The sequence below is a fragment of the Enterobacter cloacae complex sp. P15RS genome (assembly GCF_014895905.1).
Taxonomy (GTDB): Bacteria; Pseudomonadota; Gammaproteobacteria; order Enterobacterales; family Enterobacteriaceae; genus Enterobacter; species Enterobacter quasihormaechei.
In genome coordinates, this window is the sequence record NZ_JADBQL010000037.1 from 66902 (window position 1) to 122028 (window position 55127).

62 protein-coding genes (1 of these 62 cut by a window edge) are annotated in these 55127 nt (G+C 58.1%); 30 read left to right on the plus strand and 32 right to left on the minus strand.

What is annotated here, in order from left to right; all coding sequences use genetic code 11:
- The 3 genes from IM267_RS21385 to IM267_RS19355 all read right to left on the minus strand — a co-directional run.
- Positions 1–438: LacI family DNA-binding transcriptional regulator (locus tag IM267_RS21385; protein ID WP_226848201.1), on the minus strand; the 438-nt coding region annotated here is incomplete at its 3' end.
- Positions 439–529: 91 nt separating this feature from the next.
- Positions 530–1225, minus strand: coding sequence for a pirin family protein (locus IM267_RS19350; RefSeq protein ID WP_000639796.1), 696 nt, complete (start codon positions 1223–1225; stop codon positions 530–532).
- 123 nt (positions 1226–1348) lie between these two features.
- The gene (locus IM267_RS19355) at positions 1349–2386 is read right to left on the minus strand and encodes an oxidoreductase (protein ID WP_193034090.1); all 1038 of its coding nucleotides are present in this window, start codon (positions 2384–2386) and stop codon (positions 1349–1351) included.
- 256 nt (positions 2387–2642) lie between these two features.
- On the opposite strand from IM267_RS19355, the gene yhhY reads away from it, so the two are divergent.
- Positions 2643–3131 (plus strand): N-acetyltransferase, encoded by a 489-nt coding sequence (gene yhhY / locus IM267_RS19360; RefSeq protein WP_193034091.1) that lies wholly within the window; start codon positions 2643–2645, stop codon positions 3129–3131.
- A gap of 40 nt (positions 3132–3171) precedes the next feature.
- On the opposite strand, the gene ggt is transcribed toward yhhY, so the two are convergent.
- Positions 3172–4917, minus strand: coding sequence for a gamma-glutamyltransferase (gene ggt / locus IM267_RS19365; protein ID WP_193034092.1), 1746 nt, complete (start codon positions 4915–4917; stop codon positions 3172–3174).
- A 122-nt stretch (positions 4918–5039) separates the two neighbouring features.
- Here ggt and IM267_RS19370 point away from each other — a divergent pair, with 122 nt between their 5' ends.
- Entirely contained in the window at positions 5040–5411 is a 372-nt protein-coding gene (locus tag IM267_RS19370) for a DUF2756 family protein (RefSeq protein WP_063449537.1), read from the plus strand.
- On the opposite strand, the gene ugpQ is transcribed toward IM267_RS19370, so the two are convergent.
- The 10 genes from ugpQ to livK form a co-directional block, all read right to left on the minus strand.
- Positions 5401–6141: a glycerophosphodiester phosphodiesterase gene (gene ugpQ / locus IM267_RS19375; protein WP_112792209.1), complete on the minus strand. Its 741-nt coding sequence runs from the start codon at positions 6139–6141 to the stop codon at positions 5401–5403. The genes IM267_RS19370 and ugpQ overlap by 11 nt on opposite strands.
- On the minus strand, positions 6138–7208 hold the full coding sequence (locus tag IM267_RS19380) for a sn-glycerol-3-phosphate import ATP-binding protein UgpC (protein WP_063449539.1): 1071 nt from the start codon (positions 7206–7208) through the stop codon (positions 6138–6140). The genes ugpQ and IM267_RS19380 overlap by 4 nt, the downstream gene beginning before the upstream one ends.
- Position 7209: 1 nt before the next feature.
- Entirely contained in the window at positions 7210–8055 is an 846-nt protein-coding gene (gene ugpE, locus IM267_RS19385) for a sn-glycerol-3-phosphate ABC transporter permease UgpE (RefSeq protein ID WP_045347706.1), read from the minus strand.
- A complete protein-coding gene (gene ugpA / locus IM267_RS19390; RefSeq protein WP_193034093.1) occupies positions 8052–8939 on the minus strand; it encodes a sn-glycerol-3-phosphate ABC transporter permease UgpA in 888 nt (295 codons plus the stop codon). The genes ugpE and ugpA overlap by 4 nt, the downstream gene beginning before the upstream one ends.
- A gap of 106 nt (positions 8940–9045) precedes the next feature.
- Entirely contained in the window at positions 9046–10362 is a 1317-nt protein-coding gene (ugpB, locus tag IM267_RS19395) for a sn-glycerol-3-phosphate ABC transporter substrate-binding protein UgpB (RefSeq protein WP_063449542.1), read from the minus strand.
- Between the two features lie 245 nt (positions 10363–10607).
- The gene (livF, locus tag IM267_RS19400) at positions 10608–11321 is read right to left on the minus strand and encodes a high-affinity branched-chain amino acid ABC transporter ATP-binding protein LivF (RefSeq protein WP_074160928.1); all 714 of its coding nucleotides are present in this window, start codon (positions 11319–11321) and stop codon (positions 10608–10610) included.
- A gap of 1 nt (position 11322) precedes the next feature.
- Complete coding sequence (livG, locus tag IM267_RS19405; RefSeq protein WP_006812274.1) at positions 11323–12090, minus strand: high-affinity branched-chain amino acid ABC transporter ATP-binding protein LivG; 768 nt, start codon at positions 12088–12090, stop codon at positions 11323–11325.
- On the minus strand, positions 12087–13364 hold the full coding sequence (locus IM267_RS19410; RefSeq protein ID WP_193034094.1) for a high-affinity branched-chain amino acid ABC transporter permease LivM: 1278 nt from the start codon (positions 13362–13364) through the stop codon (positions 12087–12089). Before IM267_RS19410 ends, livG begins: the two co-directional genes overlap by 4 nt.
- Complete coding sequence (livH, locus tag IM267_RS19415) at positions 13361–14287, minus strand: high-affinity branched-chain amino acid ABC transporter permease LivH (protein ID WP_063449544.1); 927 nt, start codon at positions 14285–14287, stop codon at positions 13361–13363. Before livH ends, IM267_RS19410 begins: the two co-directional genes overlap by 4 nt.
- 46 nt (positions 14288–14333) lie before the next feature.
- The gene (gene livK, locus IM267_RS19420; protein WP_063865376.1) at positions 14334–15443 is read right to left on the minus strand and encodes a high-affinity branched-chain amino acid ABC transporter substrate-binding protein LivK; all 1110 of its coding nucleotides are present in this window, start codon (positions 15441–15443) and stop codon (positions 14334–14336) included.
- Between the two features lie 424 nt (positions 15444–15867).
- Between livK and panM the strand changes: the two genes are divergently transcribed.
- Positions 15868–16251, plus strand: a complete 384-nt coding sequence (panM, locus tag IM267_RS19425) for an aspartate 1-decarboxylase autocleavage activator PanM (RefSeq protein WP_063449547.1) — start codon at positions 15868–15870, stop codon at positions 16249–16251.
- Between the two features lie 63 nt (positions 16252–16314).
- Here panM and livJ read toward each other — a convergent pair whose 3' ends face one another.
- From livJ to ftsY, 6 genes are all read right to left on the minus strand, one after another.
- Entirely contained in the window at positions 16315–17415 is a 1101-nt protein-coding gene (gene livJ / locus IM267_RS19430; RefSeq protein ID WP_015571474.1) for a branched chain amino acid ABC transporter substrate-binding protein LivJ, read from the minus strand.
- Between the two features lie 197 nt (positions 17416–17612).
- Positions 17613–18878: a 4-aminobutyrate--2-oxoglutarate transaminase gene (locus IM267_RS19435; protein WP_193034095.1), complete on the minus strand. Its 1266-nt coding sequence runs from the start codon at positions 18876–18878 to the stop codon at positions 17613–17615.
- Between the two features lie 135 nt (positions 18879–19013).
- Positions 19014–19871 (minus strand): RNA polymerase sigma factor RpoH, encoded by an 858-nt coding sequence (gene rpoH, locus IM267_RS19440; protein ID WP_000159624.1) that lies wholly within the window; start codon positions 19869–19871, stop codon positions 19014–19016.
- A gap of 250 nt (positions 19872–20121) precedes the next feature.
- Entirely contained in the window at positions 20122–21177 is a 1056-nt protein-coding gene (gene ftsX / locus IM267_RS19445; protein ID WP_063449549.1) for a permease-like cell division protein FtsX, read from the minus strand.
- The gene (gene ftsE / locus IM267_RS19450) at positions 21170–21835 is read right to left on the minus strand and encodes a cell division ATP-binding protein FtsE (protein WP_063449550.1); all 666 of its coding nucleotides are present in this window, start codon (positions 21833–21835) and stop codon (positions 21170–21172) included. Before ftsE ends, ftsX begins: the two co-directional genes overlap by 8 nt.
- Positions 21836–21837: 2 nt before the next feature.
- Positions 21838–23298 (minus strand): signal recognition particle-docking protein FtsY, encoded by a 1461-nt coding sequence (gene ftsY, locus IM267_RS19455; RefSeq protein WP_131637042.1) that lies wholly within the window; start codon positions 23296–23298, stop codon positions 21838–21840.
- Between the two features lie 126 nt (positions 23299–23424).
- Here ftsY and rsmD point away from each other — a divergent pair, with 126 nt between their 5' ends.
- Positions 23425–24027: a 16S rRNA (guanine(966)-N(2))-methyltransferase gene (gene rsmD, locus IM267_RS19460; RefSeq protein WP_063449552.1), complete on the plus strand. Its 603-nt coding sequence runs from the start codon at positions 23425–23427 to the stop codon at positions 24025–24027.
- Positions 24011–24292, plus strand: a complete 282-nt coding sequence (locus IM267_RS19465; protein ID WP_063449553.1) for a DUF1145 family protein — start codon at positions 24011–24013, stop codon at positions 24290–24292. The genes rsmD and IM267_RS19465 overlap by 17 nt, the downstream gene beginning before the upstream one ends.
- A gap of 52 nt (positions 24293–24344) precedes the next feature.
- Here IM267_RS19465 and IM267_RS19470 read toward each other — a convergent pair whose 3' ends face one another.
- The 5 genes from IM267_RS19470 to IM267_RS19490 form a co-directional block, all read right to left on the minus strand.
- The gene (locus IM267_RS19470) at positions 24345–24851 is read right to left on the minus strand and encodes a DUF1240 domain-containing protein (RefSeq protein WP_193034096.1); all 507 of its coding nucleotides are present in this window, start codon (positions 24849–24851) and stop codon (positions 24345–24347) included.
- Between the two features lie 241 nt (positions 24852–25092).
- Positions 25093–25599, minus strand: coding sequence for a DUF1240 domain-containing protein (locus IM267_RS19475; RefSeq protein ID WP_193034097.1), 507 nt, complete (start codon positions 25597–25599; stop codon positions 25093–25095).
- A gap of 1 nt (position 25600) precedes the next feature.
- Positions 25601–26479: a hypothetical protein gene (locus IM267_RS19480; RefSeq protein ID WP_193034098.1), complete on the minus strand. Its 879-nt coding sequence runs from the start codon at positions 26477–26479 to the stop codon at positions 25601–25603.
- A gap of 9 nt (positions 26480–26488) precedes the next feature.
- Positions 26489–26968 carry an Hcp family type VI secretion system effector gene (locus IM267_RS19485; protein ID WP_107534134.1) on the minus strand — a complete coding sequence of 160 codons (480 nt, stop codon included), beginning with the start codon at positions 26966–26968 and terminating at the stop codon, positions 26489–26491.
- 236 nt (positions 26969–27204) lie between these two features.
- Entirely contained in the window at positions 27205–27564 is a 360-nt protein-coding gene (locus IM267_RS19490; protein ID WP_063865367.1) for a DUF2500 domain-containing protein, read from the minus strand.
- Positions 27565–27693: 129 nt separating this feature from the next.
- Between IM267_RS19490 and IM267_RS19495 the strand changes: the two genes are divergently transcribed.
- Together IM267_RS19495 and zntA are read left to right on the plus strand one after the other, a co-directional pair.
- The gene (locus IM267_RS19495; protein ID WP_063865366.1) at positions 27694–28320 is read left to right on the plus strand and encodes a lysoplasmalogenase; all 627 of its coding nucleotides are present in this window, start codon (positions 27694–27696) and stop codon (positions 28318–28320) included.
- Between the two features lie 76 nt (positions 28321–28396).
- Positions 28397–30568 (plus strand): Zn(II)/Cd(II)/Pb(II) translocating P-type ATPase ZntA, encoded by a 2172-nt coding sequence (gene zntA, locus IM267_RS19500; protein ID WP_193034099.1) that lies wholly within the window; start codon positions 28397–28399, stop codon positions 30566–30568.
- A 93-nt stretch (positions 30569–30661) separates the two neighbouring features.
- On the opposite strand, the gene IM267_RS19505 is transcribed toward zntA, so the two are convergent.
- The 4 genes from IM267_RS19505 to tusA all read right to left on the minus strand — a co-directional run bounded on the left by IM267_RS19505 (position 30662) and on the right by tusA (position 33928).
- Positions 30662–31948, minus strand: a complete 1287-nt coding sequence (locus IM267_RS19505; RefSeq protein WP_193034100.1) for a TRAP transporter large permease — start codon at positions 31946–31948, stop codon at positions 30662–30664.
- Between the two features lie 10 nt (positions 31949–31958).
- Positions 31959–32468, minus strand: coding sequence for a TRAP transporter small permease (locus IM267_RS19510; RefSeq protein ID WP_045260961.1), 510 nt, complete (start codon positions 32466–32468; stop codon positions 31959–31961).
- 12 nt (positions 32469–32480) lie between these two features.
- On the minus strand, positions 32481–33452 hold the full coding sequence (locus IM267_RS19515) for a TRAP transporter substrate-binding protein (RefSeq protein WP_193034101.1): 972 nt from the start codon (positions 33450–33452) through the stop codon (positions 32481–32483).
- A gap of 233 nt (positions 33453–33685) precedes the next feature.
- Positions 33686–33928 carry a sulfurtransferase TusA gene (gene tusA / locus IM267_RS19520; protein WP_023307136.1) on the minus strand — a complete coding sequence of 81 codons (243 nt, stop codon included), beginning with the start codon at positions 33926–33928 and terminating at the stop codon, positions 33686–33688.
- A 169-nt stretch (positions 33929–34097) separates the two neighbouring features.
- Between tusA and IM267_RS19525 the strand changes: the two genes are divergently transcribed.
- The 20 genes from IM267_RS19525 (at position 34098) to acpT (ending at position 50752) form a co-directional block, all read left to right on the plus strand.
- Positions 34098–34763, plus strand: a complete 666-nt coding sequence (locus IM267_RS19525; protein WP_063449994.1) for a 7-cyano-7-deazaguanine/7-aminomethyl-7-deazaguanine transporter — start codon at positions 34098–34100, stop codon at positions 34761–34763.
- A 72-nt stretch (positions 34764–34835) separates the two neighbouring features.
- Positions 34836–35393 (plus strand): DcrB family lipoprotein, encoded by a 558-nt coding sequence (locus IM267_RS19530; protein ID WP_193034102.1) that lies wholly within the window; start codon positions 34836–34838, stop codon positions 35391–35393.
- A gap of 135 nt (positions 35394–35528) precedes the next feature.
- Positions 35529–36578, plus strand: a complete 1050-nt coding sequence (locus IM267_RS19535; RefSeq protein WP_063865361.1) for an AI-2E family transporter — start codon at positions 35529–35531, stop codon at positions 36576–36578.
- Positions 36579–36703: 125 nt separating this feature from the next.
- On the plus strand, positions 36704–37426 hold the full coding sequence (locus tag IM267_RS19540; protein WP_193034103.1) for a beta-ketoacyl synthase chain length factor: 723 nt from the start codon (positions 36704–36706) through the stop codon (positions 37424–37426).
- Positions 37423–38238 (plus strand): 1-acyl-sn-glycerol-3-phosphate acyltransferase, encoded by an 816-nt coding sequence (locus tag IM267_RS19545; RefSeq protein WP_193034104.1) that lies wholly within the window; start codon positions 37423–37425, stop codon positions 38236–38238. Before IM267_RS19540 ends, IM267_RS19545 begins: the two co-directional genes overlap by 4 nt.
- The gene (locus IM267_RS19550; RefSeq protein WP_003861263.1) at positions 38219–38476 is read left to right on the plus strand and encodes a phosphopantetheine-binding protein; all 258 of its coding nucleotides are present in this window, start codon (positions 38219–38221) and stop codon (positions 38474–38476) included. The genes IM267_RS19545 and IM267_RS19550 overlap by 20 nt, the downstream gene beginning before the upstream one ends.
- Positions 38477–38487: 11 nt before the next feature.
- On the plus strand, positions 38488–38739 hold the full coding sequence (locus IM267_RS19555) for an acyl carrier protein (protein ID WP_193034105.1): 252 nt from the start codon (positions 38488–38490) through the stop codon (positions 38737–38739).
- Between the two features lie 10 nt (positions 38740–38749).
- A complete protein-coding gene (locus tag IM267_RS19560) occupies positions 38750–39310 on the plus strand; it encodes a hypothetical protein (protein ID WP_226848215.1) in 561 nt (186 codons plus the stop codon).
- A complete protein-coding gene (locus tag IM267_RS19565) occupies positions 39303–40652 on the plus strand; it encodes an acyl-CoA synthetase (RefSeq protein WP_193034107.1) in 1350 nt (449 codons plus the stop codon). Before IM267_RS19560 ends, IM267_RS19565 begins: the two co-directional genes overlap by 8 nt.
- Positions 40639–40989: a hydroxymyristoyl-ACP dehydratase gene (locus tag IM267_RS19570; protein WP_193034108.1), complete on the plus strand. Its 351-nt coding sequence runs from the start codon at positions 40639–40641 to the stop codon at positions 40987–40989. Before IM267_RS19565 ends, IM267_RS19570 begins: the two co-directional genes overlap by 14 nt.
- Complete coding sequence (locus IM267_RS19575; protein WP_193034109.1) at positions 40980–42671, plus strand: glycosyltransferase; 1692 nt, start codon at positions 40980–40982, stop codon at positions 42669–42671. The genes IM267_RS19570 and IM267_RS19575 overlap by 10 nt, the downstream gene beginning before the upstream one ends.
- Before the next feature lie 3 nt (positions 42672–42674).
- Entirely contained in the window at positions 42675–43097 is a 423-nt protein-coding gene (locus IM267_RS19580; RefSeq protein WP_193034110.1) for a thioesterase family protein, read from the plus strand.
- On the plus strand, positions 43094–43699 hold the full coding sequence (locus IM267_RS19585; RefSeq protein WP_193034111.1) for an outer membrane lipoprotein carrier protein LolA: 606 nt from the start codon (positions 43094–43096) through the stop codon (positions 43697–43699). The genes IM267_RS19580 and IM267_RS19585 overlap by 4 nt, the downstream gene beginning before the upstream one ends.
- On the plus strand, positions 43668–45989 hold the full coding sequence (locus IM267_RS19590) for an MMPL family transporter (protein ID WP_193034112.1): 2322 nt from the start codon (positions 43668–43670) through the stop codon (positions 45987–45989). The genes IM267_RS19585 and IM267_RS19590 overlap by 32 nt, the downstream gene beginning before the upstream one ends.
- Positions 45986–46564, plus strand: a complete 579-nt coding sequence (locus IM267_RS19595; RefSeq protein ID WP_193034113.1) for a DUF3261 domain-containing protein — start codon at positions 45986–45988, stop codon at positions 46562–46564. The genes IM267_RS19590 and IM267_RS19595 overlap by 4 nt, the downstream gene beginning before the upstream one ends.
- A gap of 1 nt (position 46565) precedes the next feature.
- Positions 46566–47732 carry a beta-ketoacyl-[acyl-carrier-protein] synthase family protein gene (locus IM267_RS19600; RefSeq protein WP_193034114.1) on the plus strand — a complete coding sequence of 389 codons (1167 nt, stop codon included), beginning with the start codon at positions 46566–46568 and terminating at the stop codon, positions 47730–47732.
- The gene (locus IM267_RS19605; protein WP_193034115.1) at positions 47732–48205 is read left to right on the plus strand and encodes a 3-hydroxy-fatty acyl-ACP dehydratase; all 474 of its coding nucleotides are present in this window, start codon (positions 47732–47734) and stop codon (positions 48203–48205) included. Before IM267_RS19600 ends, IM267_RS19605 begins: the two co-directional genes overlap by 1 nt.
- Entirely contained in the window at positions 48199–48930 is a 732-nt protein-coding gene (locus tag IM267_RS19610) for a 3-ketoacyl-ACP reductase FabG2 (RefSeq protein WP_193034123.1), read from the plus strand. The genes IM267_RS19605 and IM267_RS19610 overlap by 7 nt, the downstream gene beginning before the upstream one ends.
- Complete coding sequence (locus IM267_RS19615; RefSeq protein ID WP_193034116.1) at positions 48927–50156, plus strand: beta-ketoacyl-ACP synthase; 1230 nt, start codon at positions 48927–48929, stop codon at positions 50154–50156. The genes IM267_RS19610 and IM267_RS19615 overlap by 4 nt, the downstream gene beginning before the upstream one ends.
- Positions 50157–50158: 2 nt before the next feature.
- On the plus strand, positions 50159–50752 hold the full coding sequence (acpT, locus tag IM267_RS19620; RefSeq protein WP_063865360.1) for a 4'-phosphopantetheinyl transferase AcpT: 594 nt from the start codon (positions 50159–50161) through the stop codon (positions 50750–50752).
- Between the two features lie 60 nt (positions 50753–50812).
- On the opposite strand, the gene IM267_RS19625 is transcribed toward acpT, so the two are convergent.
- The gene (locus IM267_RS19625) at positions 50813–51319 is read right to left on the minus strand and encodes a phenolic acid decarboxylase (protein ID WP_193034117.1); all 507 of its coding nucleotides are present in this window, start codon (positions 51317–51319) and stop codon (positions 50813–50815) included.
- 99 nt (positions 51320–51418) lie between these two features.
- Here IM267_RS19625 and IM267_RS19630 point away from each other — a divergent pair, with 99 nt between their 5' ends.
- The 3 genes from IM267_RS19630 to IM267_RS19640 all read left to right on the plus strand — a co-directional run bounded on the left by IM267_RS19630 (position 51419) and on the right by IM267_RS19640 (position 53893).
- Positions 51419–52300 (plus strand): LysR family transcriptional regulator, encoded by an 882-nt coding sequence (locus IM267_RS19630; protein ID WP_107534139.1) that lies wholly within the window; start codon positions 51419–51421, stop codon positions 52298–52300.
- Positions 52301–52332: 32 nt separating this feature from the next.
- On the plus strand, positions 52333–53127 hold the full coding sequence (locus IM267_RS19635; protein ID WP_063450000.1) for an SDR family NAD(P)-dependent oxidoreductase: 795 nt from the start codon (positions 52333–52335) through the stop codon (positions 53125–53127).
- 106 nt (positions 53128–53233) lie between these two features.
- Positions 53234–53893: an HAD family hydrolase gene (locus IM267_RS19640; protein ID WP_074177577.1), complete on the plus strand. Its 660-nt coding sequence runs from the start codon at positions 53234–53236 to the stop codon at positions 53891–53893.
- A gap of 83 nt (positions 53894–53976) precedes the next feature.
- On the opposite strand, the gene IM267_RS19645 is transcribed toward IM267_RS19640, so the two are convergent.
- Both IM267_RS19645 and IM267_RS19650 read right to left on the minus strand, forming a co-directional pair.
- Positions 53977–55002, minus strand: a complete 1026-nt coding sequence (locus tag IM267_RS19645; RefSeq protein ID WP_193034118.1) for a TerC/Alx family metal homeostasis membrane protein — start codon at positions 55000–55002, stop codon at positions 53977–53979.
- Positions 55003–55088: 86 nt separating this feature from the next.
- Positions 55089–55127, minus strand: partial view of an NAD(P)/FAD-dependent oxidoreductase gene (locus IM267_RS19650; protein WP_193034119.1) — the 3' end only. It continues 1161 nt past the right edge of the window; only the last 39 of its 1200 coding nucleotides appear in the window; its start codon lies off the right edge, out of view; it ends in the stop codon at positions 55089–55091.

Sequence of the window (55127 nt, forward strand, 5' to 3'; positions counted from 1 at the left end):
CACCACCGGAATGCCCGCCACCTGAATCATTTTCAGCGTGCGCGGCGTGTGGGTACGTTCCGTTAAAATCAGCCCGTCGATGTTCCAGGAAAGCATCGATTCAAGACGTTCCTCTTCCAGTTCCGGCTTGTACCCGTAGTGGGCGAGCATGGTCTGGTAGCCAAACGCATCGGTAACGCTTTCGATACCGCGCAGCACTTCGGCGAAAACCTGGTTGGTTAAGGAAGGAAGCAGGACGCCCACCGCACGGCTGGTCGCATTGGAGAGAATATCGGGTGCGCGGTTGGGGATATAACCCAGTTCATCAAGGGCGGCGGCAATCTTGCCACGCAACGCCACGGAAACCTGTTCCGGGTTACGTAAAAAACGGCTGACCGTCATTTTGGTCACACCGACGCGATCGGCGACATCCTGAAGTACGGGGCGTTTCTTTTTCATCGTCCTGAGAAATCTTGAAGTGAGAGATTTGCTCAGTTTATCACGGACAAAGCTCAACCTTCCCCGTTTAAAGGGAAGGTTGAGAAATTATTTAGACCGGCGGCAGGTCAAACAGCAGGATTTCGCTTTCGCTGTCGGCATGCACGGAGAGCGCCTGCTCGTCCCAGATAGCCAGGCCATCGGCGGTTGTGGCTTTCGTGCCGTTAATAGACACTTCCCCTTTCACCACCTGGATCCAGACGCGACGGTTGGCGGCAATCTGATGGACAGACTGTTCGTCTTTCGCCAGCGCCCAGCGGTACAGTTCCATATCCTGGTGCACCTTCAGGGAACCTTCACGCGCATCCGGGGACAGCACCAGCTGTTTGCCCTGTTTCGCGTCGAAGCGGCGCTGCTCGTAGCGTGGCGTGATGCCGGTCTCTTCTGGAATGATCCAGATTTGATACAGGTGCAGTTTTTCCGTTTTGCTCGGGTTGTACTCAGAGTGACGCACCCCGGTACCCGCGCTCATAATCTGGAACTCACCCGCCGGCACCTGCTCTTTGTTGCCCATGCTGTCCTGGTGCTCAACCGCCCCTTCCAGCACATAGGTCAGGATTTCCATGTCCTTGTGCGGGTGGGTACCGAAGCCCTGGCCTGCGTCAATCACGTCGTCGTTAATGACGCGGAGCGCGGAGAAGCCCATGAAGTTCGGGTCGTAATAGTCGGCAAACGAGAATGAATGCCATGAGTCCAGCCAGCCATGATTTGCGTGACCGCGTTCGTTTGCTTTGCGTAAGTAGATCATTGTTTTCACCCTCAGTTCGTTTCGATGGAGTAAGTGTGGACGCAAACCGTCCGGGATCATAGAGGGTGAAAATTGACTCCTCTGTTCAAAAATTATGAACAAGCGCAGAGGAGCCGTTTTTGCTTATCTGGCGAGGGTTACCGTGGCAGGAGAAGCCTGTTCGAATGCCCGTTCAAGGATTTCCAGGTTAGTGAGAACGTCAGATTCCTTGACGTAATTCGGCGTGCCGTTGGTGAGGGTTTCATACAGCGCATCGTAGACGCGGCCATAGTCGCCGGTTTCCGGTTTCAGCTCTTCCCTGACCGTCACGCCCTCATCGTTCACGTACTCCAGCACGCCCACGGCATCGTCCGCCGCAAAGCCCGGTTCGCCCGGCATGATGTTGGCCTTCAGGCTGGTCTCCTGCTGGTCGATACCGTACCGGATGAACGAGCCCTTCGTGCCGTGAACGATAAATTTCGGGTAGTCGATTTTCACCAGATGGCTGGTTTTAACGATGGCCTTAAGGTCGCCGTAAAACAGCTGCGCCTCGAAGGTATCGTCCGGGTTGGCTTTATTGCGCAGGCTGCGAATGTCGTACGCCACGTGGTCCGGGCGGCCAAACAGGGAGATGATCTGGTCCATGGTGTGTACGCCCAGACCGTAGAACGAGCCGTCCTGCGGCAGGCCGGGTTTGGTTTCTGCCACCGGACGGTAGTAATCGAAGTGGCTTTCGATCTCTACAATATCGCCAAGCTTGCCGCTCTCGATCGCCTTTTTCGCCGTCAGGAAGCAGCTGTCAAAGCGACGGTTCTGGTACGGGGTGACGGTCAGACCTTTGCTTTTCGCCAGCGCGAACAGCGCCTTGGCTTCGGCAAGCGTTGGGGTGAACGGTTTTTCCACCAGTACGTTCTTGCCCGCTTCGAGCGCGCGTTTCGCGTAGTCGAAGTGGCTGTCGGCGTGAGTGCAGACGATCACCAGCTTTACCTGCGGATCGTTAAGCACTTCATCGAGATCGCTGGTGAAGTGAATGTGGGAATACTGCGGAGACTGCTCTTCCGGCTTCGCGCTGCGACGGTAGATATGGGCTACATGCCAGGTGTCTTTACGGTTGAGAACATACGGAAGGTGGTAACGCGTGGTGCTTTTGCCAAATCCAATAAATGCGCAATGTAGTGTCATGGCTCAGTCCTTTTTAAGGTTACTGGGTTTAACCATAACAAAAAAAAAGCCAGCGAGAAGCTGGCTAAAGTAATACTGGAAGCAATGTGAGCAATGTCGTGCTTTCAGGTTCCCGTAGGAGGTCTTCCTGAATGCAGAGCAATAATAATCATTCTCATTCGCACTTGTCCAACACTTTTTGCAAAAAATAGCGATTGACTCAGATTTTAAAGTCAATGATGTTGGAAGGGACTTTTAACCGACTGAGGAACAAGGAATGAGTGAGATAGTGATACGCCACGCGGAACCGAAAGATTACGACGCCATTCGTCAGATCCACGCCCAGCCGGAGGTGTACCACAACACGCTACAGGTTCCTCATCCCTCAGAGCAGATGTGGCAGGAGCGGCTAACCGATCAGCCAGGCATTAAACAGCTGGTCGCCTGCATCGACGGGACCGTCGCCGGGCACCTGTGCATTGCCGTAGCCCAGCGCCCACGTCGCAGCCACGTTGCCGATTTCGGAATTTGTGTGGGTGCGCAGTGGCAAAACCGGGGCGTCGCCAGCGCCCTGATGCGTACCATGATCGATATGTGCGACAACTGGCTGCGCGTCGACCGCATTGAGTTAACGGTGTTTGTGGATAACGAACCGGCAATCGCGGTGTACAAAAAGCACGGATTCGAAATTGAAGGCACCGGCAAGCGCTACGGCCTGCGCAACGGTGAGTACGTGGATGCGTATTATATGGCGCGAATGAAGTAGTTTGTTGCCGGGTAAGGCGAAGCCGCCACCCGGCTAAACATCAATACCCCGCCGTTAAATCATCTACCGAACGCGGGTCCGACGCGCCAAACAGCGCCCCGTCCGGCCCGACCATAATGCTCTGGGTGCTGCCCATCGCCTCTTTCACCGCCACCTTTTGTCCGCGCTGCTCAAGCAGTTTTATCGTGTCCGGGCTAAAGCCCTTCTCGACGCGCAGCTCATCCGGCAGCCACTGATGATGGAAACGCGGCGCATTGGTCGCCTCGGCGACGTTCATGCCAAAATCGATGCTGTTCACCACCATCTGTAGCACGGTGGTAATGATGCGGCTCCCGCCAGGGCTGCCGGTCACCAGCCAGGTTTTACCGTCCTTCACCACGATGGTTGGCGACATGGACGACAGCGGACGCTTCTTCGGCCCCACGGCGTTAGCATCCCCGCCGACCAGCCCGTACACGTTCGGCACGCCCGGCTTGGCCGAGAAATCATCCATCTCGTTATTCAGCAAAATGCCGCTGTTGCCCGCTACGATCCCGGTGCCGAAAGTGGTGTTCAGCGTATAGGTCACCGCCACCGCGTTACCGTCTTTATCCACCACCGAGAAATGCGTGGTCTGGTTACTTTCATACGGTGCCAGCTTGCCGGGGCGGATCTCGCTCGACGGCTTCGCCTTGTTGATGTCGATCTCGTCGGCAATCGATTTGGCATACGCTTTGTTGGTCAGCGCCTGCCACGGCACCTTCACGAAATCCGGATCGCCAAGGTATTCCGAGCGGTCGGCGTAGGCACGCTTTTCCGCTTCCGCCATCACCTGCATGGCGTCCGCGCTGCCGAAGCCGAACTTGTGCATATCAAAGTTTTCAAGAATGTTGAGGATCTGCACGATGTGAATGCCACCGGAGGACGGCGGCGGCATGGAGAAGACTTCGTATCCGCGATAGGTGCCGCTAATCGGCTCGCGCTCCACCGCCTTGTATTCTGCCAGGTCCGCTTTGGTGATGAGCCCGCCGTTCTTCTGCATCTCGTCGGCAATCTGATCGGCAATCGCCCCTTTGTAGAAGGCGTCAGGACCGTTTTCCGCAATCAGCTCCAGGCTTTTGGCGAGGTTTTTCTGCACAAGCTTATCGCCCTTCTTCAGCGGCTCACCGTCTTTCCAGAAAATCGCCTTGCTGTTTTCGTGATTCGGAATCACTTCACTGCCGTAGGTTTTCAGGTCATCCGCCAGCGCGTCGTTCACCACAAAGCCGTCACGCGCCAGCCTGATAGCAGGCTGCACCACCTTGTTCAGCGGCAGCGTGCCGTATTTTTCCAGCGCCAGCGAGAAGCCCGCAACGGTGCCAGGCGTGCCGGACGCAAGGTGCGACGTCAGGGATTTTTTGCTGTCCGGGTTGCCCTGATCGTCGAGAAACATATCGCGGGAGGCCTGATTCGGCGCCATCTCACGGAAGTCGATGGCCGTGGTTTTACCGTCTTTGGTGCGCAGCATCATAAACCCGCCGCCGCCCAGGTTCCCCGCCTGCGGGTGCGTTACCGCCAGCGCGTACCCGACCGCGACCGCCGCGTCCACCGCGTTACCGCCCTGCTTAAGAATATCGACGCCCACCTGGGTTGCCAGCGCGTCAACCGAGGCCACCATGCCGTGCGTGGCCCGCACGGGGTGAAAAACATCCTCCTCCACGCCGTAAGAGACCGGAGGAGCGGCGGGCGGGTTGGCCGCCACGGTAAATGTGCCGCCTGCCATCAGCGCAGCGAGGGCGACCCAGCGCAAAAAGGTTGGTTTCATCATTATTGTTCTCCAGGTGAAGGGGTCCATATTCCCCGCTTAAGCCTGGTTCACAACTCTTAAAAAATCATCGTTATGCTGGTTTAGGGGTAAACTTAAGAGAAGCCTCAAAGGAGGAGATAACCATGAAACGATTCCTGATCCTGACCGCGCTGCTCCCGTTCGCCGCGCTCGCACAGCCCATTAACACCCTGAACAACCCGAACCAGCCGGGCTACGTCATTCCGAGCCAGCAGCGTATGCAGACGGAGATGATGAGCCAGCAACAACAGCAGAAAGGGATGCTCAACCAGCAGTTAAAGACGCAGACCCAGGTGCAGCAGCAGCACCTGCAAAACCAGATGAACGCTAACACCCAGCGCGTGCAGCAGGGCCAGATGCGCGAGCAGCCGCTGCAAAACCCAAACGGCGGGATGTTAGGTGGCGGGATGTCGCAAAGCAGCGGTCAGCAGCATATGCTGCCGACCCAGCAGAACGGCAGCATGCTTAATAAATAAAGTCTGGCCCGATCTGGTCAATCGCATCGGTACAGATGCTGTCTACGCCCCAGCGCAGCAGTTCGGCTGCACGCTGGGGTTTGTTGACGGTGTAGACCAGGATATGCAGACCTGCGTCTTTCAGCATTTTGACCCGCGCCGCATCCAGCAGCTTATGGTTCAGATGGATAGAGACACAGCCTAAGCGGCCCGTCAGTTCGCGCCAGTCTTCTCGCCACTCGTCCAGCAGCAGCCCGCGCGGCAGTTCAGGCACAGCCGCCTGTGCGGCTTCCAGCGCGTCGATGTCAAACGAGGAGAGCAGCGGCGGCGTCATGCCTTCCCACAGCTCACGCGCGGCCAGCGCAATCACTTTGCCCGTCAGCGGCCCGGTGCCGGTGGTCGGTTTGATTTCGATGTTAGCCATCATGCCGTGTTGACGACACCGGTCCGCCACTTCCGCCAGTAGCGGCAGCGGCTCGCCTTTGAAATCACCGCTGAACCAGCTTCCGGCGTCCACCTTCAGCAGATCGCGCCACGGCAGTTCGCCCGCCACGCCCCAGCCGTTGCTGGTGCGTTCGAGGTTGTCGTCATGCAGCAGGAAAATTTCGCCGTCTTTCGACAGCTTGGCGTCAAACTCGATCATCGTGTGGCCGTAGCGTGCGCCAGCGTCAATCGCCGCCAGGGTGTTCTCCGGCGCCAGTTTACCGCCGCCACGGTGGGCGACGATGTGGGGGTAAGGCCAGTTGCTCATACTCGTTGTCCTGTTTCACCGTCAAATAAGTGCAGGTGATTTTCCGGCACATGCAGCCACAGCGTGCTGCCTGCCTTCGGGCGCTCCTGATGCGGCAGGCGCACCACCAGCTTTTGCTCGCCCCAGCGTCCGTGCGCCAGGTTATCGGCGCCCAGCATCTCCAGCGTGTCCATCACCAGCGGCACGCCGCCGTCCGCCTGAGACGTTAAGCCAATATGCTCCGGGCGGATGCCGAGCGTCATCTTACGCCCGGCGTACCCACGATAGTACCAGTTGATCGGTAACGCCATCCCGCTTTCCAGTTCAAAGTGGGTTCCCGCAGCATTGATCCGCCCGTCCAGCAGGTTCATCGCCGGGCTGCCGATAAAGCTCGCCACAAAACGGCTGGCCGGTTTTTCGTAAACCTCCACCGGCGTACCAATCTGCTCGGCAATGCCTTTGTTCATCACCATCACGCGCTGGGCGAGGGTCATGGCTTCGACCTGATCGTGGGTGACATAGAGGGACGTGGTTTTCAGACGGCGATGCAGCTGCTGTAGCTCAAGACGCATCTGCACGCGCAGCTTGGCGTCGAGATTCGAGAGCGGTTCGTCGAACAGGAATACCGCAGGGTCGCGCACGATGGCGCGCCCCATCGCCACGCGCTGGCGCTGGCCGCCGGAGAGCTCGCGCGGGCGGCGCTTCAGCAGGCCGTCAAGTTCCAGAATGCGCGCGGCTTCTTTTACGCGCTCGGCGATATGGCCTTTGCCCATCCCGCGAATTTTCAGCCCCCAGGCCATGTTCTCCTCCACGCTCATGTGCGGATAGAGGGCATAGTTCTGGAACACCATCGCGATGCCGCGATCTTTTGGCTCCATCTCGGTGACGCGCTGGCGGTCAATCCAGATATCTCCGGACGTGACGCGCTCCAGCCCCGCCACCATGCGCAGCAGCGTGGACTTCCCGCAGCCGGATGGGCCGACCATCACGATAAATTCACCGTCCGCCACGTCGAGCGTCAGCGGCTGAATGACCTGGGTTTTACCGTCCCAGCTTTTGGTAACTGCCTGAAGTTTTAAACCTGCCATCTTATTTCTCGCTATCGACCAGGCCGCGGACAAACGCGCGCTGCATGGCTAAAACAATGACTACGGGTGGGATTAGGGTGAGCAGCATCGCCGCCATCACCTGGTTCCAGAGGGTGGTGCCTTCACCGGTGGCGATCATGCCTTTGATGCCCGCCACGGCGGTGCCGAGGTTAACGTCCTGAACGATCAGCAGCGGCCACAGGTACTGGTTCCAGCCGTAGATAAAGGTGATCACAAACAGCGCCGCGAGGTTGGTTTTCGACAGCGGCAGCACGATGTCGCGGAAGAAGCGCATCGGGGAGGCACCATCGATGCGTGCGGCCTCAATCAGCTCGTCCGGCAGGGTCATAAAGAACTGGCGGAACAGGAAGGTGGCGGTCGCCGAGGCCATCAGCGGCAGGGTTAAGCCCGCATAGCTGTCCAGCATCTTCAGGTTGGCGATCACCTCCACCGTCGGGAAGATACGCACCTCCACCGGCAGCATCAGGGTGATAAAAATCATCCAGAAGAACAGGTTACGCAGCGGAAAGCGGAACCAGACGATAGCGAAGGCCGAGAGCATCGACACCGTGATTTTGCCCACCGTAATGCCGAACGCCATGATGAAGCTGTTGAGCATCATCAGCCAGAACGGCGCGCTGTTGGCGCCCACGCCCTGGGTCCAGATGGTCTTCATGTTTTCGAAAAGGTGCCCGCCCGGGATCAGCGTCATCGGCGTGTCGAACACCGCTTTGGTGTCCAGCGTGGCGGCGACAAAGGCCACGTACAGCGGGAACAGGATAACGAGGATACCCAGGATCAGCAGGGTATGGCTGAAAATCGTCAGCCCGCGACGGTTCTCAATCATTGGTAGCGCACCTTACTTTCGACATAGCGGAACTGCACTACCGTGAGGATGATGACGAGGAACATCAGCACGACGGACTGCGCGGCAGAGGCCGAGAGATCGAGTCCGGCAAACCCTTCGCGGTAGATCTTGTAGATAAGCGTGGTGGTCGCCTGCACCGGACCGCCCGCAGTGGCGGCATCGATCACCGGGAAGGTATCGAAGAAGGCGTACACCAGGTTAACCACCAGCAGGAAGAAGCTGACCGGGGCGATCAGCGGCAGCGACAGCCTGAAGAAGCGGCGCACCGGCCCTGCGCCGTCGATGGCGGCGGCCTCCACCAGCGAACGCGGAATGGATTGCAGCGCGGCAAAGAAAAACAGGAAGTTGTAGCTGATCTGCTTCCACACCGAGGCGAACACCACGAGGAACATCGCCTGACCGCTGTTCTGGGCGTGGTTCCAGTCATAGCCGAATTCCGCCAGAAAATGGGTAATCAGCCCGCGTCCGGGGTTAAACAGGAAGATCCACAGCACGGCAGCCACGGCGGGGGCCACGGCGTAAGGCAGCAGCATCAGGGTCTGATACAGTCGGCTGCCGCGCACCACGTAATCCACCAGCGCGGCGAAAAACAGCGACGCGACAAGGCCGCTCACGGTCACCAGCGCGCTGAACCTGATCGTCGTCCAGAAGGAGTCCAGGTAATAGCTGTCGTGGAACAGCGCCGTAAAGTTGTCCAGCCCAACGAACTGGCTGGACAGCCCGAACGGATCGACGCTTTGTACCGAGTACCACAGCGCTTCGCCCGCAGGCCAGATGAAGAAGATAACGGTGATGATCAGCTGAGGCGCGACCAGCAGGTACGGCAGCCAGCGGGATCGGAACACCGGACGGGATGAGGACATGGAGATTTGATTCCTGAACAATGCCGGGTGGCGGCTGCGCCTTACCCTGCCTGGATGGGGCACGTCGTAGGCCCGGTAAGCGAAGCGCCACCGGGCGTTTCAGCGATTACGATTTCGTCGACTGCTCAAAGCGGCGCAGCAGCTGATTGCCGCGCTCTACCGCAGAGTCCAGCGCCTGCTGCGGGGTTTTCTTCCCGGTCCACACGCTTTCCAGCTCTTCATCCACGATGGTGCGGATCTGCGGCATGTTGCCCAGACGCAGGCCTTTGGTGAACGGCAGCGGCGGCTTATTCAGCATCTGACGCGTCGCGATATCCGCGCCCGGGTTTTTGCTGTAGAAGCCCTGCTCGCGGGTCAGGTCGTAGGCGGCCTTGGTGATCGGCAGATAGCCGGTTTTCTGGTGCCATTCAGCCGCGTTTTCCGGCTTCGCCAGGAAGTCGAGGAACTCGGCCACGCCTTTATAGGTGCCGCTGTCTTTACCCTGCATCACCCACAGGCTGGCCCCGCCGATGATGGCGTTCTGCGGCGCGCCTTTTACGTCGGCGTCGTACGGCATCATGCCCACGCCGTAGTTGAATTTGGCGTAGTGACGGATATCCGCCAGCGAGCCGGAAGACGCGGTGGTAATGGCGCAGTCGCCGTTGTAGAACTTCTCGGTGGATTCGTCTTTACGCCCGAAGTAGCTGAAGTCGCCCTTCTTGTTCAGATCCGCCAGCAGCGCGATGTGCTTCACCTGCTCCGGCTTGTTGAACTCCAGAACCGCGTCGGTGCCGTCGAAGCCGTTGTTTTTGGTGGCAACCGGCAGGCCGTGCCAGGCGCTGAAGTTCTCAATCTGGATCCAGCCCTGCCAGCCGCTGGCGTAGCCGCACTTCATGCCCGCCGCTTTCAGCTTCGCGGTGTACTCGGCCAGATCCTGCCAGGTTTTTGGCGGCTGCTCCGGATCCAGGCCCGCTTTTTTGAAGGCATCTTTGTTGTAGTACAGCACCGGCGTGGAGCTGTTAAACGGCTGGGACAGCAGGTGGCCGGTTTTGGAATCGGTGTAGTAACCGGAGACGGTCGGCACGAACTGGGATTCGTCAAAGTTGATGCCCGCGTCTTTGAACACTTCGTAGACCGGTTTGATGGCTTTCGAGGCCATCATGGTTGCGGTGCCGACTTCATACACCTGCAACAGCGCAGGCGCGTTGCCGGTACGGAAGGCGGCGATGCCCGCGCTCAGGCTCTGCTCGTAGTTGCCTTTGTACACCGGCACAATTTTGTAATCCGGGTGGGTGTCGTTGAAACGCTGCGCCAGGGAGTCAACCTCTTTACCCAACTCCCCTTCCATGGAATGCCAGAATGGAATGGTGGTCACGGCCATTGCGTTCGTCGCAAAAGCCAGACCGATTGCCAGACCCAAAGCCGTGTGTCGTAACGATGTCATTGTCATCTCTCTTATTATGCCGGATGCGCGATATCACGCGTTTTGTGCTCGCGAGGTAACATGACATGCTCGAATGACAGAAAAATAACTGTTTGTTTACAGATAAGTGACGGCCAGGCGTCAGGGGGATGATGGTTGTGTGAAGGGGTTAATATGAAAAAAGCCGGGTGGCGGCTGCGCCTTACCCGGCCTGGAGGGTATCCGTAGGCCCGGTAAGCGTAGCGCCACCGGGCACTACAGACGGCTCAGCCGCCCAGGTACGCGCTCCGCACCGCTTCGTTCGCCAGCAGCGCGTCGCCGGTATCCTCCAGCACCACGCGACCATTCTCCAGCACGTAGCCGCGATCGGCGAGCTTCAGCGCCTGGTTGGCGTTCTGCTCGACGAGGAAGATGGTCATCCCCTCTTTGCGCAGTTGCTCAATGGTGTCGAAAATCTGCTGGATGATGATCGGCGCAAGACCGAGCGACGGTTCGTCCAGCAGCAGCAGGCGCGGCTGGCTCATCAGCGCGCGGCCAATCGCCAGCATCTGCTGTTCACCGCCGGACATGGTGCCCGCACGCTGGATGCGGCGTTCCCACAGGCGCGGGAAGAGTTCGTACACCCATTTTATGCGGGTGTGATACTGGTCGCGGTCAGCAAAAAAGCCGCCCATCGCCAGGTTCTCTTCCACCGTCATGCGCGAGAAGACGCGGCGCCCTTCCGGGACAATCGCCACCGCTTCACGCATAATTTTGGCGGTCTGCCAGTCGGTAATATCTTTGCCATCAAACACAATCCGCCCGCTGGTGGCGCGCGGGTCGCCGCACAGGGTGCCGAGCAGCGTGGTTTTGCCCGCGCCGTTGGCGCCAATCAGGGTGACGATTTCACCCTGATTGATGTGCAGGCTGACATCGTGCAGCGCCTGGATCTTGCCGTAGTGCGCATTGACCTTGTCGAACGTTAACATCGCTTTTTCCATCTTATGCCTCACCAAGGTATGCGCGGATCACGTCCGGGTTGTTGCGGATCTCTTCCGGCGTGCCGTTTGCCAGCGGCGTGCCCTGGTTTACCACGTAGATACGGTCCGAAATGCCCATCACCAGCTTCATGTCGTGCTCAATCAACAGGATGGTGGTGTCGTGATGATCGCGCAGCTCGGCAATCAGCTCGTCCAGCTCTTTGGTCTCTTTCGGGTTGAGGCCCGCCGCCGGTTCGTCGAGCATCAGGATCTCCGGCTGGGTCACCATGCAGCGTACAATCTCCAGCCTACGCTGGTCGCCATAGGCCAGGTTACTCGCCTGCCGGTTGGCGTGCTGGAGCAGGCCGATACGGTCGAGCCAGGTGGCGGCGCGATCGAGCGCCTCCTCCTGCGTGCGGCGGAAGGCCGGGGTTTTCAGCAGGCCGGAGAACAGGCCGGTTTTCAGCTGCTGATGCTGTGCCACCAGCAGGTTCTCAATCACCGTCATCTCGCGGAACAGCCGCACGTGCTGGAAAGTACGCACCACGCCCATGCGGGCAATCTGCTGGCCCGGCAGCCCTTCCAGGTGCTGGTCGCGCAGCATGATGGTGCCGCCCGTCGGCTTGTAGAAACCGGTCAGGCAGTTGAAGACCGTGGTTTTCCCCGCGCCGTTCGGGCCAATCAGGGAGACGATCTCTTTTTTATGCAGATCCAGGTTCACGTTGTTGACCGCCAGCAGGCCGCCAAAACGCATCATCAGACCGTTAACGGATAATAATGGCTGACTCATGCCTGCTCTCCTTTCGCTTCCGCACGCTTAAGCTTCAGCTGTGGACGCGTCATCGGCAGGAGGCCCTGCGGACGCCAGATCATCATCAGCACCATCAAACCACCCAGCATCAGCATGCTGTATTCGTTAAAGTCGCGCATCAGCTCGCGGGAGACCACCAGCAGGATGGCCGCGAGGATCACGGCGAACTGCGAGCCCATCCCGCCGAGCACCACGATCGCCAGCACAAAGGCCGATTCGGCAAAGGTGAACGACTCGGGGCTGACGAAGCCCTGACGCGCGGCGAACAGCGTGCCGGCGAAACCGGCAAACGCGGCGCTGATGGTGAACGCGGTCAGCTTGATGCGGGTCGGGTTCAGGCCCAGAGAGCGGCAGGCGATCTCATCTTCGCGCAGCGCTTCCCACGCGCGGCCCAGCGGCATGCGCAGCAGGCGGTTGATCACGAACAGGGTAATGACTACCAGCAGCAGCGCCACCAGGTAGAGCCAGATCACGCGGTCGGACGGGTCATATTTGATGCCAAAGAAGTTGCTGAAGGTATCCCAGCCGCCTTCGCGGGCGGTACGGCTGAACTCCAGGCCGAAGAAGGTCGGCTTCGGGATCTGGCTAATGCCGTTCGGCCCGCCGGTCACTTCGGTGTTGTTGAGCAGCAGGATACGGACAATTTCGCCGAAGCCTAAGGTCACAATCGCCAGGTAGTCACCGCGCAGGCGCAGCACCGGGAAGCCGAGCAGGAAGCCTGCGGCGGCAGAGACCAGCCCCGCCAGCGGCAGACAGGTCCAGAAGCCGAGGCCGTAATAGTGGTTCAGCAGCGCGAAGGTGTACGCGCCGATAGCGTAGAAACCGCCGTAGCCCAGCACCAGCAGGCCGGACAGCCCCACCACCACGTTCAGACCGAGGCCGAGGATCACATAAATCATGGTCAGGGTGGCGATGTCCACCGTGCCGCGCGACACCATAAACGGCCACGCCACGGCAGCCACCAGCAGTGCCACGAGGAACAGCTTCTGCTTTACCGTGGTACCATCGATCGCCGGCAGAACGAACTTCGGCCCGGAGACGTTTTTCAGCGTCTTCTTGAACAGCGGACGCAGCAGCTGGAACAGAAACACTACGGCGGTGCCGATAAACACCCACTGCCAGCGGATGTCGGGGGCGGTATCGACCACCAGTTTCGTGCCGTCCAGCCCTAACTGGACGCCCATAAAGACGCCCGCCAGTACGAAGAACATGGCGGCAGAGAGCAACGCCATAGCAAAATGCATCGGTTTCATACTTTCTCTACCTCCGGACGGCCCAGAATACCGGTAGGCATCACCAGCAGAACCAGAATCAGCAGGGCAAACGACACCACATCTTTATACTCGGTGCTCAGGTACGCCGAGGAGAGCGCCTCCGCCACGCCCAGGATCAGGCCGCCGATCATCGCGCCTGGAATGCTGCCGATACCGCCCAGTACCGCCGCGGTGAAGGCTTTCATCCCGGCCATAAAGCCGATGTACGGGTTAATTACGCCGTAGAACTGGCCGAGCAGAACCCCCGCCACCGCCGCCATTGCGGCGCCAATCACGAAGGTCAGGGCGATGACGCGGTCGGTGTTGATACCGAGCAGACTCGCCATCTTCAGATCTTCCGCGCAGGCGCGGCAGGCGCGTCCCATGCGGGAGTAGCGGATGAAAACGGTCAGGGCCAGCATCGCCAGGAAGGTGACAACCCAGATAACCAGCTGCATGGTAGTGACAGAGGCAGAGAAGTTTTCGCTGGCTCCCACAATCCACTGGCCGTTAAACAGGCTTGGCAGCGCCACGTCGCGCGAGCCTTCAGTCAGGCTGACGTAGTTTTGCAGGAAGATCGACATACCAATCGCGGAAATCAGCGCAATCAGGCGCTTGGAGCTGCGCACCGGCCGGTAGGCCACGCGCTCAATGCTCCAGCCGTAGGCGCTGGCGATCACAATCGCGCCGACAAACCCGGCGGCCACCAGCAGCCAGCTGCTGTCGATGCCCATCATCATCAGCGCGGCGATGATCATAAAGGAGACGTAGCTACCTATCATGTACACCTCGCCGTGGGCGAAGTTGATCATGCCGATAATGCCGTAAACCATCGTATAGCCGATGGCGATCAGCGCGTAGGTGCTTCCCAGCGTGACGCCGTTAAACATCTGCTGCAAAAAGTAGAGAAACTGCTCGGACATATGCAAACCTTTTTATACCCGCCCGGGGAGCCGGGCGGTGGGATAATTATTTGGCGACCGAGGAAGACCCGTCGGCGTGCCACTTAAAGACACCAAATTCAAATCCCTTCAGATCGCCTTTCTCATCCCAGTTCAGCGGCCCAATCACGGTGTTCGCCCCGTGTGCTTTTAAATCTTTCACCAGATCCAGCGGTTCTTTGCTGCCGGTACGGTCCATTGCCGTTGCCAGAGACTGCACGGCCGCGTAGGTGATCCAGACGTACGGACCGCTCGGATCTTTCTTCTGTGCCTTGAGCGCATCCACGATAGCTTTGTTGGCCGGATCCTGGTCATAGCGTTTTGGCATAGTGACCAGCATGCCTTCGGCAGAATCCCCCGCGATGTTGGACAGAGAGGCATTGCCCACCCCCTCTGGCCCCATAAACTGGGTTTTCAGGCCGGTGGCGCGCGCCTGGCGCAGCATCTGGCCCATTTCCGGGTAGTAGCCGCCGTAGTAAACGAAGTCGATATTTTCTTTTTGCAGGCGGGCGATCAGCGCGGAGAAGTCTTTTTCACCGGCGGTAATGCCGTCGAAGAAGACGATGTTCGCGCCGCCTTTTTTCAGGCCGTCCTGCACGGAGCGCGCCAGACCTTCGCCATACTGCTGCTTGTCATGAATGATGGCGATACGCTGTGGCTTGACGGTCTCGAGGATGTATTTGGCGGCGGTCGGTCCCTGAGAAGAGTCCAGGCCGGCGGTACGCATGATGTGCTGATAGCCGCGCTGGGTCAGCTCCGGGTTGGTGGCGCCCGGGGTGATCATCAGAATGCCTTCGTCCTCGTAGATGTCGGACGCGGGCTGCGTGGAGGACGAGCAGAGGTGGCCAATGACATACTGGATGCCATCGTTAACGATTTTGTTGGCGACCGCGACGGCCTGTTTCGGATCGCAGGCGTCGTCATATTCCACGCCCACCAGCTTGTCGCCTTTGATGCCGCCCTTAGCGTTGATGTCTTTTATGGCCTGGCGCGCACCGTTGAACTCCATGTCACCCCACTGGGCAACAGGACCGGACATCGCACCCACTACCGCAACTTTAATGTCCTCCGCCATAGCGGTATGCGAGATCGACAGTGCGACCATCCCCGCGATTAACGTCTTCGCGTTCCTTTTCATCTCAGAATCCCCATTCGTGAAGTGATGTTTATATTTTGTTTTATTATGGTTAAAAAGCATTCTGTACTTTTAATGAACAACGCTATTTTTACCAGTGCCTTTAAGGGTTTAGCGCGGTTTTTTATCAAAAACCAGACTAATATCTCTATTTTTCAGGATATTAAGGAAAGATAATATTCTGAATTCAGGCAGAGATAAACAAATAAAAGCGCGTTTTGCAGCATAAAATAACGGTACAATGCGCGGAATAAATCACTGCCCCTCAGGTTAAAATCCTGCTTATTTTTCAATCCATGTGTTTTCGAACTGCCCATGTCGCCGCTAAAAAACGAATCACCTGGCAAACGGGAATAAAAAGAGAACGCGCCTGAGCAAATAAATTGAGTACACTGGCCCTACTTTTTTTGATTTGGACAAGCAGCTAATGAAACTGACAATCGTTCGTCTGGTGACCTTTAGCGAACAGGATCATATCGACCTGGGCAAGATCTGGCCGGAATATTCCCCTTCGTCGTTGGCCGTCGATGAGAATCACCGCATTTATGCCGCGCGCTTTAACGAGCGCCTGCTGGCCGCCGTTCGCGTAACGCTGAGCGGCACCGAAGGCGCGCTGGACTCGCTTCGCGTGCGCGACGTGACCCGCCGCCGTGGGGTCGGGCAGTATTTAATTGAAGAGGTGATCCGCGAAAACCCGAGCGTGACCTCCTGGTGGATGGCCGACGTGGGCGTGGAGGATCGCGGCGTGATGGCGGCGTTTATGCAGGCGTTAGGGTTTACGGCACAGGCGAACGGGTGGGAGAAGCGCTAAAAGAAAGCCGGGTGGCGGCTGCGCCTTACCCGGCCTACAATTTCTACCGCATTTTCCCAGGCATTATTTGGCGTCAGTTGCCGTTCCGTTAGCATGCCAGTCAAACACGCCGAACTCGAAGCCCTTCAGGTCGCCCTTCTCATCCCAGGAGAGCGGCCCCATCACGGTTTCTACCGAATTCGCTTTCAGCCAGGTGGCAATCTCCGCCGGATCGGCTGACTGGTTCAGGCCTGCTTGCAGAGACTGCAACGCTGCGTAGGTGGTCCACACGAACGCACCGCTTGGATCCTGTTTCTTCGCCTTGATGGCATCCACCACTGGTTTGTTCGCAGGTACCTGGTCGTAGTTCTTCGGCTTGGTCACCAGCAGGCCTTCGGCAGATTCACCTGCGATGTTAGACAGGGAAACGTTCGCCACGCCTTCTGGCCCCATGAACTGAGTCTTCAGACCCGCCGCACGCGCCTGACGCAGGATCTGCCCCATTTCCGGGTGATAGCCGCCGTAGTAAACGAAGTCGATATTCTCTTTCTTCAGACGCGCCACCAGGGTAGAGAAATCTTTCTCGCCGGCGGTGATACCGTCAAAGAACACCACGTTGGCGTTCGCTTTTTTCAGGTTGTCCTGCACCGCGCGCGCCAGGCCTTCACCGTACTGCTGTTTATCATGAACAATCGCGATGCGCTGCGGCTTCACTTTCTCCACGATGTATTTCGCGGCGGTTGGGCCCTGATCGGAGTCCAGACCGGTGGTGCGCAGGATCAGCTTATAGCCGCGCGCGGTCAGCTCGGGTGCCGTCGCTGCCGGGGTGATCATCAGAATGCCTTCGTCTTCGTAGATATCAGACGCAGGCTGCGTGGAAGAGGAGCACAGGTGACCGATAACGTATTTGATGCCGTCGTTCACCACTTTGTTCGCCACCGCGACCGCCTGTTTCGGGTCACAGGCATCGTCATATTTTACGATTTGCAGCTTTTCGCCCTTGATACCGCCCTTAGCATTAATGTCTGCAACCGCCTGTTCTGCGCCCGTAAATTCCTGGTCGCCGTACTGTGCTACCGGACCGGACATAGCGCCCACCACGGCCACTTTAATATCGGCCTGCGCCATGGTGCTGAATGCCAACGCGATACATCCTGCCAGTAACGCTTTACCCTTCATATTCATCCTGAGATTCCCCATTATTATGGTTATAACGATTGTTGTGATGTTGTTGTGTAGCGCTTTATTTCAGTTATAGGCCTGCTGCTCGCGCTTTTTCAGCATACTCTGCTAAAACATACCCCATTTTTATGATTTTGGAATAGCTAATTTGAAATGAAAATATGATAGGCCCGACCGTTATTTCAGCCGGGCGTTTGGCTTTATCGTGTCAGCGAGGCGGAAATAATATCCAGCGCTTTACGGAACTGTGCTTCGGGGATGGTGAGCGGATAGAGAAAACGGATCACATTGCCGTAAACGCCGCAGCTCAGGAGCAGCAGCCCTTCCGTCAGCGCGCGCTCCTGAACCTGGCGGGTAAATTCCGGCGACGGCTGCCCGGTTTGCGGATCGGTAAATTCCACCGCCACCATTGAGCCCTGCGCGCGGATATCGGCGATATACGGACAGCCATCCTTCGCTTTGTTCAGCACCTCGACCAGATGATGGCCGAGATGAGACGCGCGCGTGAAGAGGTTGTCTTCGTCAATCACGTCCAGCACCGCATGGGCCGCGGCGATCGCCAGCGGGTTGCCCGCGTAGGTGCCGCCCAATCCGCCAGGCGCAGGCGCATCCATCACCTCGGCACGGCCCGATACCGCAGAGAGCGGCATTCCGCCCGCCAGGCTTTTCGCCATGGTGATGAGGTCTGGCTTCACGCAATGGTTTTCCATGGAGAACAGCTTGCCGGTGCGGGCGAAGCCGGTTTGTACTTCATCGGCAATCAGCAAAATACCGTGCGTGTCGCACAGGGCACGCAGCGCCTGCATAAAATCAGCGGGCGCGACGTTGAACCCGCCTTCCCCCTGAACCGGTTCAATAATGATGGCCGCCACCTGATCGGGTGCGATGTCGGCTTTGAAAATGCGCTCCAGGCTTTTTAGCGCTTCGGCGGTGCTGACCCCGTGCAGGTCGTTGGGGAATTGCGCGTGGTATACCGAGCCGGGGAACGGGCCGAAGCCGATCTTATAGGGCGCCACTTTGCCGGTCAGCGCCATGGTCATAAAGGTACGGCCATGGAACGCGCCGCCGAAGGTGATGAGGCCGGGACGTCTGGTATACGCGCGGGCAATTTTCACCGCGTTTTCGACCGCTTCTGCACCGGTTGAGAAAAAGGCGGTTTTGGCCGGCCCCTCTATCGGCACGCGCTGGTTGATGCGCTCGGCAAGCGCCACATAGCCTTCGTAGGGGATGATTTGATAAGCGGTATGGGTAAAGGCGTGAAGCTGTTTTTCGATGGCAGCGATAACTTTTGGATGGCGATGGCCGGTATTCAGCACGGCGATCCCGGCGGCAAAATCAATATACTCGTTACCTTCCACGTCCCACACCGTGGCGTTTTCGGCTTTATCGGCATAGAAGTGACACATGACGCCGATACCGCGCGGCGTTGCCTGGATACGTCGGTCATTCAGTTCGTTATTTTTCACCCTGCCCCCCTGAGAATGTCGCCTGCTTAGCGCATCAGTAAGTGTTTGCCAGGGGGGAGAAATTCGCCAGAGCGGGCGCTAAAAAAACAGAACCCCCGAATTTGCATTCGAGGGTTATCGGGGACTTCGCCTGAATTACGCTTCGATAGCGGCGCGAAGTTTTTTCATGGCGTTCTTCTCAAGCTGACGCACACGTTCAGCGGAGACGCCGTAGCGGTCGGCCAGCTCCTGCAAGGTGGACTTGTTATCTTCGTCCAGCCAGCGGGCACGGATGATATCCTGGCTACGCTCGTCGAGGCCTTCCATCGCGAAGGTCAGCTTGTTTGCCGCCTGGTCTTCCCAGTTATCCTCTTCAATGCCGTCAGCAAAGTTAGAGGTTTTATCCTGAAGATACAGGACCGGGGCCATCGGCTGGCTGTCGGACGCATCGTCGTCGGCAGACATATCAAACGTCATGTCCTGCGCGGCCATACGGGATTCCATCTCGCGGACGTCTTTGCTGGAAACGCCCAGTTCGCGCGCGACCATTTCCACTTCATCCTGATTAAACCAGCCCAGACGCTGTTTGGTTTTACGCAGGTTGAAGAAAAGTTTGCGCTGCGCTTTCGTCGTGGCGACCTTCACAATACGCCAGTTACGCAGAACGTATTCGTGAATTTCCGCTTTGATCCAGTGCACGGCGAAGGAGACCAGTCGCACACCCACTTCCGGGTTAAAGCGACGCACCGCTTTCATCAGGCCAATGTTACCTTCCTGAATCAAGTCCGCCTGCGGCAGGCCGTAGCCCGCGTAATTACGAGCAACGTGAACAACAAAGCGCAGGTGAGACAGGATCAGCGTTTTAGCTGCTTCCAGATCGCCCTGGTAATGCAGCTTTTCAGCAAGCTCCTTTTCTTCCTCAGCCGTTAACATCGGCCAGGTGTTCGCAGCCCGGATGTAAGATTCCAGGTTACCAACAGGGGCTAAAGCTAAAGTTTGCATTTCTTTGGTCATTCATTCCTCTCAATGTTTCTTCTGGTCCAGGTTGTCCCCGTCAGGCAACAACCATGCCAAAGCGTTTGAGCAACGAGATTAGCATTCACTCTTTTATCAGACAGTGATTTTATCCACAAGTTCCAGGTGCAACCGTGAATAAATTACGCACAAAATGTGACATGAAGATGATTACAGGGAAAGAGACGACAGGGACGCTTTCCCTGCAAGCGAACATCTCGGTGCAGGGAAAGATTATATCACGCTTTTATTAGTCGGGAGTAAAGTGGCGTAAATGTTGAACCGTTGCCAGCCATGCCGCTATCCAGCCGATCATGGAGCAGACCAGCAGCAAAAGCAGGCACTCATCGAAGCCTAAACCACTGATATCAAACTTCGTTCCAAAAACCTGCGCCACTTCGGTGACGGCAGACGAAAGCCGCATCACCAAAATTTCTGACAATATCAGTGAAAGAAATGCGCCGGAAAAACCGAGCAGCGCGCCACCGTAAAGGAACGGACGCAGGATGAAACCGTCCGTTGCGCCAATCAGCTTCTGCACATTGATGGTATCGCGACGGGCGAAGATGCTCAGGCGAACGCTGTTACCGATGACGAGGAAGACCGCCGCCACCATCAGCACACCAATCATCGCCGACACGCGTCCTACCAGCCCGGTCAGGGCGGCAAGACGGGCAAACCAGCTGTCGTCCATGCGCACTTCATCAATCCCGTTGATGCGGGTAATGCGGTCGCGCAGGGTGTTGAGCGAATCCGTGCCCTGGAAATCCAGCTTCGGGATCACCACCGCCACCGCAGGCAGCGGGTTCTCTTCGAGCATATCCAGCGCCCCGCCGAACCCGGACCAGTTGCGGAACTCACCCAGCGCTTCATCGCGAGAAAGATAGTTCACCTTCTCCACGCCCTGTTCGGCCTGAATCTGCCCGACCACCTGCGCCGCCGCGTTATCGTCGAGCGCTTTATCCAGATAAACGGTGATCTGCGGCGACGGATAATACTGTGACGCCGCCTGGTTAACGTTTTTGTAAACCATGTAGCAGACGCTTGGCAGCGTCAGGGAGATGGCGATCACCATTACCGTCAGGAACGTCGCCAGCGGTTTGCTTTTCAGATCCTGCAACGCGCCCTGGAAGGCGTAGCGCACCTGTTCGTTAAAGACGTTGGTTTTGCGGGAGTTCGGCTTCGGTGTCGCTTTGGCACGCTTAGGCGCATGGCGATTGCCGTCCCCGCCGCCCTGAGGCTTGCGGAAACGGTCAAACCGGTTGCTGAACTGCCGAATCTGGTTCATTGCATCACGCTTATTCACCGTGGCCTCCGTGCAAATGCCCGTCGCTCAGGGTCAGCATGCGGTACGAACGGCGGGAGATCAGCCCCATATCGTGCGTCGCCATCAGTACCGTTACCCCCACGCGGTTAAATTCCTCAAACAGACGCAGGATGCCTTCGGAGAGGGCATCGTCCAGGTTACCGGTCGGTTCATCCGCCAGCAAAACGGCTGGCTTGTTCACCACCGCACGGGCAATGCCCACGCGCTGCTGCTCACCGCCGGACAGCTGGATAGGGAAGTTCTTCGCTTTGTCCAGCAGCCCGACCTTATCCAGCGCCGCAGAGACGCGACGGCGGATATCATCGTAACTGGCGCCAGCAATAATCAGCGGGATCGCGACGTTATCGAAAACCGTGCGATCCATCAGCAGGTGGTGATCCTGGAAAATCATGCCGATCTGACGACGCAGAAACGGCACTTCACGGTTCTTAAGACGGCTAATGTCATGGCCGCTGAACCAGATTTTCCCGGCGCTTGGCCGCTCGATCCCACAGATCAGCTTGAGCAGGGTACTTTTCCCCGCGCCGGAATGGCCGGTCAGGAATGCCATCTCGCCTGGCTGGAGGTGAAATGTCACCCCCTGTAGCGCTTGTCTCCCACCGAGATAGGCCTTGCTGACGTGTTCAAAGCGAATCATTGTTAGTCCTCTCGGGCAAAAAGTGCCTCAATAAAGTCGTCCGCTTTAAACGGACGTAAATCCTCAATACGCTCGCCCACACCGATGTAACGGATAGGAATGCCGAACTGGTCGGCCACGGAGAAGATCACCCCGCCTTTCGCGGTGCCGTCCAGCTTGGTCAGCGTGATCCCGGTCAGTCCTACCGCTTCATGGAACAGCTTCGCCTGGCTAATGGCGTTCTGTCCGGTGCTGGCGTCGATAGTCAGCATAATTTCATGCGGTGCCTCTTCGTCCAGCTTCTTCATGACGCGAACGATTTTCTTCAGTTCTTCCATCAGGTGCGATTTGTTCTGCAAACGCCCTGCGGTATCCGCAATCAGCACGTCCACGTTACGCGACTTCGCCGCCTGGATGGCATCGAAAATCACGGACGCAGAATCCGCGCCGGTGTGCTGGGCAATCACCGGAATGTTGTTGCGCTGGCCCCACACCTGGAGCTGCTCCACCGCTGCCGCACGGAAGGTATCGCCCGCCGCCAGCATTACCGATTTGCCCTGCTGCTCAAACTGGCGCGCCAGCTTGCCGATGGTGGTGGTTTTACCCACGCCGTTGACGCCAACCATCAGAATAACAAAGGGCATTTTGCCTTCAATATTAAGCGGTTCGTCAACTTTTGCGAGAATTTCGCCCATCTCGTCTTTCAGCAGGCCGTACAGCGCCTCGGCGTCACGCAGCTGCTTGCGGCTCGCCCCTTCGGTCAGGTTGGTGATGATCTTCCGGGTGGTTTCCACGCCCACGTCCGCGATCAGCAGCTGCTCTTCCAGCTCCTCAAACAGATCGTCGTCGATTTTTTTGCCGCGGAACAGACTGATAAATCCGGAACCTAAGTTTTCTTTGGTTTTTAACAGGCTGCGCTTCAGGCGCGCGAAGAAACCTTCTTTGGTTGGTTTTTCCTGCTCCTGAGCGATCTCGTCTTCGGCCTGCTCTTCTACCGGCACAACAATGACCGCTTCTTCAGCGGCTTCCGCCGCCAGCGCCTGGGCTTCCAGCTCTTCGTCGGTCAGTTCAGGCTCAAGGGCCGCCTCTTCTTCCACCGCCTCAACAATTTCAACGGTTTCCGCTTCGGCCTGCCACTCTTCGGCAGAAACCTCTTCGGTGTTCACCTCTTCCGGCAGCGGCAGCGCTTCGTGTTCGATAGCGGCCTGCGGCGCTTCGGTAAGGGTTTCTACCATAACCGGCTCTGGTTTTTCGCTCTCCTGAACCTGTTCAGTAACCTCGACCACCTCTTCAGCAAAGGATTCAATCTCTTCTTTGCTGTGCGCTGGTTCTTCCGCTTCGACAATCGCAGCGGTTTCGACAGGCGTTTCAGGCTGTGACTGCTCTTCTACAACCTGTTGTTCTTCGGTTTTCTGTTCTGTTTCTTGCTCTTTTTCACCGAAACCCAACCAGGAAAAGAAGCCACGTTTTTTTTGTTTTGCCATCTGCGACTACACTCCTCGCGGCGCTATATACAGGGAAGCTAAAAAAATGATGAAATAGTCTAACACTTTACTTAATTGACATCACCGCCCGCAATCGCAGGGCATTGTTAACAGAGCTTTCCTGAGATGAAGAAACCCACCCGCGCCCCGGCCGGTCAAATTCGAATTATCGGCGGTCAGTGGCGAGGCCGGAAATTACCGGTGCCGGACAGCCCCGGTTTACGCCCTACCACGGACCGCGTACGCGAGACGCTGTTTAACTGGCTTGCCCCGTCAATGGTAGACGCCAACTGCCTGGACTGCTTCGCCGGAAGCGGCGCACTGGGGCTGGAAGCGCTGTCTCGCTATGCCGCCAGCGCCACGCTGCTGGAGATGGAACGCGGCGTCGCGCAGACGTTGCAGCAAAATTTGGCTACGCTGAAGGCAACCAACGCGAAGGTAGTGAACACCAACACGCTGAGCTTCCTTGCGCAAAAGGGGACGCCGTTCAACGTGGTGTTTGTCGATCCGCCGTTCCGTAAAGGGCTGCTTGAAGAGACGTTATCGTTGCTGGAAAAAAATGGCTGGCTGGCAGACGACGCGCTGATTTACGTTGAAAGCGAAGTGGAAAATGGCCTGCCGCCCGTTCCCGTTCACTGGGATCTGCACCGCGAAAAGGTCGCCGGTCAGGTGGCTTATCGTCTGTATCACCGTCAGGCACAAGGAGGATCCGATGCCAGTACTGATTAACGTAGGGCGCTTGCTGATGCTGGGCGTCTGGGCATTTTTGATTTTGAATCTGGTGCACCCATTCCCGCGCCCGCTGAATATCTTTGTTAACGTGGCGCTGATTTTTACCGCGTTCATGCATGCCCTTCAGATGGTGATGCTGAAAAACGGTCTGCCGAAAGATGGCCCACCGATGACCGGCTGGCAGCAGCTACGGGTGTTTATTTTCGGCGTGTTTGAGCTGCTGGTGTGGATGAAGAAGTTTAAGGCGCAGGTGAAGAAGTAAGTTGCGGTGTGATGCCCGGTGGCGCGCAGCGATCCGGGCCTTCAGATAACCCTTACTGCGACGATACGCCGTCCAGTTTGTCATTGAGTTTTTCGATATCTCTGGCTCTCGTTTTGAGCAGGTGTTTTACCTGTGTGCAAATCTCTTCGGTCCGGGTGTAATACGTTCCAGAAAACGGCCCTGAACGTTCGCATAAGACATAGTTGGTTCCAAGGGGATAAAATATGACGATAAAAGAGAGGATGTTGCCAATGACAAATACCGCACCGAAATAGTGATATGCAAGGGTAACACCTTTCGCCAGGAGTTTAGGTGCCTGAAGGTTTCTTGTAAAGAATACAAAAATAAATACAAATGCAAAATAACAAAGAGCCGGGGTGGAGAGCATACTAATGAATGCCCCCCAGAAATAATAAACAATACTCCTTGATTCAATCAAATCAGTGAGAGCTTGTATACTTACGTAATACGCCAACCAGGCTAACCCACAACAAAAAACAATAACCAGCAGTAAAAAGCATCTTTTTTTTAAGTTATCAATATTAATTGTCACCCCCATATCAGTAATACCCCCAGTAAAATACACCTTCATATAGCGGGTATCGATCGTTCCACTCTGCGATTTCTTTCTGCTGTTTCATGATATCTCTCAAGCAATTTATGATGGTTATTTGATAAATCGTTCTGTTGCCCAAAACATTCAGCTAATAAATTATTAATACCCCAAATGCAATCACACGTATTATCTGCCCCCCAAACAGGAACATCCTCACGCCATACATCCATCGTCACCTTCCCCATCACTGCGACGATACGCCGTCCAGTTTGTCATTGAGTTTTTCGATATCTCTGGCTCTTGTTTTGAGCAGGTATTTAACCTGCGTGCAAATCTCTTCGGTCCGGGTGTAATACGTTCCAGAAAACGGCCCTGGGCGCTCACATAACACATAGTTGGCTCCAAGGGGATAAAATATGACGATAAGGGAGAGGATGTTGCCAATAACAAATCCTGCCCCCACAATATGGATACCGATTGTAAACGCTTTCGCGAAGAATCTGGGTGGCTGCATGTTTTTAGTAAAGGCCGCATAGGCAATAGCTAAAACCAAGCAACAACCTACCGGAAACGTTAATAACAGGCAAAATGATCCCCAAAAAAAATAAACTATGCTTCTGGATTCAACCAGATCGGTAATGTCTGGTACGCTCGCAAGATAAAACCCCCAGGTAATTCCCCCGAAAAAAAACACACCCAACAATAAGCCACACCTTTTTTTGATGTTCTCCAGATTCAGCTTGATGCTCATATCAATAACGTCCACCGTAACGTGAGTTCCCATATTTGGATTGACGAAAATTCCACTCTGCGATTTTTTGCTGCTCTTTAAGTCCCTTTTTAATACAATCTATAAGTTTATTTGATAGACCATACTGTTTATCCAGTTCATTCAAAGTCCAGGCAATGAAGAAACCTAAAACAACAACACCCACTATTTGCCCCCAAACAGGAACAGCCGCACTCGCTATCAATGGTAATATAGCCAACGAAGAAACACTCCCAGCCAGTCTTGAGACAAAAACCCCCACAATGACTTTAGCCACGTCCATCGTGACATTCCCCAGAAATGCGGCGACGTCATGCTCGGATTTAAAGATCAACTCCACCAGCCGCCAGCAAGCTGAAAACCAGATGCAGAATCTGGCTCCCGACATAATACCGTTTCGAAACCCGGCACTTCCTATACCCACCTCGAGCACTTTGGGATGATTAATCCGGTAACGCGTTCCGTTAAGAATGCGTCGTAGAGAAGGGTAGCCCGTAATCTTTACATACAGCTTTCCCCGATAAACATACTGTGTGGCTTTGATCCCAAAGCCTTTTAGCGTGAAAACAATCTTTCCAGCCTGCTGATAAGAAAAGAGTTTTGACAGACTTTTAGCCGCAGAGACCGTCTCTTTGATGTTACCGGCATAGGTTGTGGAAAAGCTGACAGGCTGACTACCTAACAAATCGTCAACCACACCCTGCGCCTCGTCAGGCGTGAGCAGCATAATGTGATGAGCATTGTTGACCAGGCTATTTTTCAGCTGCCTGATTTCATTTTCGAAACGCTGATTACGCTGCCAGTTATTTCCTTTGAGAATATCTTCACGATGATCCCTTATCCAGTCCGAATACCCTTTCATCTTAAGTCCTTAAAAAACTCGTGCATCCCAGATACTGTAGGCGCTGGTTCCAGCAATACGATGCTCCCAGGCAATAGATTCGTATGACAGCTCTATGATTTCCTCTGGCTGCCCCTCGCTATCATTTATGGTATGCGGCACTTGCAAATGGATGCTGGATATTCTGGCATTAATCAGTTTTAACACATAATAACACTCATTTAATCCCGTCTGGCTGGTGCGATAGAAGTGAAATTCACAGCTTAACGTTTCATTATCAGTAATCGCTTTTCCTAATAAAGGGGAAGACTTGTCCACGGGCTTAATAAATGTCAGGCACTGGTGGTTCACATTTTTTGCACGGCTCATGCCGTGATGAACAGCCATGACCATTATTTGATCCTGGTGAGCAGGCTGCGCTTTATTGCCTATGGAATTCACAGAAGCACATCCAGCAGAAATCATGCCCTGAGACGTTCCCTTTAAAGTCAACCACATTATATTCGCCATATGAATCTCTCAACCTCTTTCAAAATAAATGCTTATGCTTGAAATGGCATAACATTATTAGAATATTGAAATACACATGAAAGAATAGTGATGCAAGCGAAACTTTCACCAACTAAAAAAATTATGGCAACGACATAATTACAAAAATATTAATCAGGAATATATTTGCTGGCTATTATATATGCCAGTTTGATTTATTGTTGGCACTGACGTAAAGAACGCAGTGCCGCCCGGCGTCACAGCTCCGGTTCAAACCCTTCAAACCGCGACCCTTTGTAGCTCAACGTACCTTTCTCTCCCACCGTCAGCTGGTGATACTGCTGCGCCTCCAGGCGGAAGGTCATCTCCAGCCCGCCGGTTTCCGGCTTAAAGCTTGCTTCATAGCGCATCGTTGTCCCCGCAGGCGTCACCTGCTGCTGACGAGAGCGGCGGTCGTTAAGCGGTTTCTCGCGTTTGTTCGCCACCACCACGCGCTTGTGCAACAGCGGCGCGGCATCGTTGTCGGCCTTCTCACGGCGCTGCTGCACGAAGCGAAACGAGGCGGCAATGACGATGATCGCCACCACGATAATGAAAAACAGCGGCATCTTGCTCATTGAAAAATCCCATCAGATTATGCGGAATTCAGGATACCTCGCCTGACCCGGCATTGCCAAACGCCCGCTCGCGTCACTACACTGGATCAGAAACTGATTATTCAGCCTCAACAGTTACAGGGAGTTAATATGCTTTGGTCATTTATCGCTGTCTGTTTTTCCGCATGGCTTTATGTCGATGCGTCCTACCGTGGCCCAGCCTGGCAGCGCTGGTTGTTTAAACCCGTCACGCTATTGCTCCTGCTGTTGCTTGCCTGGCAGGCCCCCATGTTCAATGCCATCAGCTATCTGGTCCTCGCCGGGCTGTGTGCCTCCCTGATTGGCGATGCCTTAACCCTGCTGCCGCGCCAGCGCCTGCTGTACGCCGTAGGGGCGTTCTTCCTGTCGCATCTGCTTTACACCATCTATTTTGCCAGCCAGATGACGCTCTCCATCTTCTGGCCGCTGCCGCTGGTGCTGCTGGTGATTGGCGCCCTGCTGATCGCGGTGATTTGGTCGCGTCTGGAGGAGATGCGTCTGCCGGTGTGTACCTTTATCGCCATGACGCTGGTGATGGTGTGGCTGGCCGGTGAGCTGTGGTTCTTCCGCCCAACCTCACAGGCAATGTCTGCCTTCTTCGGGGCCGCGCTGCTGCTGCTCGGCAATATCGTCTGGCTGGGTAGCCACTATCGCCGCCGCTTCCGCGCGGATAATGCGATTTCCGCTGCCTGTTACTTCGCCGGGCACTTCCTGATTGTGCGTTCGCTGTATATCTAAATAACGCTTGACTCTGGAGTCGACTCCAGAGTGTATGCTGCGGTTAATGAGAAAATTATCATTACCGGAGACTGCCATGTCGACTCCAGAAACACCTAAAAAAGTTCCACAGTTCTCGGCACTTAAGCTCAGCCCGGTTCCGGCAAAAGACGACTGCTGCTGCGAAGGGACGTGCGAAACACCAATCCAAACGCTTCCTGAAAGCGGCAACCGCTACAGCTGGGTGGTCAACGGTATGGACTGCGCGGCCTGCGCCCGCAAAGTGGAAAATGCGGTGAAGCAGGTAGCGGGCGTGAACCACGTTCAGGTCCTGTTTGCCACCGAAAAGCTGATGGTCAGCGCCGAAAAAGACGTCAGCAAGCAGGTTGAAGCCGCCGTCAGCAAGGCGGGCTATACCCTGCGCAGCGAAACGGCGCCTGCCGAAAAAACCTCTCCCCTGAAAGAAAACCTGCCGCTCATTACCCTCATCATCATGATGGCCCTGAGCTGGGGGCTGGAACAGGTTAACCACCCGTTCGGCAACCTGGCGTTTATCGCCACCACGCTGGTCGGCCTGTTCCCCATTGCCCGACAGGCGCTACGCCTGATGCGGAGCGGAAGCTGGTTTGCCATCGAAACGCTGATGAGCGTGGCGGCCATCGGCGCGCTGTTCATTGGCGCGACGGCGGAAGCGGCGATGGTGCTGCTGCTGTTCTTAATCGGCGAACGCCTTGAAGGCTGGGCGGCGAGTCGGGCGCGTAAGGGGGTGAGCGCGCTGATGGCGCTGAAGCCGGAAACCGCCACGCGCGTGATAGACGGTACTCGTGAAACGGTCGCTATTAACGCCCTGCGCCCGGGCGACGTGATTGAAGTGCCCGCAGGTGGACGTCTGCCGGCCGATGGGGCGCTCGTTACCGCCACCGCGAGCTTTGACGAAAGCGCCCTGACCGGGGAATCCATTCCTGTAGAGCGTGCGGCAGGCGAAAAAGTCCCTGCCGGTGCCACCAGCGTTGACCGCCTGGTGCAGCTTACGGTGCTTTCTGAACCGGGCGACAGCGCCATCGACCGCATCCTGAAGCTGATTGAAGAAGCCGAGGAGCGCCGCGCGCCGGTCGAACGCTTTATCGACCGCTTCAGCCGGATTTACACACCCGCCATCATGCTGGTGGCGCTGCTGGTCACCGTCGTTCCACCGCTGTTCTTCGGCGCGCCGTGGGAGGGCTGGATTTATAAAGGGCTGACCCTGCTGCTGATCGGCTGCCCGTGCGCACTGGTGATTTCCACCCCGGCGGCGATTACCTCCGGGCTGGCAGCGGCGGCACGCCGCGGGGCGCTGATTAAGGGCGGCGCGGCGCTGGAACAGCTGAGCCAGATCCAGCACATCGCCTTCGATAAAACCGGTACGCTGACCGTCGGCAAACCGCAGGTGACCGGGGTGTATCCGCAGAACATCAGCGAAAATGAACTGCTTATTCTGGCCGCCGCCGTGGAGCAGGGCTCCACCCACCCGCTTGCGCAGGCGATCGTGCGTGAAGCGCAGGCGCGCGGGCTGGCTATTCCTTCGGCAACCGCTCAACGAGCGCTGGTCGGTTCAGGGATTGAAGCCGTGGTCGAGGACAAAAAAGTGCTGATTGTCGCGGCGGGTACGCGCTCTACGCCACAGGTTGAGGCGCTGGAGCAGGCCGGTCAGACGGTCGTTGCCGTGATGCAGGACGGCGTACCGATGGGCATGCTGGCCCTGCGCGACACCCTGCGTGACGATGCGAGAGACGCCGTTGAGGCGCTGCACAGGCTGGGCGTGCAGGGCGTGATCCTGACCGGCGATAACCCGCGCGCGGCGGCCGCAATTGCCGACGAGCTGGGGCTGGCGTTTAAGGCCGGATTACTGCCTGCGGACAAGGTCAGCGCGGTAACTGAACTGAACAGCCACGCCCCGCTGGCGATGGTCGGTGACGGGATAAACGATGCCCCGGCGATGAAAGCCTCAACCATTGGCATTGCCATGGGCAGCGGCACCGACGTGGCGCTGGAGACCGCCGACGCGGCGCTAACGCACAACCGCCTGACCGGGCTGGCGCAGATGATAGATCTTGCGCGGGCGACGCGGACCAACATTCGCCAGAACATCGGCATTGCGCTGGGGCTGAAGGGCATTTTCCTGGTCACTACGCTGCTCGGCATGACCGGACTGTGGCTGGCGGTGCTGGCGGATACCGGAGCGACGGTGCTGGTCACGGCGAACGCATTGAGGTTATTACGACGCCAATAAAAACGCCCGGTGGCGGCTGCCCCTTACCGGGCCTACAACGGCTCTGAACCGTAGGCCGGGTAAGGCGCAGCCGCCACCCGGCAAACAACGGCGTCACTGCATCCCTAACATCCTCGGCAGCCACAATGATATCGCCGGGATATACGTCACCATCCCCAGCACCACCAGCAGGATGCCGTAGAACGGCAGCATCGCCCGCACCACGGTTTCAATCTTCTGCTTGCTCACCGCGCTCGCCACAAACAGCACCGACCCAACCGGCGGGGTGATCAGCCCGATCCCCAGGTTAACCATCATGATCATCCCGAAGTGCACCGGGTCGATCCCCAGCGCGTTGGTCACCGGCAGCAGCACCGGCGTCAGGATCAGAATGATCGGTGCCATGTCCATCAGCGTGCCAATCAGCAGTAGCATGACGTTGAGATACATCAGGATCACGTACTTGTTATCGGAGAGCGACGTGAAGAACTCGGTGATGCGCATCGGCAGCTGCATGTAGGTCATTACCGCGCCAAACGCTGCGGCAAAGCCGATTAAAATCATCACGATGGTGACGGTTTTCACCGTGCGGCACATCAGCTTCGGCAGTTCGCTCCATTTGTAGTCGCGGTAGATAAACATGGTGACGAAAAACGCCCACAGGCAGGCCACGGCGGCAGATTCGGTGGCGGTAAAAATCCCGGACAAGATCCCGCCGAGGATAATCACCACCGTCATCAGCCCCCACAGGGCATCGAGCATGATTTTCAGCGCCTGCCTGAACGGGATTTTGTCCCCCTTCGGGTATCCGCGCTTGCGGGCGAAGCACAGGCAGAGCACCATCAGGCTCACGCCCAGCAGCAGGCCCGGCAATACGCCCGCGATAAACAGCGTGGCGATGGAGACCGTGCCCCCCGCCGCCAGGGAGTAAATCACCGAGTTGTGGCTGGGCGGGATTAAAATCGCCTGCACCGACCCGCTGGCCGTTACCGCCGCCGCGTATTCGCGCGGGTAGCCCTTCTTCTCCATCTCCGGGATCATCACGCTGCCGATGGACGCCGTATCCGCCACCGACGAGCCGGAAATCGCGCCGAAGAACGTTGAAGCCACGATGTTCACCAGCGACAGCCCGCCGCGAATAAAGCCGACAAAGACGTACGCGAAGTTAACCAGCCGTCGGGCAATGCCCCCTTCCGCCATGATCGCTCCGGCAAGGATGAAGAACGGGATCGCCAGCAGGGTAAATTTGTTCACCCCACTGGTGATCTGGATCATCAGCGCCTCCAGCGGTAAATCAATCCACAGCGCACCTGCCACGGCGCTCAGCCCCACGGCGAAGGCCACCGGCATCCCCAGCGCCAGCAAAATGGCGAGGGTGAATAACAAAACAAAAGCATCCATTGTTCACCCCTTAACTGTGATTGCCGATCAGCACGACCGGACGGTTTTCCTGCGCGCCAAACAGCAGGCGTTCAAGCACAAACAGAATCAAAATCGCCGACCCGATCGGCAGCGGCAGGTAGCTTTCGCCGGAAGTCAGGATCGGGAACTCCGCCACCGGCTGCTCCCACAGCTCGACGCACAGCCAGTAGCTGTACCAGCACATCAGACCGGAAATCAGCAGCATCAGCAGATCAACCACACGTACACACAACTTTTGCAGCGACGCGGGCAGACGGTCGGTGAGCATGTTGACCGCAATATGCGATCCGGCGCGGTAGCTCACCGCCGCGCCGATAAAGGTAAACGTCACCATGCAGATAATGGCGACGGGCTCCGGCCAGGATTCGCCGCGGTTGAGCACGTAGCGTGAGAAGATACCGATGGGGATGACAATCGTCATCACCAGCAGCGAGACACCCGCCACCGCCATGGCGAGCAGGTACAGACGATCCATCCACTTCAGGTAGAGTTCGGACATACGTACTCCGGATCACTGAACGTCGGCGATGGCTTTCATCAGATCCTGATGCTTGTCGCCATACTGCGCGCGCACCGGCTCTGTCGCCTTGATAAACACCGTTTTATCAATATCGTGGAACTGCACGCCGCCGGCCTTCATTTTCGCCAGCGCCTGGTCGTTATAGGCATTCCACAGCTTGCGCTGCTCTAACTGCGCGTCACGGGCCAGGGTCAGGATCTTCTGCTGCTCGTCAGCGCTCAGCTTGTCCCATTTCACTTTGGAGTACAGCAGCATTTCCGGGGTGATGAAATGGCCGCTCAGCGTGTAGTTTTTCGCAACCGGCATGTAGTTGTGGGCGACAAAGGTAGGCGGGTTGTTCTCCGCACCGTCAATCACCCCGGTCTGCATGCCGCTGTACACCTCGCTGACGCCCATCGCGATTGCGTTCGCCCCCATCGCTTTCAGCGTGGCCAGCGCCACCGGGCTACCCTGCACGCGGATTTTCTTCCCTTTCAGATCGTCCGGCTTGACGATCGGCTCTTTGGTGATCAGGTTGCGGGTGCCGGAGTCCATCCAGCCGAGGAACACCAGACGCGATTTCGGGTTGGCGGTGAGCTTGTCGCCGATCTGCTTGCCGATATCCCCGTCGATCACCTTGTGCATGTGGTCCTCATCGCGGAACACGTAGGGCAGCGTAAACACTTCGATATCCGGCAGGATGGCGGCAACCGGCGCCATGGAGACGCGGATCATATCAATCGCCCCCATCTGCGCCTGCTCAATCATCTGCTTTTCATCCCCCAGCACGCCGCCGGGAAAGACCTTAATCTCCAGCTTGCCGTCGGTTTGTTGCTTAAGTTTTTCTCCCATCTGCTGAACCGCCACCACGTTCGGGTAGCCTTCAGGATGCACATCGGCGGCTTTAATGGTTTGCGCGGAAACGGTGCAGGCAAAAGCAGACAGGCACAGAGCGGCCAGTAACGGCTTGAGGGTCGTTTTCATTCAGTCAACTCCAGGGTAGTGAGATAAGCGTTAAAACGGTGTTTTAGTTTTTGACGTTTAAAAATTAGACTACGGCTGGAAAAGGGAGGGTGAAGCGCCTCACAAAAGCGCGAAATTTTGAAACGATGGTTCGAAATTGTGATGGGTGCTTGTCGGGTGGCGGCTGCGCCTTACCCGACCTACTACACCCGTAAGCCCGTGCAAGCGAAGCGCCGCCGGGCTTCAGGCCGCACTTACCCCTTACGAATCACATACCGGTACGGCAGGGTTTCCGTTTGCTGCGCCACCAGCTCGTGTTCCATAAAGGTACAAAAGCCGGGGATATCGCGGGTGGTGGCCGGATCGTCAGCGACGATCAGTAGCGTTTCGCCGCTCTGCATGTTACGTACGGTTTTACGCACCATCATTACCGGCTCCGGGCAACGGAGGCCCTGGGCGTCAAGCGTGTGGTCTGGGCTGGAAAACAGATCGGTCATTTTCTTCTCGTTCAGGTAAAAACGGCTGTAGTTTACGCCCCGCTATCGTCAATGCAAACCAGGTTAACGATTGCGTGAAAATTAGCCATTGCAAAGTGCGGTCAAAGCAGTATCATGCGGCGGCTTTATTGGGTTCCCTCACCCCAAATATTAATCAAAAAGGTACAATATGAACTCCTTTACACAATCGCAGCGCGTCAAAGCGTTGTTCTGGCTTTCGCTATTTCATCTGCTGGTGATCATCTCCAGTAACTATCTGGTACAGCTCCCCATCTCCATTTTTGGTTTCCATACCACCTGGGGCGCATTCAGTTTTCCGTTTATTTTCCTCGCGACCGATTTAACCGTGCGTATCTTTGGCGCACCGCTGGCGCGGCGGATTATTTTTGCGGTGATGATCCCGGCGCTGTTCGTCTCCTACGCCATCTCCTCCCTGTTTTACATGGGTAGCTGGCAGGGCGTTGAAGCGCTGACGCATTTCAACCTGTTCGTCGCGCGTATTGCCGCCGCCAGCTTTATGGCCTATGCCCTGGGGCAGATCCTCGATGTTCACGTCTTTAACCGCCTGCGTCAGAATCATCGCTGGTGGATGGCACCGACGGCGTCGACGCTGTTCGGTAACGTGAGCGATACGCTGGCCTTCTTCTTTATTGCCTTCTGGCGCAGCCCGGACGCCTTCATGGCAGAACACTGGATGGAAATCGCCCTTGTGGACTACGCCTTTAAGGTGCTTATCAGCCTGGTTTTCTTCCTGCCGATGTACGGCGTGCTGTTGAATATGCTGCTGAAAAGGCTGGCAGATAAATCTGAAATCGCCGCATTACAGGCAGGTTAAGGGTTCGCTTTATCAGTTGTGATAAGATGAACGAATGAGCCGCTATGGCCGTTTATCGAAAGGAAGAAGTCAATGCGCAATCTGGTTAAATATGTCGGGATTGGCCTGCTGGTTGTTGGCCTTGCAGCCTGTGATAACAGCGACACCAAAACGCCTGCTCAAAGCGCGTCAGCAGAAAGCAACGCCACCGGTCAGCCGGTGAGCCTGATGGATGGCAAACTCAGTTTCTCTCTGCCCGCGGATATGACCGATCAGAGCGGTAAGCTGGGCACTCAGGCGAACAACATGCACGTCTATTCCGATGCCACCGGCCAAAAAGCGGTCATTGTGATTGTCGGTGACGATACCAGCGAAGATCTGGGCGTGCTGGCCAAACGTCTGGAAGACCAGCAGCGCAGCCGCGACCCGCAGCTTCAGGTGGTCACCAACAAGTCGATTGAACTGAAAGGCCACACGCTGCAACAGCTGGACAGCATCATCTCCGCCAAAGGCCAGACCGCGTACTCCTCCGTGGTGCTCGGCAAGGTGGATAACAAACTGCTGACCATGCAGATCACCCTGCCGGCAGACAATCAGCAGAAAGCGCAGAGCGCCGCTGAAAACATCATTAACACTCTCGTGATCCAGTAATCGTTCACCGGGATACCGTGGCCTCCGTCGCTTGCGCCGGGGGCCATTTTTTTGCCACGACTTTCAGACTAACGCTCCAGACGAAGCACTTCCGGCGCACTACAATTAACGAGCCCCCCGGAAAAAGGAATTCTTATGACTGCCAGCCCGCCCGATAAAGCCGGACTTCATATTTTACTCAAACTCGCCTGCCTGGTGGTTATCCTTGCGGGTATCCACGCGGCAGCGGATATCATTGTTCAGCTTCTGCTGGCGCTGTTTTTCGCCATCGTCCTCAACCCGCTGGTGACATGGTTTTTACGCCGGGGCATCAGCCGCCCGGTCGCCATCACCATTGTGGTTATCGTAATGCTGATTGTGCTGACGGCGCTGTTCGGCGTGCTCGCCGCCTCGCTGAGTGAATTTTCCACTATGCTGCCGCAGTACAATAAAGAGCTGACGCGCAAGCTGGTCGATCTCCAGCGAATGATGCCGTTCGTTAATCTGCATATTTCACCGGAGCGAATGCTGCGCCGGATGGATTCCGAGAAGGTCATGACCTACGCCACCACGTTAATGACCGGGCTTTCCGGGGCGATGGCCAGCATTCTGCTGCTGGTGATGACGGTGGTGTTTATGCTGTTCGAAGTGCGCCACGTGCCGTACAAGCTGCGTTTTGCCCTGAACAATCCGCAGATCCATATTGCCGGCTTGCACCGCGCGCTGAAGGGCGTGTCCAAATATCTGGCGCTGAAAACCCTGCTTAGCCTGTGGACCGGCGTGATTGTCTGGCTGGGGCTGGTACTGCTGGACGTGCAGTTCGCGCTGATGTGGGGCGTGCTGGCGTTTTTACTGAACTACGTGCCCAATATCGGCGCGGTGCTTTCTGCCGTCCCGCCGATGATCCAGGCGTTCCTTTTTAACGGTTTTTATGAGTGCATGCTGGTGGGGGCGCTGTTCCTTGTCGTGCACATGGTACTGGGCAATATTCTCGAACCGCGCATGATGGGCCACCGCCTGGGCATGTCGACGATGGTGGTGTTTTTATCATTACTGATCTGGGGATGGCTCCTGGGACCGGTGGGCATGTTGCTCTCCGTACCGCTCACCAGCGTCTGTAAAATCTGGATGGAAACCACCAAAGGAGGCAGTAAACTCGCCATTCTGCTGGGGCCGGGTAGGCCAAAAAGCCGTTTGCCGGGATAACCGGGTGAAAAGGGTTAAAAGTGACGTTTATTCGCCAGCGCGACGACAACATTGTACGATGTGCGCAGAAAATCGCGCTGGCGAAGAAAAAGTCACAGAAACAGGTTTATCGCGGACGCGCGTAGATGAAATTTACACTTACCATTATCGACTGGCAGGCAAGAGCGCCAGGACTCAGCGATGCCGGAGCATGGCAGGCATGGTCACGCGGGTTTGACGCTATCGATCCCGCGGCACCGCTGGCGAAACTGACCGATCTGCCCATGATGACTGCCCGCCGCCTTAATTCAGGCAGCAGGCTGGCCGTTGATCTTGGCCTGATGATGCTGCGCAAACACCGCATCGAGGCCGTCGTCTACGCCAGCCGTCACGGGGAGCTGGAACGCAATTTCCGTATTCTCCAGGCCCTGGCGGCAGAACAGCCCGTGTCCCCTACTGATTTTGCCATGTCGGTACACAACTCGGCGGTCGGCAATCTCACCATCGCCGCACGCCAGCCTGTCGTCTCCTCATCGGTTTCCGCCGGTATGGATACCTTCCAGCAGAGCTTATGCGAGGTGCTGAGCCTGCTGCATGCGGGCTACTCCCGCGTGTTGCTGGTGGATTTCGACGGCCTGCTGCCGGCGTTTTATCACGCCGGGCTGCCGCCGCAGATGCCCGTCTGGCCCTACGCGCTGGCGCTGGTGATTGAGGCCGGAGAAACGCTCAGCTGTGAAACGCGCGCCAACCGCACGGCTGAAGAGCCCGCGCTGCCGCAAAGCCTCCAGTTTCTGCGCCATTACCTGCGCGACGCGCGCCAGTTTACCCTGCCGGGCGAGCGTCTGCTGTGGCAATGGACGCGCCAATGAGTGGGTTACTTTCCCGCCTCAATCGGGTATGGCGCATGCTGATGACCGGATTGTGCTTCGTCCTGTTTGGCCTCGGCGGGCTGACGCTGTCGCTGGTGTGGTTTAACCTGCTGCTGATTTTCCAGCGCGACCGCACTCAGCGCCGCCGCCTGGCACGCCGCACGATTTCCGCCAGTTTTCGCCTGTTCCTCGCCGTGGTACGCGGGGTAGGGGTGCTGGATTACCGTTTCAACAACCTGGACGTTCTGCGCGCCGAGCGGGGCTGTCTGGTGATTGCGAATCACCCTTCGCTGCTGGACTACGTCCTGCTGGCTTCGGTGATGAACGAAACCGACTGTCTGGTGAAAAGCGCGTTGCTGCGTAACCCGTTCGTCAGCGGCGTGATCCGCGCGGCTGACTATCTGATTAACAGCGAAGCAGACACGCTGCTTGCCGCAAGCCAGCAGCGTCTGGCCCAGGGCGACACCCTGCTTATCTTCCCGGAAGGCACCCGCACCCGGGTGGGAGAAGCCATTACCCTGCAACGCGGGGCGGCGAATATCGCCGTTCGCTGCAACAGCGCCGTGCGCGTAGTGGTGATCCACTGTAGCGAACGCATGCTGGATAAACAGAGCAGCTGGTATAACGTTCCCCCCAATAAACCTGTTTTCACCGTGGATGTTCGCGAACGCATCAACATTCATGATTTTTATGATGCGAGTCAGCACGAGCCCGCGCTGGCGGCAAGGCAGTTAAACCGGCATATGCAGCATCAGTTAACAACCGGTCTTCAATCTTTGTCAGGAACGAAAGATGCAAGCGCTCTATCTTGAAATTAAGAATCTCATTATCTCTACGCTGAATCTGGAAGAACTTACCCCAGAGGATATTGATACGGACGCCGCGCTCTTTGGCGACGGGCTGGGTCTGGACTCAATCGACGCCCTTGAGCTGGGGCTGGCGGTGAAAAATCAATACGGCGTAGTGCTTTCTGCCGAAAGTGACGAGATGCGTCAGCACTTCTATTCCGTTGCCACGCTCGCGGCTTTTATCCATCAACAACGCGCCTGAGAATGACCGCCATGACAGAACAACAAACGATTTATCAGGAAGTCTCTGCGCTTCTTATTACGCTGTTTGAAATCGCCCCGGAGGACATTACCCCTGAGGCGCGGCTTTACGAGGATCTGGACCTCGACAGCATTGATGCCGTCGATATGGTGGTGCACCTGCAAAAGAAAACGGGCCATAAAATCAAGCCTGAAACCTTTAAGGCGGTGCGCACGGTGCAGGACGTCGTGAACGTTGTGGAACAGCTTCAGCGCGACGCGTAACGTGCGTTCGATGCCGATCCTTCCCGTCCTGACGGGGCTGACGCTGCTGGCATGGCCGTTTTTGATCGGCTTCGGGCTGGCGAATAATAGCCTGCACGGGATACTGCCCGTGATGGCGCTGATACTGCTGTTGCGCGTCTGCCAGGCTCGCCGTCAGGGCGGCCCCCTGCGTTATCTGTTCGTGAGCGTGGCGCTGGCTGGCGTGGCGCTTTGCGCGGCGAGCTACGTCCTGCATGCGCATCAGTGGGTACTGTTTTATCCGGTGGTGGTGAATCTGGTCATGCTGGCGGTGTTTGGCGGCTCGCTGTGGACGGCAATGCCTGTTGTCGAACGGCTGGCGCGCCTGCGTGAGCCGGCTCTCTCGCCCGTCGGCGTACGCTACACGCGCCGGGTTACGCAAGTCTGGTGCGGCTTTTTTATTATCAACGGGGCGATCGCGCTGTTTACCGTGCTTCACGCCGATATCCGCCTGTGGACGCTGTGGAACGGGATGATTGCCTATCTCCTGATGGGCACGCTGATGGCCTGCGAGTGGCTGGTGCGACAACGGGTGATGAAAAACGATGCTTAACCCTCTTCCGCTTGGCCAGTGGCTGAACGCGCCGCGTCCTGACGACACCCCCATCGCCTGGTGCGGGGAGCGCCTCTGGACGCTCGGCAACCTGCGCCACGACGTCACTTGGCTGGTCGACACGCTGCGCCATGAAGAGGGCGAGCGCTGGGCGCTGTGCGTTGAAAATGGCTATCTGTTTATCGTCGCGCTGCTGGCGACGCTGCACGCGGGCAAAACGCCAGTCCTTCCGGGCCACACCCGCGGCGCGCAGCTTGAGGAGCAGCGGGGGCTGTTCAGCGGCGTGCTGAGCGACAGCGCGCTCGATTTTCAGGGGCGACAGCTGCGGGTGGCTTCTGCTCAGCGGGCAGGCCATACCTCTTCACCGCTGCCTGCCATCGACGAGATGCGCACGATCGAGCTGTACACCTCCGGCTCGACCGGCGCGCCGCAGCGGGTGAGTAAGCCGGTGATCAGCCTCGATCGTGAAGCCCGTCTGCTGGCGGAGCATTTTGGCGATCGTCTGGCGGGCCGTCACGTCGTGGCTTCGGTAGTACTGCACCACCTGTATGGCCTGACGTTTCGTGTCGTCTTACCCATGGCGCTCGGCCTGCCGCTGTACGCCAGCCTGCTCAACTATGTCGAGCAGCTCGCTGCTCTTCCAGGCGATAAACGCTATCTTTTCATCAGCAGCCCGGCGTTCCTCAAGCGGCTGGACGCGTCGCTGATGCCGCCTCCCGTCGATCTCCTCTTTTCCGCCGGCGGCGTGCTGCCCTGGCAGGCGGTTACCGCAGTTCAGGCCTGGCTCAACGTCTGGCCGGATGAGATTTACGGCAGCACGGAAACGGGGGTTATGGCCTGGCGCTACCGTCAGGAGGAAAGCACGCGCTGGCAGCCCTTCACCGGCGTAACGTTTCATGGCGATCGCGTGACATCGCCGCTGATCCCCGAGGCGGAGGGGATCGTGCTGGATGACATCATGCACTTCACCGCTGACGGGCGGTTCAACCTCGTTGGGCGCCGTGGCCGGGTGGTCAAAATTGAAGATAAACGCATTTCGCTCGATGAAATTGAGCGTCGCCTGCTGGCGCTGGACGGCATCCGTGAGGCCGCTGCGCTGACGGTCACGCGCGGCGGGCGTCAGGGCATTGGCGTGCTGCTGGTGCTGAACGACGCCGCGCGTCAGCAGCGGGATGAACAGGGCAAAAAAGCGCAGGAGCTCGCCTGGCGTCGCGCCCTTCGCCCCTGGCTTGAACCGGTTGCAGTGCCGCGCTACTGGCGGATCGTTGATGAAATCCCGGTCAACAGCATGAACAAGCGCGTGACTGCACAGCTACAGGAGTTGTTTCATGAAGATCCCTGAAATCGAACGCCGCGAGCCTGAACCCGGGCATCTGGAGATAACCTTCTATCTCGACCCCGTTCTGGTCTGGTTCAGGGGGCATTTCGCCGTACAGCCACTGCTGCCCGGCGTGGCGCAGCTCGACTGGGTAATGCACTACGCCGCCGCGCTGGCGCCGGGCTACCGTTTTCACAGTATTCAGAACGTGAAGTTCGCTGCCCCGCTGTTGCCGGAGAATACGGTCACGCTGCACCTGGCGTGGCAACCCGAACGCCAGATGCTGACCTTCAGCTATCAGCGCCACGCGGGCAGCGAGCGCCACACCGCCAGTAGCGGGAAGATTCGCTTATGTCAGTAACCTTCCGCCCCTGCGTGCTTATTCCGTGCTACAACCACGGGGCGATGATGGCTTCAGTGCTGACGCGCCTCGCGCCGTTCGATCTGCCCTGTCTGGTGGTGGACGACGGCAGCGATGAACCCACCCGCCGCACGCTTGAAGCGCTGGCGGCGGATCGTCCGCAGGTCACGCTGCTGCGGCTGGCAGAAAACAGCGGCAAAGGCGCGGCGGTGATGCGGGGGCTGGAAGCCTGCGCAGCGCGCGGTTTCACCCACGCCGTTCAGGTCGACGCTGACGGTCAGCACGCTATCGAAGACATTCCCAGACTGCTGGCGCTGGCCGAACGCCATCCCGATGCGCTCATTTCCGGGCAGCCCGTTTACGATGACTCGATCCCCAGTTCGCGCCTGTACGGACGCTGGATAACCCACGTCTGGGTCTGGATTGAAACCCTCTCCCTGCAACTGAAAGACAGCATGTGCGGGTTTCGCGTTTATCCGATAGCGCCGGTGCTGAAACTTGCGGCAACCACGCCGCTCGGCAGGCGGATGGATTTTGATACCGAAGTGATGGTGCGCCTCTACTGGCAGGGCAATAACAGCTATTTTCTGCCCACCCGCGTGACCTACCCGCCGGACGGGGTGTCCCATTTCGATGCCCTGAAAGACAACATGCGCATCTCCCTGATGCATGCCCGCCTGTTTCTCGGCATGCTGCCGCGTATGCCCACGCTGCTGATGCGTCGCCGCTCGCAGCACTGGGCGCAACAGCAGGAGGTGAAAGGATTGTGGGGCATGCGCCTGATGCTGCGCGTCTGGCAGCTGCTGGGACGAAAGGCGTTCACCGTCCTGCTGTGGCCAGTTACGGCCGTCTACTGGCTGACTGCCCGCTCTGCACGCCGGGCATCCCGCCAGTGGCTGGCGCGGGTTAAAACGGTGATGGCACAGCGGCAGATGACGCCACCCGCGCGGCTCAACAGTTTTTCCCACTTCCTGCGCTTCGGTCATGCCATGCTGAACAAAGTGGCCAGCTGGCGCGGCGAAATGAAGCCTCATCGCGATCTGGTCTTCGCACCAGGCGCGCAGGAGGCGCTCGGTCTCGATGACCCACGGGGCAAACTGCTGCTCGCGTCGCACCTTGGCGATGTGGAAGCCTGCCGGGCGCTGGCCCAGCGCGAAGGGGCGAAAACCATTAACGCGCTGGTCTTTAGCGACAACGCCAGACGTTTTAAGCAGGTGATGGAGGAGATGGCGCCGCAGGCGGGCATTCACCTGATGCCGGTCACCGACATCGGCCCGGATACCGCCATCCTCATTAAAGAGAAGCTCGATCGCGGCGAATGGGTGGCTATCGTCGGCGATCGCATCGCCGTCACCCCGCAGCGCGGCGGCAGCTGGCGGGTGGTATGGAGCGAATTTATGGGCCAGCCCGCGCCGTTCCCGCAGGGACCGTTTATTCTGGCGTCCATACTGCGCTGCCCGGTGGTGCTGATTTTTGCCCTCTGCCAGCAGGGGAAACTGACCCTGCATTGCGAGCCGTTTGCCGACCCGCTGCTATTGCCGCGCGGCGAACGCCAGCAGGCGCTACAGCAGACCGTCGACTGCTATGCGCAACGGCTGGAGCATTACGCGCTCATGTCGCCGCTCGACTGGTTTAATTTTTTCGATTTCTGGCAGCTGCCAGAGGTCAACGAGAAGGAGTAAAGGGTGCTGACCGATCCCCGCTTTACGGCTGAAGTTGAAATCACCGTGCCGTTCCACGACGTCGATATGATGGGCGTGGTGTGGCACGGCAATTATTTTCGTTACTTTGAGATTGCCCGCGAAGCGCTGCTCAACCAGTTTGATTACGGCTATCGCCAGATGAAAGCGTCCGGCTACGTCTGGCCCGTGGTAGATACCCGTGTGAAATACCGCGATGCGGTGACCTTCGAGCAGCGCATTCGCGTCCGCGCCCACGTTGAGGAGTATGAAAACCGTCTGCGCATCGCCTATCAAATCTTCGACGCGCAAACCGGGAAACGCACCACCACCGGCTACACCATTCAGGTAGCGGTGGAAGAAACAAGCCGGGAGATGTGCTTTGTCAGCCCGGCCATTCTGTTCGAACGCATGGGGATCGCGCCATGAAATGGATAATGCTGCTTGCGCTGCTGATAAGCCCGCTGGTGAACGCGATAACGCTGGATGAACTGCAACAGCGGTTTGCGGAGCAACCGGTGGTGCGCGCGCACTTCGAACAGATCCGTACCATCAAAGACATGCCTCAGCCACTGCGCTCGCAGGGGGAGATGCTGATCGCCCGCGACAGCGGCCTGCTGTGGGATCAAAAAACGCCGTTTTCGATGACCCTGCTGCTGGATGACACGCGGATGGTGCAGAGCGTTAACGGTCAGCCACCGCAGACCCTTACCGCTGACACTAACCCCCAGATGTTCCAGTTCAACCACCTGCTGCGGGCACTGTTCCAGGCCGACCGCAAGGTGCTGGAAGAGAACTTCCGCATCGATTTCAAAGATCTGGGCGAAGGCCGCTGGTCGCTGGTGCTGACGCCCACCACCACGCCGCTGGATAAGATCTTCACCTCCCTTGATCTGAAGGGCGCGATCTATCTGGAGTCGATTCGCCTGAACGATAAGCAGGGCGATACGACGGATATCGCGCTCTCCCGCCACCAGCTCACGCCCGCCCGCCTGACCGATGCAGAACGCCAGCGCTTTGCCGCACCGTAAACCTCTGCGCCCGGCGCTGCTGTGGGCCACGGTATGCCTGATCCTGCTGGGCGTACTGCTGTCGCTGCTGCCCGGCGCGCGGCTGAACAGCAGCGTGCTCGCCATGCTGCCGAAACAGACGCTCGGCGCGATCCCTCCCGCCCTCAACGACGGATTTATACAGCGCCTCGACCGCCAGCTCATCTGGCTGGTCAGCCCCGGCAAACAGCCGGACCCGCGCGTGGCGCAACGGTGGTTGACCCTGCTGCAACACAGCCAGGCGCTGAGCGTCGTAAAAGGGCCGCTGGACGCCGCCGGGCAACAGGCCTGGGGGGATTTCTTCTGGCAGCACCGCAATGGCCTGGTCGATCCGGCCACCCGCGCACGCCTGCAAAACGGCGGTGAAGCGCAGGCACAGTGGATCCTCTCCCAGCTCTACTCCGCCTTTTCCGGCGTGAGCGGCAGGGAGCTGCAAAACGATCCGCTGATGCTGATGCGCGGCGCGCAGCTCGCGCTGGCGAAGAACAGCCAGAAGATGCAGCTGATGGACGGCTGGCTGGTGACAAAAGACGCGGACGGGAACTACTGGTATCTGCTGCACGGCGAACTGGCGGGCTCCTCGTTCGATATGCAGCAAACCCGCCAGCGGGTGACCACCCTAAACGCGTTGCAGCAGACGCTGAAAGCCGAGTTTCCACAGGCGCAGCTGCTCTCGCGCGGGACGGTATTCTACAGCGATTACGCCAGCCAGCAGGCCAAAAGAGATATTTCCACGCTCGGCGTCGCCACGGTGCTCGGGGTGATCCTGCTGATTGTGTTAGTGTTCCGCTCCGTGCGTCCGCTGCTGCTGAGCCTGCTTTCTATTGGCATAGGCGCGCTGGCGGGCACGGTCGCGACGCTGCTGCTGTTTGGCGAGCTGCACCTGATGACGCTGGTGATGAGCATGAGCATCATCGGTATCTCGGCGGACTATACGATTTACTACCTCACGGAGCGGATGGTGCACGGCGCGGAACAGTCGCCCTGGCAAAGCCTGGCGAAGGTGCGTAACGCGCTGCTGCTGGCGCTGCTGACCACCGTCGTGGCATATCTCTTCATGATGCTGGCCCCCTTCCCCGGCATTCGTCAGATGGCGGTCTTCGCCGCCGCAGGGCTGAGCGCCTCGTGCCTGACGGTGATTTTCTGGCATCCGTGGCTGTGCCGGGGCATGCCGGTTCGCCCGGTCCCGCTGAGCGGGATGATGCAGCGCTGGCTGAACGCCTGGCGCGACGGTAAAGTCCTCTCCGTCGGGCTGCCGGTCGCGCTGGCGCTCCTGTCCACCATCGGAATCGCCAGCCTGCGGGTCGACGACGATATCGCCCAGCTTCAGGCGCTGCCGCAGGATATTCTGGCGCAGGAAAAAACCATCACCGCCCTGACCGGGCAGAACGTCGATCAGAAGTGGTTCGTGGTGTACGGCGCGTCGGCGCAGGAAACGCTGGAGCGGCTGGAGGCGTTTACCCCGGCGCTGGCGCAGGCGCAAAAAGCCGGTGAATTTACCCGCTGGCGCACCCTGCCGTTGAACTCGCTGGCACGACAGAAAAGCGATCTGCATCTTCTGCGCAACGCCGCGCCGACGGTGACGAAAATGCTGCAAAGCACGGGGCTGAAGGCCAGTGAACCGAACCTGAACGCCATGCCTGTCAGCGTGGAGGCGTGGCTCGCCAGCCCGGCCAGCGAGGGCTGGCGTTTGCTGTGGCTGACGCTGCCGGACGGCAAAAGCGGTGTGCTGGTCCCGGTCGATGGCGTCAGGAACAGCGCCGCGCTCGGCGAGCTGGCCGCCCGCCAACCGGGGGTTGTCTGGGTCGATCGTAAAGCCCGCTTCGACAGCCTGTTTTCGCTCTACCGCTCGCTGCTGACGGGGCTTCTGGGCGTGGCGCTGGCGGTGATTGCCTGCGGCGCGATGGTGCGTCTTGGCTGGCGAAAAGGGCTGGTGGCCCTGGTGCCGTCCGTACTGTCGCTGGGCGGCGGGCTGGCGGCGCTGGCCGTGACGGGCCATCCGGTGAACCTGTTTTCCCTGTTGGCGCTGGTGCTGGTTCTCGGCATTGGCATCAACTACACGCTGTTTTTCAGCAACCCGCGCGGCACGCCGCTGACTTCCATGCTGGCGATTACCCTCGCCATGCTGACCACCCTGCTGACGCTGGGGATGCTGGTATTCAGCACCACTCAGGCCATCAGCAGCTTTGGCATTGTGCTGGTGAGCGGTATCTTCACCGCGTTCCTGCTCGCCCCGCTGGCGATGCCGACTAACAAAGAGAACTCTCCATGATCCGTTTTATTCGCCTGGCGGCAGTAATGATGGCCCTGCTGCTTGCGGGGTGTAGCCATACGACGAATCGCGATGACGCGCTCCCTCAGGCCTGGCTAGAGCCGGGCACACGCGTCACGCTGCCGCCGCCGGGGATCACGCCTGCCATCAGCGCGCAGCAGTTGCTTACCGGCAGCTTTAAAGGCCAGACCCAGTCGCTGCTGGTGATGCTGAACGCCGACGGCGATAAAGTGACGCTGGCGGGCCTCTCCTCCGTCGGGATCCGCCTGTTTCTCGCCACCTACGACGATACCGGGATCCACACCGAGCAGTCGGTTGTGATGCCGCAGCTGCCGCCCGCCAGCCAGGTGCTGGCCGACGTGATGCTGAGCCACTGGCCGCTCAGCGCCTGGCAGCCGCAGTTGCCGAAAGGCTGGACGCTGAACGATACTGACACCAGACGCGAACTGCGCAATCCCGATGGCAAACTGGTCACGGAGATTGTCTACCTGAACCGCAAAGGCAAGCGCGAACCGATTAGCATTGCGCAGCACGCTTTTCACTACCACATCACCATTCAATATCTGGGTGACTGAGATGATTTACCTTTCTGCCGTTGGCATGGTCAACGCGCTCGGCAACTCGGCTGATGAAATAGCGGCGAACCTTACCGCCGGTGTGGCCCCCGGAATGCGCCACCGTGCGGGCTGGCTACAGGGCTTGCCGGAGGCTGTGCTGGGGGGCGTGGAGGGTGAGCTCCCCCCTATCCCCGAGCCTTTTTCCGCCCACCGCAGCCGCAACAACCAGCTGCTGCTGGCGGCGCTGGCGCAAATCCGGCCTGCCGTTGATGCGGCCATTGCGCGCGTGGGGCGCGACCGCGTGGCGGTAGTGCTGGGCACCAGCACCTCCGGCCTGGACGAGGGTGATGAGTACGTGCGGCGCACGCAGAACGGCGAACGCAGCCCGCAGTGGCAATATCCCCAGCAGGAGCTGGGCGATCCGTCGCGCTTTCTCGCCAGCTGGCTTGCGCTGGACGGCCCGGCGTATACCATCTCGACCGCCTGCTCCTCCAGCGCGCGGGCGATCGTCAGCGGTCGTCGCCTGATCGACGCTGGGCTGGTGGACGTCGCCATCGTCGGCGGGGCCGACAGCCTGAGCCGCATGCCGGTCAACGGCTTCAATAGCCTGGAATCCTTCTCCCCGACCCTGTGCGAGCCATTTGGCCGCAACCGTCGGGGGATCACCATTGGTGAAGCGGCGGCACTGATGGTGCTGACCCGCGAGCCGGGCGAGATTGCGCTCCTGGGCGCGGGAGAATCCAGCGATGCGTACCATATTTCCGCCCCGCATCCGCAGGGTGAAGGGGCGATCCGCGCCATCACCCAGGCGCTGAACGAGGCGGGCATGACGGCGGCGGACGTCGGCTATATCAACCTGCACGGCACCGCCACGCCGCTTAACGATCGCATTGAGGCGCAGGTCATCCACGACCTCTTTGGCGACCGCGTACCGTGCAGCTCCACGAAACACCTCACCGGCCACACGCTGGGGGCCGCCGGGATCGTCGAAGCCGCCCTGAGCTGGCTGATCCTGACCCGTGACCTGCCGCTGCCGCCGCAGGATTTTTCCCGCTACGCGCCGGACGACACGCTGCCCGCCTGCGGCTTGCTGCACCGGGCCGCGCCGCTGAAAAAACCGACGATCCTGTCGAACTCCTTCGCGTTTGGCGGCAACAACGCCTGCCTTCTGCTGGGGAGAGTGTGATGCGCTATTTACCCCCCGGGGATTATCTTCCTCACGATACGCCGATGCTGCTGCTCGAAAGCGTGGAGAGCGTCACCGATGACAGCGCCGTTTGCTGCGTGATGGTGAACGATCGCGGCGTGCTGGCACCGTTTCTGGACGCTAACGGCAACTTGCCCGGCTGGTTTGCGCTGGAGCTGATGGCCCAGACCGTGGGCGTCTGGTCCGAGTGGCACCGGATGCAAAAAGGGCTGCCGCACTGTGCGCTCGGTATGGTGCTCGGCGCGCGCGAGCTGGTGTGCAGCGCGGGGCATTTTGCCGCAGGCAGCAGGCTGACCATCACCATCGAACGCCTGATGCAGGATGAACGCTTTGGCAGCTTCGAGTGCAGCATTCGCGCGGATAACGCCACCCTCGCCACGGGCCGGGTGAACACCTTCCAGCCGAGCGAAGATGAATTAACCACACTTTTCAACCAGGGAACCCCATCATGAGATCCGTACTGGTCACCGGTGCCAGCAAAGGCATTGGCCGCGCTATCGCCCTTCAGCTTGCGGCGGACGGTTTTACCGTCGGCGTACATTACCATCGCGATAAAGCGGGCGCGCAGGCGACGCTGGAGGCAATACTCCGGGCGGGCGGCGCGGGCCGTTTACTCACCTTCGACGTGGGCAACCGCGAGCAGTGCCGCACGGTGCTGGAACAGGAAATCGCGGACCACGGCGCGTGGTATGGCGTGGTCAGTAACGCCGGCATTACCCGCGACGGCGCGTTTCCGGCGCTCAGCGACGATGACTGGGACAGCGTGATCCACACCAATCTCGACAGTTTTTATAACGTCATCCATCCCTGCATTATGCCGATGATCGGCACTCGCAAAGGCGGGCGGATCGTCACCCTGTCGTCGGTGTCAGGCATTATGGGCAATCGTGGGCAGGTGAACTACAGCGCGGCCAAAGCCGGGATTATCGGCGCCACCAAAGCGCTCGCCACCGAGCTGGCAAAACGTAAAATCACCGTGAACTGCATCGCGCCGGGGCTGATTGATACCGGCATGATCGAGATGGACGAAGCCGCGCTGAACGCGGCGATGTCGATGATCCCGATGCAGCGTATGGGCCAGGCCGAGGAAGTCGCCGCGCTGGCGAGCTACCTGATGTCGGATAAAGCGGGCTATGTGACGCGTCAGGTAATTTCAATTAACGGAGGCATGCTATGACCCGTCGGGTAGTGATTACGGGCATGGGCGGCGTCACCGCGTTCGGCGAGGACTGGCCGACCATCTCGTGCCGTCTGCGCGGGTATGAAAATGCGGTGCGCACCATGACGGAGTGGCAGGCGTATGACGGCCTGCAAACCCTGATCGCCGCGCCGATTGAAGACTTCGCGCTCCCCGCTCACTATACCCGTAAGCGCATACGTGCCATGGGCCGCGTGTCGCTGCTCTCTACCCGTGCCACCGAGCTGGCGCTTGAGCAGGCAGGGCTGATTGACGACGCGGTGCTCACTAACGGTCAGACCGGGATCGCCTACGGCTCGTCGACGGGCAGCACCGGGCCGGTCAGCGAGTTTGCTTCCATGCTTACGGAAAAGCACACCCACAACATCACCGGCACCACCTACGTGCAGATGATGCCGCACACCACGGCGGTGAACACCGGGCTGTTCTTTGGCCTGCGCGGACGGGTGATCCCCACCTCGAGCGCCTGTACCTCCGGCAGCCAGGCAATTGGCTATGCCTGGGAAGCGATTCGTCACGGTTACCAGACGGTGATGGTGGCGGGCGGTGCGGAAGAGCTGTGTCCGTCAGAAGCGGCAGTTTTCGATACCCTGTTTGCCACCAGCCAACGTAACGACGCGCCGAAAACCACGCCGTCGCCGTTTGACGTTCAGCGCGACGGTCTGGTGATTGGCGAAGGGGCGGGCACGCTGGTGCTGGAAGCGCTGGATCATGCCAAAGCCCGCGGGGCGACAATTTATGGCGAGATCGTAGGCTTTGCCACTAACTGCGATGCGGCGCACATCACCCAACCCCAGCGTGAAACCATGCAGGTGTGTATGGAGCAGTCGCTGGCGATGGCGGGCCTTAGCCCTCAGGACATTGGCTACATTTCTGCCCACGGCACGGCAACCGATCGCGGGGATATCGCCGAGAGTCAGGCGACCGCCGCCATTTTCGGCGACAGCGTGCCCATCTCATCCTTAAAGAGCTATTTCGGTCATACCCTGGGCGCCTGCGGTGCGCTGGAAGCGCTGCTGAGCCTGCACATGATGCGGGAAGGCTGGTTCACGCCGACGCTCAATTTAAGACAACCGGATGAGCAATGTGGCGCTTTAGATTATATTATGGGGGAAGCCCGCCCGATTGATTGCGAATTTATACAGAGCAATAACTTTGCCTTTGGCGGCATCAATACCTCGATAATCATTAAACGCTGGGCGTAACTATGTACCAGTTTGTACTGGGAAAGATCTCCACCCTTAGCGCGGACCCGCTGGCGTCAACGCTCGCAGACATGGCACCTCAGGGTGCGCGACACGCTTCCTGGCTTGCAGGCCGGACGCTGCTCGCCAGAACCTTATCCCCTTCTCCGCTTCCCGAGATAATCTACGGCGAGCAGGGGAAACCGGCCTTCGCTAACGGTCATCCGCTGTGGTTTAACCTGAGCCACTGCGGGGACGACATTGCCCTGCTGCTGAGCGATGAAGGTGAAGTTGGCTGCGATATTGAAGCGATTCGGCCGCGTTCGAACTGGCAGGCGCTGGCGAATGCCGTCTTCAGCCTTACCGAACATGCCGAGCTGGAACGAGAAGCGCCGGAAGAGCAGCTTTCCGCCTTCTGGCGCATCTGGACGCGCAAAGAGGCCATCGTCAAGCAGCGTGGCGGCAGCGCGTGGCAGATTGTCAGCATTGACAGCACCGCCCAGTCGCTTCCGGTCAGCCAGCTACGCTTCGGCTCGCTGAGCCTGGCGGTCTGTACCCCTACCCCCTTCACCCTGACGGCAGAATCAATCGCTTATTGCGGTACCTCTGCGGCATAAAAAAACGGCCATTCCGGTTAATACCGAAATGGCCGATGTGCATTTAACGCGTTGCGAAGCTTATTTCAAATTTTCAGGGAAGTTTGCTGGCAGCTCGCTGGCCGCACATGCAATCACGGTATCATCGTTAGCACCACAGTCGCGAACGAAGGTGATGGTGGCAAATTCATCAATTACTTCAGTCGGATAGGCCGGACCGGCATCACGGTAGCTGTTCATCAGCGGAACGTGATCGTTCTGGAAGCAGACGGTTTTTTCCGGATTGTTCATGACCCAGCGCGGGAAGAAAATGGTGCCGTGGAACAGGCTGTCGCCCAGGTTCACAATCAGGCTGACGTCGGTACCGGTTGGCTCGGTCCAGGAAATTTTATAGATGCTCTCCCCGACGCGGACGATGTACGCCTGCTGATCTTTCACCCAACGATTACCCACCAGACCGCTGTGAATACGGTAGTCGAGCGTGTTCTCGTTTTTGACGTAAATTTCGTAGTTCCAGCCGTTATCGTAGGTATAAACCAGATGTTTGCCGACGAAGCCGCTTAAGTCATGTTTGTCGAAGGTGTTCATAAGATGTCTCCTTTGTTTTGATGAAACTATCGTAACCCTTCAAAAAATGAATGAATAACGCTATGTTTGAATCAAATTCATCCAAAATTTAGATTAATCATGCATAAGACGACGCTAGAACAATGGGCCCTGCTGGAGAGAGTAGTCGAGGCTGGCAGCTTTGCCAGAGCAGCAGAAGAGACGCACCGCAGCCAGTCCTCGGTTAGCTATAACCTGTCGCTGTTGCAGGAACGGCTTGGCGTGGCGCTTTTAATGACGGAAGGCAGGCGGGCCGTGCTGACCCCGGCGGGTGAGCTGTTGCTGAATCAGGTGAAGCCGCTGCTGAAAGCCTTCGCCTACGTTGAAACCCGCGCTGCGACCCTGCGCAGCGGGATGCGAACCCGTATCGATTTGATGGTAGACAGTATTTTTCCGCGCAGCCGGCTGTTCGCTATTTTGCGGCAGTTTCAGCAGCGGTATCCGCAAACGCAGGTGCGGCTCACCGAGGTGCTGGAAAACAGCCGCGCGGACGCGCTCAATGATGAAGCCGACGTGATGGTCTTAACCCGCCGCCAGGACGTCACCGGGCTGGGCGAATGGCTGATGAATATCGATTTTGTTGCCGTTGCGCATCACGCGCACCCGCTGTTCGCGCTGGATACACCGCTTAATGACGAGACGTTACGCCCGTGGCCGCGCATTCAGATCGCAGACAGCCAGCCCACCGTTCGCCCCGCCGGGGAGTCGTGGACCTTCTCAACCATTGATGCCGCGATCGAAGCGGTGATGTATCAGGTTGGATACGGCTGGCTACCGGAAGAACGTATTCAGGCCCCGCTCCAGCAAGGCATCCTCAAAACTCTGCCGCTCAGCCACGGCGTACGTCGCGCTACGCCGCTGCACCTCATCGTCAAACGCTCCCTCAGCCCGCTGGACGAGCAGGTTGAGACGTTGTTGCGCCTTTTTAAGCAGGATCCGTCATCGTCACCTGCTACGCTTTAAGTTTTGAACCAGAAGACGACAAGGAGCGAACGATGAAAATCGACTTAACGGGAAAAGTGGCGCTGGTGACCGCGTCCACCGGCGGTATAGGGTTTGCCATCGCCCGCGGGCTGGCGGAGAGCGGTGCGGAGGTGATCGTGAACGGGCGCAGCATCGACTCGGTGAACAAAGGCATTCAGGCTTTACAGCAGGTGGTGCCTGGCGTGCAGGTCCGTGCCGCCATCGCCGATCTGAGCTCGCAGGAGGGCGTTGACGAACTGCTCAGGGTTGCCACGCACGTCGATATTCTGGTGAATAACGCCGGGATTTATGGTCAGCAGGATTTTTATTCCACCGACGACGAGACCTGGGAACGCTACTGGCAAACCAACGTGATGTCCGGCGTGCGCCTCTCCCGCGCCCTGCTGCCCGGCATGGTGCAAAAAGGCTGGGGTCGGGTGGTGTTTATCTCGTCAGAATCGGCCTGCAATATTCCGGCGGATATGATCCACTATGGCGTGACGAAAACAGCCCAGCTTTCGCTGGCGCGCGGTCTGGCGAAGTTTGTGGCAGGCAGCGGCGTCACGGTGAACAGCGTGCTGCCGGGCCCGACGATGTCGGACGGCTTTGCCGCGATGATGAAGGACGAGATCGAGAGAACCGGCAAATCGCTGGAGCAGCTGGCGAAAGCGTTCGTGATGGAGAATCGCCCCAGCTCGGTGATTCAGCGCGCCGCCACGGTGGAAGAAGTGGCCAACATGGTCGTTTACGTCTGTTCGATGCAGGCCTCCGCGACTTCCGGCGCGGCGCTGCGCGTTGACGGTGGCGTAGTGGATGACATCGTTTGACCCGTCAGGCCACAGGTTCGAGAAAAAATGAGATCGGATAGAAGGACTGCGAAGGTAAAGCAGGTAAACTAGTGAACAGAATGTGTATTTCAGCTAAGACGTATTTATGACCAATATGATTGCCGACGAAGCCGTGGCGAAGTCCAGCGTGCTCTCTGTCTTTGACTTTGATGGTACGTTGACGCACCACGACAGCTTTATTCCTTTCCTGCGCTTTGCCTTTGGCAAGCGCTACTTTGCTGGCCGACTGGTGCGCATGGCCCTGCCTACGCTGCACTGCGTGCGCCGCAAGCTGACGCGTGATGAACTGAAAGAGGTGCTGATCAAAACCTTCCTGACGGGCGTGGATGAACACTGGTTACGTCAGCAGGCGGAAGCCTTCTGTGAAAAATACTGGAGCAAGCTGATGCGCCCGGAAGGGGTCATGGCCGTCGCCAACGAAGTCAATTCTGGTGCGGAAGTGACGATTTGTTCCGCCTCCCCGGCGCTGGTATTGCAGCCGTGGGCCGATAAGCTCGGCATTAAGCTGATTGGCACGCAGCTGGAAGTGAAGGACGGTAAGCTGACCGGGCGAATCACCGGCCATAACTGCCGTTGTGCGCAGAAGGTGGCGAGGCTGGAGAAGGTGTATGGGGATTTGAACGCGTATCACCTGCGCGCATGGGGCGACACCCGTGGCGACCACGAGCTGCTGGCGGCGGCGCAGGATCCGCACTGGCGCCATTTCCATCACCCGAGCAAGCGCCGAAATTCACCAATAAGGTAGCCTTTTGCCGGGTGGCGGCTGCGCCTTACCCGGCCTACAACCCAATCGTAGGCCCGGTAAGCGAAGCGCCACCGGGCGGTACATCAGGCCTCACGTTTCCCCGGGAACATCACGCTCGCAATAATCCCCAGCGCCAGTACCCCCAGCACCACAAACAGGCTTGCCGTGGCACCGATGTTATAACCGTGATGCCAGAAGTGGTCGGTCGCATTTAGCCCCAGCTTGAACGCCACGAAGAACAGCAGCAGCACGACCGCTTTCTCCAGATGCACCAGATACTGCTTCAGCGCCTCCAGCACGAAGTAGAGGGTACGCAGGCCGAGGATCGCGAACATCATTGCGCTGTAGATAATCAGCGGCTCGCGGCTGACGGCAATGATAGCGGGAACGGAGTCGAACGCGAACATCACGTCGGACAGCTCTACCACCGCCACGCAGAGTAGCAGCGGCGTCGCGTAGCGCTTCGCCTTCTTCACGCGACCTACCATCACATCCTTGTTTTCAGGCTTCTCCAGCTCGGCATCCACCTCTTTCTGGGTCAGGATAAACGCGTGGCTGCTGATTTTTGGCCAGACCGGATAGAAGCGTTTTACCAGGCGGTACGCCAGATGGTTCGAGTAATCATCGACTTCATCGCTCTCTTCATTGCGTTTCAGCATCATCACCGCCGTCCAGCCGACGACCAGCGCAAAAATGACCTCAACGTACGGCCCTAGGCTCAGGAGGCTGGTGCCGATGGCCACAAAAATCCCGCGGAACACAATCGCCCCCAGCACGCCCCAGTAGAGCACGCGGTGGCGATACTTATCCGGCACGCCGAACCAGGCGAAGATCGCCATCATCACGAACAGGTTGTCGACGGAGAGCACCTCTTCCAGCGCATAGCCGGTAAGGAACAGACTCGCCATCTCTGCGCCGTGGTGCACGTATAAGAAGCCGGCAAACGCCATGGCCATCATGACCCAGAAGATGGACCACATAGCCGCGCTTTTCAGCGAGATAGGTTTATCGTGACGGTGCATGAAGAGGTCGATAAACATCGCCCCAACGGCCATCACCACAAAGACAACAACGGTTTCCGTCGGGAAACCGAGATGAGCAGCAGACATAGACAACCCTTTTAAGAAGACAAAACACCATGCAGACAATAAAAAGCGTGGACCCGTTAAGGACGCAGCACGCTAAACAATAAATATTAAACGTTCTTTTCAGCGAGTGCCTGCGCGCATGCCCA

Coding starts and splice junctions, on each gene's coding strand:
- IM267_RS19350 (WP_000639796.1), bottom strand. CDS start 1,225: ATGATCTACTTACGCAAAGCAAACGAACGCGGTCACGCAAATCATGGC.
- IM267_RS19355 (WP_193034090.1), bottom strand. CDS start 2,386: ATGACACTACATTGCGCATTTATTGGATTTGGCAAAAGCACCACGCGT.
- yhhY (WP_193034091.1), top strand. CDS start 2,643: ATGAGTGAGATAGTGATACGCCACGCGGAACCGAAAGATTACGACGCC.
- ggt (WP_193034092.1), bottom strand. CDS start 4,917: ATGATGAAACCAACCTTTTTGCGCTGGGTCGCCCTCGCTGCGCTGATG.
- IM267_RS19370 (WP_063449537.1), top strand. CDS start 5,040: ATGAAACGATTCCTGATCCTGACCGCGCTGCTCCCGTTCGCCGCGCTC.
- ugpQ (WP_112792209.1), bottom strand. CDS start 6,141: ATGAGCAACTGGCCTTACCCCCACATCGTCGCCCACCGTGGCGGCGGT.
- IM267_RS19380 (WP_063449539.1), bottom strand. CDS start 7,208: ATGGCAGGTTTAAAACTTCAGGCAGTTACCAAAAGCTGGGACGGTAAA.
- ugpE (WP_045347706.1), bottom strand. CDS start 8,055: ATGATTGAGAACCGTCGCGGGCTGACGATTTTCAGCCATACCCTGCTG.
- ugpA (WP_193034093.1), bottom strand. CDS start 8,939: ATGTCCTCATCCCGTCCGGTGTTCCGATCCCGCTGGCTGCCGTACCTG.
- ugpB (WP_063449542.1), bottom strand. CDS start 10,362: ATGACATCGTTACGACACACGGCTTTGGGTCTGGCAATCGGTCTGGCT.
- livF (WP_074160928.1), bottom strand. CDS start 11,321: ATGGAAAAAGCGATGTTAACGTTCGACAAGGTCAATGCGCACTACGGC.
- livG (WP_006812274.1), bottom strand. CDS start 12,090: ATGAGTCAGCCATTATTATCCGTTAACGGTCTGATGATGCGTTTTGGC.
- IM267_RS19410 (WP_193034094.1), bottom strand. CDS start 13,364: ATGAAACCGATGCATTTTGCTATGGCGTTGCTCTCTGCCGCCATGTTC.
- livH (WP_063449544.1), bottom strand. CDS start 14,287: ATGTCCGAGCAGTTTCTCTACTTTTTGCAGCAGATGTTTAACGGCGTC.
- livK (WP_063865376.1), bottom strand. CDS start 15,443: ATGAAAAGGAACGCGAAGACGTTAATCGCGGGGATGGTCGCACTGTCG.
- panM (WP_063449547.1), top strand. CDS start 15,868: ATGAAACTGACAATCGTTCGTCTGGTGACCTTTAGCGAACAGGATCAT.
- livJ (WP_015571474.1), bottom strand. CDS start 17,415: ATGAATATGAAGGGTAAAGCGTTACTGGCAGGATGTATCGCGTTGGCA.
- rpoH (WP_000159624.1), bottom strand. CDS start 19,871: ATGACCAAAGAAATGCAAACTTTAGCTTTAGCCCCTGTTGGTAACCTG.
- ftsE (WP_063449550.1), bottom strand. CDS start 21,835: ATGATTCGCTTTGAACACGTCAGCAAGGCCTATCTCGGTGGGAGACAA.
- ftsY (WP_131637042.1), bottom strand. CDS start 23,298: ATGGCAAAACAAAAAAAACGTGGCTTCTTTTCCTGGTTGGGTTTCGGT.
- rsmD (WP_063449552.1), top strand. CDS start 23,425: ATGAAGAAACCCACCCGCGCCCCGGCCGGTCAAATTCGAATTATCGGC.
- IM267_RS19465 (WP_063449553.1), top strand. CDS start 24,011: ATGCCAGTACTGATTAACGTAGGGCGCTTGCTGATGCTGGGCGTCTGG.
- IM267_RS19470 (WP_193034096.1), bottom strand. CDS start 24,851: ATGGGGGTGACAATTAATATTGATAACTTAAAAAAAAGATGCTTTTTA.
- IM267_RS19475 (WP_193034097.1), bottom strand. CDS start 25,599: ATGAGCATCAAGCTGAATCTGGAGAACATCAAAAAAAGGTGTGGCTTA.
- IM267_RS19480 (WP_193034098.1), bottom strand. CDS start 26,479: ATGAAAGGGTATTCGGACTGGATAAGGGATCATCGTGAAGATATTCTC.
- IM267_RS19485 (WP_107534134.1), bottom strand. CDS start 26,968: ATGGCGAATATAATGTGGTTGACTTTAAAGGGAACGTCTCAGGGCATG.
- IM267_RS19490 (WP_063865367.1), bottom strand. CDS start 27,564: ATGAGCAAGATGCCGCTGTTTTTCATTATCGTGGTGGCGATCATCGTC.
- IM267_RS19495 (WP_063865366.1), top strand. CDS start 27,694: ATGCTTTGGTCATTTATCGCTGTCTGTTTTTCCGCATGGCTTTATGTC.
- zntA (WP_193034099.1), top strand. CDS start 28,397: ATGTCGACTCCAGAAACACCTAAAAAAGTTCCACAGTTCTCGGCACTT.
- IM267_RS19505 (WP_193034100.1), bottom strand. CDS start 31,948: ATGGATGCTTTTGTTTTGTTATTCACCCTCGCCATTTTGCTGGCGCTG.
- IM267_RS19510 (WP_045260961.1), bottom strand. CDS start 32,468: ATGTCCGAACTCTACCTGAAGTGGATGGATCGTCTGTACCTGCTCGCC.
- IM267_RS19515 (WP_193034101.1), bottom strand. CDS start 33,452: ATGAAAACGACCCTCAAGCCGTTACTGGCCGCTCTGTGCCTGTCTGCT.
- tusA (WP_023307136.1), bottom strand. CDS start 33,928: ATGACCGATCTGTTTTCCAGCCCAGACCACACGCTTGACGCCCAGGGC.
- IM267_RS19525 (WP_063449994.1), top strand. CDS start 34,098: ATGAACTCCTTTACACAATCGCAGCGCGTCAAAGCGTTGTTCTGGCTT.
- IM267_RS19530 (WP_193034102.1), top strand. CDS start 34,836: ATGCGCAATCTGGTTAAATATGTCGGGATTGGCCTGCTGGTTGTTGGC.
- IM267_RS19535 (WP_063865361.1), top strand. CDS start 35,529: ATGACTGCCAGCCCGCCCGATAAAGCCGGACTTCATATTTTACTCAAA.
- IM267_RS19540 (WP_193034103.1), top strand. CDS start 36,704: ATGAAATTTACACTTACCATTATCGACTGGCAGGCAAGAGCGCCAGGA.
- IM267_RS19545 (WP_193034104.1), top strand. CDS start 37,423: ATGAGTGGGTTACTTTCCCGCCTCAATCGGGTATGGCGCATGCTGATG.
- IM267_RS19550 (WP_003861263.1), top strand. CDS start 38,219: ATGCAAGCGCTCTATCTTGAAATTAAGAATCTCATTATCTCTACGCTG.
- IM267_RS19555 (WP_193034105.1), top strand. CDS start 38,488: ATGACAGAACAACAAACGATTTATCAGGAAGTCTCTGCGCTTCTTATT.
- IM267_RS19560 (WP_226848215.1), top strand. CDS start 38,750: ATGCCGATCCTTCCCGTCCTGACGGGGCTGACGCTGCTGGCATGGCCG.
- IM267_RS19565 (WP_193034107.1), top strand. CDS start 39,303: ATGCTTAACCCTCTTCCGCTTGGCCAGTGGCTGAACGCGCCGCGTCCT.
- IM267_RS19570 (WP_193034108.1), top strand. CDS start 40,639: ATGAAGATCCCTGAAATCGAACGCCGCGAGCCTGAACCCGGGCATCTG.
- IM267_RS19575 (WP_193034109.1), top strand. CDS start 40,980: ATGTCAGTAACCTTCCGCCCCTGCGTGCTTATTCCGTGCTACAACCAC.
- IM267_RS19585 (WP_193034111.1), top strand. CDS start 43,094: ATGAAATGGATAATGCTGCTTGCGCTGCTGATAAGCCCGCTGGTGAAC.
- IM267_RS19590 (WP_193034112.1), top strand. CDS start 43,668: ATGCAGAACGCCAGCGCTTTGCCGCACCGTAAACCTCTGCGCCCGGCG.
- IM267_RS19595 (WP_193034113.1), top strand. CDS start 45,986: ATGATCCGTTTTATTCGCCTGGCGGCAGTAATGATGGCCCTGCTGCTT.
- IM267_RS19600 (WP_193034114.1), top strand. CDS start 46,566: ATGATTTACCTTTCTGCCGTTGGCATGGTCAACGCGCTCGGCAACTCG.
- IM267_RS19605 (WP_193034115.1), top strand. CDS start 47,732: ATGCGCTATTTACCCCCCGGGGATTATCTTCCTCACGATACGCCGATG.
- IM267_RS19615 (WP_193034116.1), top strand. CDS start 48,927: ATGACCCGTCGGGTAGTGATTACGGGCATGGGCGGCGTCACCGCGTTC.
- acpT (WP_063865360.1), top strand. CDS start 50,159: ATGTACCAGTTTGTACTGGGAAAGATCTCCACCCTTAGCGCGGACCCG.
- IM267_RS19625 (WP_193034117.1), bottom strand. CDS start 51,319: ATGAACACCTTCGACAAACATGACTTAAGCGGCTTCGTCGGCAAACAT.
- IM267_RS19630 (WP_107534139.1), top strand. CDS start 51,419: ATGCATAAGACGACGCTAGAACAATGGGCCCTGCTGGAGAGAGTAGTC.
- IM267_RS19635 (WP_063450000.1), top strand. CDS start 52,333: ATGAAAATCGACTTAACGGGAAAAGTGGCGCTGGTGACCGCGTCCACC.
- IM267_RS19640 (WP_074177577.1), top strand. CDS start 53,234: ATGACCAATATGATTGCCGACGAAGCCGTGGCGAAGTCCAGCGTGCTC.
- IM267_RS19645 (WP_193034118.1), bottom strand. CDS start 55,002: ATGTCTGCTGCTCATCTCGGTTTCCCGACGGAAACCGTTGTTGTCTTT.